Source organism: Bradyrhizobium sp. NBAIM08, assembly GCF_020193935.1.
Taxonomy (GTDB): Bacteria; Pseudomonadota; Alphaproteobacteria; order Rhizobiales; family Xanthobacteraceae; genus Bradyrhizobium; species Bradyrhizobium yuanmingense.
On the sequence record NZ_JADYVR010000024.1, the window covers coordinates 1 to 51,239 of the forward strand.

Genomic DNA, 51,239 nt, shown 5'->3' on the forward strand with positions numbered 1-51,239 from the left:
GGTTTGGACTCTGATCCTGCAATCCGAGTCCGAGGGGCCTGCCCTCATCTCTTGCGCAGCAAGGCTGCTCGGAAGATGGTCTACATACTCAACCTCCTTCTTCGCGCCGTCATGGCGCACATACCACGGTGCAGCCCAAGGCGGTCGCGCATCCGACTGACGCGCGGCTGCTGCATCGAGCAATCATCAAGCTGGTCGGGCTCGCCAAGCGCAACCGTGTGCCGCTACGCCAGAGCTATTTGCGCTTGGCCAAGCGCGCCGCCATCATGACCGGCCGCTATACCCACGCCCACCAGTTCAAACGCGCCCGGCGGCAGCTCAAGTTCCTGCGGACACGGCTTGGCCGGATCATCCGCGACGTCCGCCGCAAGATTGATGGCGATACGGTACTGGAAGCTCGCTTCGGCCCGTTGCTGGGTTTAGCGCAGCAGGTGCGCAGCCAGGATCAGCATCAGCGCGGTCCGAAGGTCTATGCGTTACATGCTCCGGAGGTTGAGTGCATCGGCAAGGGTAAAGCCCGCGCCCCCTACGAGTTCGGCTGTAAGGTCAGCATCGCCACCCCTGTGACGTCTCCGAAGGGCGGCCAGTTCGTGCTCCATGCCAAGGCGCTGCATGGCAATCCCTTCGATGGGCACACGCTCGGTCCCGTAATCGCCGACATGGAGAAGCTCACCGGGGTGGAGGCTCGCGGTATCCACGTCGACAAAGGATATCGCGGTCACAACCACCCGCAGCGCACCGTCGTCGTCTTCGCCACGGCTCGTTCGGCCGCCAGTTCGTCCTCGGTGGCGTCGGCTTCCAGCTCTTCGAACGTCAGCGCCAACTGCTCCATCAGCCGCGCCGAACGTTCCGACCGTTGCCCATAGATCTGATGTTTCAGCTTGGCGATCTGCAACTGCTGCTGGGCGATCAGCGCTTCGTCTTCCGACGCTTTCGCGCGGGCGACCGCGAGCTCGGCGGCTATCTCCAAACCCTTCGCGCGCTCGACCGCCAGCGCCTCCTTCAGGACGGCAATGTCATCCGGAACAGCGTCGCGGTCGGCATCCATGCGACGCAGTGAATCACAGATTGGACGCGATGGGACTCCCGAAAATGGCAGCAACCGCAGATTTCTTCGCTCAGCCCACACTTTGCGGCCGCCAGCTTAGTTGCGGATTCCGCCAGTCGATGCCCTCCAGCATATAAGCCATCTGCGCCGCTGAGATCGATACCGCGCCGGCCGACGCCGACGGCCAGATGAACTTGCCACGATCAAGGCGCTTGGCGTAGAGCGACATGCCCAGCCCGTCGTGCCAAAGAATCTTGACGAGGTCACCGCGGCGGCCCCGGAAGATATAGAGTTCGCCGGCATGGGATCGCGCTTCAAGCTCTCTTGAACCGTAAGAGCCAGGCTTTGCATGCCGCGACGCATGTCGGTGTGGCCAGTGGCGATCCAAACCCTGACGCCGCTCGGAATCGGGATCATCGTCGCCGCAGCAGCTCAAGTACTCGCTGCAGGGCCTCGCCGTCCACGTCACGGTCAACGCGAACGCGACAGCCGCCGCCAAGCTCGATTTCAATGATTCCAGCCCTTGCGCGCTGCGCAGGCGGTGAAGCCACTGGTTGTGGCGCCTCGCTCGAGATCGGAGCCGCCACGGGCGTGATCTCGACGGGAATGAGAGCTAGCACGGCATCACCGCCCAGTCGACCCTGGCGCGCTTGTCGACGCCAGGTGAACAGCAGGCTGTGAGCCACCCCGTGCCGGCGCGCGACGCCGCAGACCGTCTCGCCAGCCTGCAAGGTCTCTTCGACAAGGCGAACCTTCTCGTCGTAACTCCATCGCCGCCGACGCTCGGCGCCCAACACATTGACTTGCATTCGCCACGTGACCTTAACGCTAGATTTAAGGTCAAATTCTTGGGCCGCCTCTCAAACGACACAAGGCGGCCGCCGCCGGAGGGATACTCTTCTTTGCCATGCCGACAAGAGAATGCGCGGCGCAAGGGCGCCGGAAAGAAGGAAATCCTGCTCTCTCCGATTGCGATCGAGGTCGTGAGGCGGATTGATGCGCTGTTCGAGATTGAACGCTCCATAATGGCAAGAGCCCCGAAGGGCGTCTGAGCGTGCGACAGACGCTGAGCCGCCCCCAGCGGCGCGCATGTGCGATGCCTCGGAAAAGGTCGGAAGGAACGATGCACCTACTGACAAGCGAAAAACGAACACGCGGCTTGTAAGACATAGGCGTCGCGCCATGCGCACGCCGGAAGACGCGAAGCGCATTGGCGACGATGATTTGCCCTCTGAAAAGTCAATCGTATTGTATACTGTACGAATACATTGCGAACCCAAGCCGCTTGGGCGATCGCAATGAGCTGCACCTTGCGTTGCGTGGGAGGCGCCGCTTCAGCATTGTCGTCACGGCGCAAAACTCTGGATAATCGCCCCACACTCTGGAGTACCGGCAACGCGGAGCACTCCGTGTCGAACCGAACACGCGACACGCGGGTCGGCATACTCTCGCTAGAAATAGTAGCCCACACCCAACGTCGCGCCGTTCGTCACCTGGCGCTATGGGTTGGTGGCTGACATTGCGGGTTCGGTTGAGGCGTAGGCGGCTGAAATAAGCTTGTAACAACCGCATGCCCTTTGCTCGAGGCACGAACGTTCTTCAATCCGCAGCACGCCGCGAGTTTTGCGGATCAGTTTTTGTTCTTCGAATCGGATTAGGGTTTCCGTTACCCCAGCGCGGCGCAGTGCCAAGACGGAAGAAAGGTAATCATGCGTAACCGGAAGCACATTAGCATCGAGGGCATCACTCGCCAAACACAGCCAGCACGCGAGCCGTTTCTCCCGATCGTGGCGCACGCCGCACAACCCGCTCTGAGCGCAATGCAAGTCCAACGCATGGACGTACCGGAGAAGATGTTCTCGAATTTCAGAGTGATCATGCATCACGCGTCGCAGATCCTCGACACCAATTCTGTGCGCGCTGCCCGGAAAAAGTACAACAGATTGATGAGTCGCAAGATGCGGTCCGAATAAGAGCGAAGCGCCGATAGCTCCGCAGTGTCCTATCACCGCTGTTTCAAGAACGCTTCCGGCGGCAACTATTCTGAGCGAGACAAGTCCGGACTCTATAAAATAGACATGATCGAGTGGCCTTTTCGGCTCTTGCAGCACCATCCGCTCTTTTAAAACAATCGGCTCGAGGAATTCTCCTATTGCCGCGAGCTCTTGAAGCGAAATCCTCGCCAGAATCTCGTTTTTGAGAAAGCGCCGTGCACTAGAGCGGACGGCACCGGGCCAACGATGTGCATCAGAGGTCCGCGTGAGAACCGCAGCGCTGCGCCCATCAAGCGCGTCGAGGACGGCAAGAACTTGGTCGGCCATGCTGCGGTCCGCCTCTTTGTTAGGAAGATTACTAAGTCAACCGGTTCGACCTTCACGAACTATTGATTCTCAGTCTAGCGAGACGGCACTCCCTCTTCGTGCAATGAGACGCCTTTCGACGAAGAAATCCTGCGACAGAACAGCCTCCGTCGATTCATTCCGACGAACCCCGGTCGCACATACCTGCACCCATCTCCTGGCATATCGTTACTAGAGAGGGAGCTCAGTACATTTTTTGCGTGAGCAACGCTGCTACGCCATGCTGGAACAACCGGCCATGGCAGCATAACTTAAACCAATGGCCTCCGGCAAACCCGGGCCGGTTCACATGTCCTCGCCCATTCTTCAGACAGTTCGCAGTTGCTCGGTGCGCTTGCGCAGAATGTGAGCGCTTGCAAGTAGCGATGCCGTCAGAACAACCGTGATAGTCGACACGGCCGCTATCGTAGGCTCAATCTGGAAGCGAAGATCGTCCCACATGCGGCGTGGCAACGTGACGGCACCTGATCCTGACAGAAACAGGGACACGACCACTTCATCGAATGAGGTGATGAACGCGAACAGCCCGCCGACAAGGATGCCTGGCCGGATCAGCGGCAACGTTATTTGCCAGAACGTACTGCTTGGCGTCGCGCCGAGGCTCAACGCTGCCTGCTCAAGTCTAGGATCGATGCCGGATAGGCTGGCGCTTACGCTGGTGACGACAAACGGCACAGCAAGGCAGGTGTGCGCCAGCATGATCGCCGCCGGCGTGCCGACCAGCCCGTAGCGGGAGAAAGCGTAGTAGATGCCGATCGCAACAACTATCACGGGCACGATCAGTGGCGACAGGATGAGGCCGGCCGCGAGGACCCGAAGCGCCCGCGGCAAGCGGGTGATGCCGACCGCGGCGAGCGTGCCGAGCGTCGTCGACAGCCCCACCACGGCTGTCGCCACCCAGAGGCTGATCCAAGTTGCGCGCAGCCAGTCGACGCTGCCAAAGTAGACGATGTACCATCTGAATCCAAAGCCGGGTGGTGGGAAAGTGAGGTAGTTCGCCGACGAGAAGGACAGGACGAAAACCACTATGATCGGAAAGGCGAGGAACAGCAGGATCAGGCCGACTATCAACGTAGGCAAGAGGCGGAAGGCAGTCATTGGAGGTTCATCCTGAAGGCGCTGCCCACCCCGGGCAGGAGCTGTACAAGGGCGATCAGGCCGAGCGCGGTCGCGAGCAGCACGGTAGATAGCGTCGCCGCATATCCCCAATTGAGCTGGTCGACCTCGTTGGCGATTAGCATCGAGAGGGTGATCTCGCGCGCGTCGCCCACCATGGCGGGCGTAATGTAGAACCCGAGCGCCAGCACGAACACCAGCAGTACGCCGACGGCCACGCCCGGCATGGACAGGGGCAAGATGACCTCTCGGAAGGTGTTCCATGGCGTGGCGCCCAGGCCCGAGGCGGCGAGCGCCAGTGAGGGGTCGATCTGTCGCAGGGCGTTCGCGATCGGCAGGATCATGTACGGCAGCATGATGTGCGTCATAGCGATTTCGGTTGCGAAGGTCGTGTTGAGTAGCCGGATCGGTTCTTCAACCAAACCAAGCGCCAGTAAGGCTTCATTGATCAGACCATGCCGGCCCAGCAGCACCATCCAGGCGTAACTGCGCACCAGCACCGACGTCCAGAACGGCAGCAGGATCACGATCAGAATGAGAGGTGCACTCGAGCGCGCGCGTGACAACGCAAGCGCCACCGGATAAGCCAGCACGAGCGTGCTGAGCGTGACCGAAAACGACGTGCTGAGCGTGATCCAGAAGACCTTGAGGAAGATGACGTCACCCAGCAGCGCCGCATAGTGATCCAGAGACCAGCTAGGATCGTTGAGGCTGCGCAGCAGCATCGATACGACGGGTACGGCATAGAACACCACCATGTAGACCAGCAGCGGCGCGGCAAGCAGCAGCGGAATGATGCATGAGCGCGCACGATTCCACACAGACAATTCTCTTTGGCTTACCGAACGGGCTGAGAATAGTGTTGTGATCGCCTCAGACATAGCTCGCCCTACACAAGGATCGTGTCCGCGACCGACCAAGCAATTTCTGCGCGCTGGCCAACGGCTCGGCGGCGTATGGCCGCACTCGATGCTTCCTTAAGTACTAGAATGGTCCGGTCGTCGGACTTCAGCTGGTAGCGGCAGCGCTCGCCAGCGAACACGGCTTCGGTCACGGTAACACTCATGCGGTTGACGTCTGGTCCGGGTGCGACAAGCCCGTCGGCGAAACGCAAACGCTCGGGCCGGATGGTCAGAGCGACTTCAGCGCCGATTGTCGGACGCAGTGAAGTCACGGCCCGCACCAACACGTCTTCGCACTTGGCCACGACGACGCCGTTCTCCAAACCGCATACGACGGCCGGCAAGAAGTTGGACTGGCCGATGAAGCCCGCCACAAAGCGATTGTTGGGGCGGTCGTAGAGATCCTCCGGACGCCCGATCTGCGCCACTTTGCCATCGTTCATGACGGCGATGCGGTCGGACATGGTGAGCGCCTCGTCCTGATCGTGCGTGACCAAGATGCAGGTGACGCCTAGTTCAGCGTGCAGGCGTCGCATCTCGGACTGCAGATTTTCGCGCAGCTGCTTGTCGAGTGCACCCAGCGGCTCGTCCATCAAAAGCAGCCGCGGCTTGAACACAATCGCCCGCGCTACCGCCACACGCTGCTGCTGACCGCCGGAGAGCTGACGCGGATAGCGCCCGCCATAGTCCGGCAGGTGCACCAACTCGAGTGCCTCCCCCACCAGCCTAGCTCGCTCCGCCTTCGGGACACCGCGCTGCTTCAGCGGAAATCCGATATTTTCGGCTACGGTCAGGTGCGGGAAGAGGGCATAATTTTGGAATACCATGCCGATGTTGCGGCGATAGGGTGGCATGGCGACCACCGAGACCCCGTCAATGGAGATGTCGCCTGCGTTGGGATTCTGAAAGCCCGCGATCATCATGAGCGTCGTGGTCTTGCCCGAGCCGCTAGGGCCCAACAAAGTGAGGAATTCGCCGGAACGAACGTCGATGGACACGCCGGCCACGGCCGCGACACCTCCATAACTCTTCTTCAGATCGGTCAGCGACACCGACGCGCCGCGCATACAACTGCCGTCCTGAGGCAAAGTCAAAGGCATTAACTCACGCTCCATAGAATCTAATAGCTTTTGGGTTTGGCCCTAAGCCCCTCGACACGCTCGGGACGGGCAATCGGCGCATCAGCCCAGCATCCACTTGGTGAACTTGGCTCGAGCCATCTCGCGGTTGTCGGTCCACCAGTCGAAGTCGTAGGGCACGAGTTGCTTCTTGATGTCCGGCGCACTCGGCAGCACCTTTAGGCGCTCGGGTGGGATGTACTTGTTGGACCCTTCGTTGACCGAGCCGTAGGGAATCGCGAGCGCGAAGCGCGCCTGCGGGATCGCCATGGTCGAATAGGCCACGAATTTCATGGCATTCACCTTATTCTTGGCGCCCTTGAGGATGCCCCAAGCATCGCGCATGGCCAGTCCTTGATTCCAGCAAATCGCCACAGGTAGGCCTTGCTCCTGCAACGCCGCCATGCGACCGTTCCAAACCGTGGTCATGACAACCTCCCGGTCCGTCAGCATCTGCGGCGGCTGGGCGCCAGTCTCCCACCACTTGACCACGCTCTTCCTGATCTTGTCGTAGCTTGCCAGTGCCTTGTCGACGTCGAGCGGATAGAGCTTGTCGGCCGGCACCCCGGCTGCCATCAGCGCGCATTCCATCTCGGGATTCATACCAGCCCCGATGCCGTACATGGCCCGATCGCCCGGGAACTTCTTGGTGTCCCAGAAATCCTCCCAGTTTGCAGGTGCGGCACCATTGAACGCGTCGGTGCGGTAGGCCATCACGTTGGCCCACACCAGCATATCCACCCCATATTCGAAGCGGTACTCTTTGCCCACGCCGTCATCGATCAGCGAGTAGTCGATCCTCTCGAAATAGTCGCCGGTCTTCGTCAGCCTCATGATCCCGCTGCGGCTGGTGTGTATGAGATCCCATTCGAGATTGCCCGTATCGACCATCGCCTTGACTTTGGTTGTATCAGCGCTGGGAAACGCGCGAACCTGAATGCCTGTCGCTCTCTCGAATGGCTCGAAATATGCCTTCTGCTGTGCCTCATGCGCCGTGCCACCGTAGTTGGCGACGCGGAGTTCTCCCGAGCCCTTGAGGACATCCGGGACCGTCGTCTGCTCGGGCCAGGCCGGTTGGGCATCTGCCGAGCGGATGATGAAAGGTGTCGCGAGTCCGGCGGTGATCAGGCCGACAGCGCGGCGGCGATTGAGAAGCAGTCGAGAGCGGTCTTTGCGCATGGGCTCGTCCCTCATGAAGTAAAGAAGGTTGTGGCGAAAGTGCTTGTATCGTAGTCAATGCGTATCAGGCTGAGGTCCTGCACCGCCGCATTAGCCCGCTCCATCTCAGGGATGCGCGGCGACTCACGTCGGGCATGGATGAGGTAGTCGCCCTCGCCCATTGCTTCACAGACTCGCCCATGCGCGCGGCGCCCCCGGTCGGATGCACCTCACGAATCAAATTAAGTGAGATTGTCTTGGTATTCCCCCTGCCATTTGGATTGTTTTTTGGAGAGCGCTGAACGCCATCTCGCGCCAAGACTATCAATGCGGGAACAATTGAACAGACGTTTTCTTCGATGCCCTAAATCATTGAGGAATATCGAGCTATGTTTTCTAAAACGAACAACGCAAACGACTGTGCCCTGCGCTTAAAGTACACAAACTTGGTTTTTAGAGCGTGATGGCATTAAGTTCGATAGCCTGAGGTAGTTGGCTCATTCCTCGGAGGTGAAAGCTTCCAGTGCGTGACCGATCGCGGCGCAGACCGCGTCTCGATGAACCATGGCGCATCGATGCGGTCGTGACGCAGGGCCGCCAGGGAGGTCATGGTCTTCCAGCGGCGCCGTGGAGAACCTTGGCCGGAAGTCTGTGCCGCGCGGAGCCCCCGCAGCGGACCCACGTCGGGCCGGGTCCAATCTCGTCGATGAGGGCCGGCCGCTCAGCTTCGACGCGACCTTGATACTTCGCCCGCTAAGCCCAGACTGCGTGCTCTACCGAAACCGCCCTCGGCTTGTGACCGCCCATCCGGCCAGGAGCTCCTCGACCCGCTGCATCCAGCCGACCGATAGCAATACTGATCGCTACCCCAAAACTGCTTGGCGGCCCGATTGCGCGACATCCGCCCTCAACGAGTGACTGCACTCGGCCTCACTTGCCGAGCTATCGCATCGACCAGACCGAGTTGACGCCTGCGCTACCGCCTTGAATCCAGCGCGGCCCTCGCACTGCGTTGACGGTCTCGACTGCAAGGCTCTTGACGAGGCACTTCGCCAATAGCTGTGGTCACGCTGCATCCCAAGCTGTCGACATGCGAATTTTCACGGCCACTTATGGATCAACGCACAGCGGGATCCTGGGGCCGCAGGCGTGAAGAACCGCGTACAGACCAGTGTACGCGCCACTACTGTGGTGGCCTACCTGAGATTATCAGCGACAATACAGAGCAGATCGACTTCCAAAAGAGATTGGCTCAATCGTGCACGAACATAGTGATCAGCGGATCGGAGCCGACCTGACGTGTCGAGTGCCCATGCACTTTCTCATTGAAAGTCGCGCCGGCGGGCAGCGTGTCGGCCGCGTAAAAGCAATCGCCAGGTTTGAAAACGCGCGAGCTCCCATCCTGCAGAGTGATCTCCATTTGCCCTCTAAGAATGAAGACCCATAACGGGCTGCCGGAGCAATGAAAGCTCCAGGCAAAACCCACGGGACTCTGGCGGACCTGATAACCGCTGCACGGAAGTCGTGCCGACAGCTGCATTTGCGACGTGCCTTCGGAGAGATCTATCGTTTCTTCGCGAAAGCGCGCGCGGCCGTCCTTGTCGGTGAACAGGATAATCTTCGTGAAGGCCTTCATGCTTTCCTCGTGATGACTTGGTTAATTATTATGCGCAACGAATGACTGGTAAGGCCCACGATCATCGCTGGCAGCAGGTCGCGTAGCCCAGCGGATCGAAGCACCCTCAACCTTGCGCCACGCCCCAAATCTCCACAGTGGTGTTGGGGCTGTGCATCATGGGCTTTGGTACGAGCGTCATGGGCGGAAGCGCGCCACCCACGCAATCGGCGAGAGTCTTGGCAAAAGCCATCGTTTCGGCCTCAGTACCCGTCGAGGTGAAGTAGCAGACCATAAGCTTCAAATCCGCAGGCCTCCGGCCGAAGGGGCGGAGGAGGTCTTCGATATAGCTCATGGTGAAGCGGGTCTGCGGTATGAGCTGGCCTTCCATAACACACCCACCCGTGTTGCTGTAGGGACGCAAGGGCACCTGTCCACCGAGCCACACAGTATCGCGCAATCGGATGGCTTGGCGGTACGGCCAACCGTGAAAGCCCGCAGGGATCGCCCAGTCCCACACGCGCTTGGGCCAATGGTCCTCGCGCGGGATGTATTTGTCGCGGCCGTTCCACAGTTCGCGCATGGCCATAACTTCGACCTTGGTCAGGGCGCCCTTTGGATTAAGACGGTGGCAGGGAACCACAGTACCGGCCGGCCCAGGCTCGCGAAAGTGGGTCGCCCGCGCCTTGGCGAGCGGCGCCCAGTCCTCGCGCTTTGTGCCGAAATAATAACCCTCCAGCTTGACGCAGTCTTGGAAAGAGGCGCCGAGCGCAGCCAGCGTCTCCGCGTGCCTCTCCATGATGAAGTGGCTCTGGGCCACGCCGTCGTCCGGATGGCGCACAACGCCGTCGGTGTCCTCCGCCGTGCGGTTGGCAACTGCGATGAACTCGCCCGCGCGCAAGCCCGCGGTAATCGCTCGGTCGCCGAACAGCGCCTGCCTCTGCGGTGGCACCGGTCGCGGCACCGCCCGGACATCGGAGTGCGTCCGCCACCCGCGCTGAGCGATGGCCTGTATCTGGATCGTCTGGCCGGAAAACGGCTGCAAGGGTTCAGGCACCGTGCTGATGGCCGGCATGGGGTCTGCCTTGAAGAAGCGGGCCAGTGCCGCGATCACCTCCCAATCATCGCAATCAGCAGTGTAATGCGCTTTGAGTCGGACCACGTCGTCAAGCGTGCAGGATTCGCTGGCGAGCGCCTCCGCCATGTTGGTCACCGCGCCCTCGATCTGCTTGTTGAGGTCGCCCGGATTGAGAATCCGTCCGGCTGTATCGAAGTCAGCCGCGCCGCCGACGAAGCTCAACGCGCCCGCGCTGGCGGACAGATTATGGGTGTCCGCGATCGGCAGATGCCAGATGGTCGATGCAGTCATGTCGTCCCTCATTTCAACTGTAAATCGAAGTCACGGTCGCACCCGTTGAGGCCGCACCACCGCGGAAGCACCGACCAAACGACCAAGAATATTCCGCGGTGCAACGTACACTACTCTCTGTGCTTCAGGCGCGCACGTGCCGGACCATTAGGTCCCGTACCCAGGGCTGATACGATCGAGGCGTCGTTTGAGTGCTGCCCACGTGCGGGAGGCAAAGGTCGGACTCTCGCGATAGCGATTGCTCTGCTCCATCGTGTGCGCGACGACTTCATCGGGCGGCAAGGAAACTTTTTGTCCGCCCTGTGTAGCTGCGATCTGGATGCGGCAGGATTGGTCCAAGTAGTACATATTAAAGAACGCTTCAGCCACGCTACGCCCAACCGTGAGCAAGCCATGATGCTTGAGGATCATTGCGTCCTTGTCGCCGAGATCACGCGCCAGCCGTTCACGCTCCTCCAGGTCATCCGCAATGCCTTCAAAGTCGTGATAGGCAACACGGCCAAAGAGCTCCATCGATATTTGGTTCAACGGCAGCAGCCCTTGGTCCTGCGCTGCCACGGCCATGCCGGCCAGGGTATGTGTGTGCATGACACACTGGGCATTATGGCGATTCATGTGCACGGCTGAATGGATGGTGAATCCTGCGCTATTGATCTCGGACACCTCCGCCTTCTCGACGGCGTGTCCTTCGGGGTCGACGACCACGAGGCTCGAGGCGGTGATTTCATCGAACATCATGCCATACGGATTGAGCAGGAAACGATGTTCCTTGCCAGGCAGACGCGCCGATAAATGAGTGAAGATCAGGTCGTCCATGCCAAAATGGGCTATCAAACGGTAAGCCGCAGCCAGATCGCAGCGGATCTCCCATTCCCGAGTATCAACGGTACGCATGTCTCGTCCTCCCTAATGTCCATCCATTGTGCGCTGCCCCCTAACCCGCTTGGCACGCTTCGGCGAAGGTGGCAGCGCGCAGCAACGTAGCATCGTCGCCTCGCGCGGCGACCAGTTGTAATTCGATAGGCAGGTCCGCAGGACGCCGGCCCACTGGCAGAGTTAGGCAAGGCAAGCGCAGCATCGTCCAAGCTCCGTTGAAGCGGGCGTCGACGGTGTTGCCCAAACCTTCTGGCGCTTTGCCAGCCGCGGCAGGTACCAGGAATACATCGTAATCCCCGAACAGAGTGACTCACGCCAATCGAGCATCATGAGCGCGCGCAAGGCCTTTTTTCGTAGGCGTCCAGTGTCGCGCGCTGCTCATAGTTCTCAAACAAAGAAGCGTGTAAGGGTCTGACTCGTGAGTTGGCGTTGCGCAACTGACGAGCGGCTGCAAGCGCCGTCAATTCCTTCATGAAGGATGTCCGTTGCCAGGCACCCGTGCCGATAACTGAGTGTAGATCAGAACCACGTCATGACAGCCTCAAAGCACAAGCGCGCCGATCAGTAGCCACGCTTCAGGTCGACTACGTTACGCAACGGCTTTCTGTCGAGGAAACGCTGCAGGTTGTCGTTGAAGATCTCCAATGCGCGAGCGTTGTAGTCGCTCAGCCAACCGGCAACATGGGGAGTGACGATGACGTTCGGCATCGTCCATAGAGGACTGTCCACCGGAAGTGGTTCCCGCTCGAATACGTCGAGGAGAGCTCCGGCGATCGTGCCCCCCTGAAGCGCCTCGACGAGCTCGTTTTCCGCAATCACCGAACCGCGAGCGATATTGATCAGAAACGCCGTGCGGCGCATGAGCTGCAGCTCCTTGCGACCGATAAGCCTGGTGGTTTCCGAAACGTGTGGAACAGCAAGGACGACGAAGTCGGAGAGCCCCAGGACCTCGGCGAGCCCCTCCGGCGGGAAAAGCGTGTCGATGCCTGAAACCGGCTGGGTCACATCACGCTTCGAGCCGATCACAGTCATGCCCGCACTCTTGGCTCGGCGAGCGATGGCTGTACCGATCGATCCGAGCCCGACAACACCAAGCGTCCGTTCCGCGAGCGGTGCGATCGATCGTGGACGCCATTCCTTGCGAGATTGCTCCCGCATGAACCGCGGGAAGTCCCAGTGCATCATGGTCATGCCCGCCATGACAAAGTCCGCGATGACTTCGCCGTGCATACCGCGGACATTGGTGACGACGAGGTCGCCGACGCGGTCGCGGATCGATAAGACTGAGTCAACGCCCGCGCTGGCGCATTGGAACCAGCGCAGCCGCCGCGCTTTGTCAAAGATCTCGGCAGGAAAACTGTGGGCGAGGAGAACATCTGCCTCCGCCACGTGCTGATCAAGCGACGCCTGATCTTTCGCGATCAACACGCGAACATGGGAAAAACGCTTGTGAATCGAGGCCGCATAATCATCACCGGCAAAGGCATAGAGGAGGACTGTGACGACATTTTCAGCCGCAGACGTTGATGACATTGTAGTTGGACCTTGATCAAATTTCTTGGATTAAACCCGCGGCATTGCAGGAGCAACAACTGAACCCCGGCATTGTGGCGCCCCATAAACACTATCAGCCACGAGAGTGTGCGGATCGCGTCACGCCACATTGCGCGACAGGACTATCATGGCCACTGTCCTTGAATAGACGTTTTCTTTGATATCGTAAGTCATTGAATATCATTGCTGGTGTTTTCTAAATCGAACACCGCACTCGACAGCGCACGGCCCCGAAGCCGCGCTGATGTTGGTGCCCTGCAACGGGATTGCCAATTTTCGGCCCGACGGATCTCCGATTAGCCTCGGGCGTCGGATCCTGGGCCCCTGGCTACCTCCCGCAAACCGTCCTCATCCTTTACCGCCCTCCTGGTGGGCGGCCGATGGTGTGGGCCAGCCGACACATCGTGATGGCCACGTCATCGATGGCTCGTCGATATCGATTAAGCGCTATGATAAGAGTCTGAAGTTTGCCGCCAGCGTAAGCGGCGTCGTTCGGCCTCAACTGAAGACAGATTCCAGACTATCGGCGCGAGGGAAAACGCCACAATCGATCGGTCAGACGCACAATTACGGCGATTATGGCCCAATGTTGGGGAATTCAGCCTCAAAGCGTGGCTAGAGTTGGCTCATGACGTGCGCGGCGGCAGCCGCCGTTGAAGATGTCGGATGAAGCGCGCCGGAGAGCAAAGCGTTGGAGGGGCCGCCGATGACCGACGGCGCAAATGAAAACATCGGGGCTCGGCTGCGTCACGTCAGGCTGCGCAACGGCCTTTCACAGCGTGCGCTGGCAAGGCGGGCCGGAGTAGTCAACTCAACCATATCTTTGATCGAATCAGGGCAGACAAATCCGTCCGTGGGCGCCTTGAAGCGTATCTTGGAAGCCATTCCGATCAGTTTGGCACAATTTTTTTCGCAACCGGACGAGAGAAGGGAACAGATCTTTTTTAAGAAGAATGACCTGACCGAGATCGGCAAGGGCGGAGTCTCCCTTCTCCAGGTTGGCAGCACCATGGTTGGTCGATCAGTCCAGATTCTGCAGGAGACGTACAAGCCTGGCTCCGACACAGGGAAAGTGTGCCTTACTCATGATGGTGAAGAAGGCGGAATTGTCATTAGTGGACGTTTGGAGGTCACAGTTGACGATCAAAGGCGCGTGCTATGCCCTGGCGACGCTTACTACTTCTCCAGCCGCCGACCACACCGGTTTAGGTGTATCGGCAAAGAAATATGTGAAGTAGTGAGTGCGTGCGCGCCGCCAACGGTCTAGTGAACGAGAGCTGATCAGGCAAGAGTTGATAACGCGCCGTACTGAAGGGGGGTGCGCAAGAGATTTCTAAGGTGTGAGTTTGCTTCGAAACGTGAAGATAGCATCGAGGCGCGGACGACATGTGGATCGCTTCATTGCGATCTTGCGATCCACCAGATTTGGCGAAATAGAAACGGCGCATCTTTGCAGCTATGTGCGCAGTAACCGCCCCAATGCCAGCATCTGAGGCAAAGTGATCGGGTCATTGGCGATACTCGATGCCACCGGGTGTGACGCGAATCGCGCGACCACCATCTCCGCCTTCGGCGCGACATAGAGGCGCTGGCCGTGGATGCCCTTGGCTTCGAAGGCGTCCAGCTCATTGTGGCTCACCCACCACATGCTCCGATACGAATAGCCTGGTAACCACGCGTAGTGGAATTTGTCCGGGTCATCGCCCTTTCGCACCTCGTGCACGACGGAGGCGGGAATGAGCTGCTTTCCGTGCCAGTCGCCTTCGCGACGCATGAGCTCGCCAAAGCGCGCGAGGTCGCGCAGGGTCGCGTTCAGCCCGCCGCCGACCAGCGGCGTGCCAACCGGGTCGACAAGGACGTAGCCATCCTCCTCGCAGCCCAGTGGCGCCCACAGGCGCTCGTGCAGCAGCTGTGCGAACGAGCGGCCGGTCACGCGCGCCATCACCCAAGCCATTACGTCCGTGTTGACGGTCTTATACGCGAACTCGTGGCCGTGTGCCCCCTCCTTCTTCATGGTGCGCAGGTAGTCGCATAATGTCCGCGGCCCGTCGTAACCGACCGGCCGTGGTCGCCCACCACAGGCGCGCGAATACGCCCGAACGCCGGAGCGCTCGTCGTCGTAGATCTCGGTGTATGCCAGACCAGTCTGCATATCCATCACCTGACGCAGCGTGGCATCACCCCAAGCAGTCCCCCGGAGCTCCGGTAGGTAATGTGGGATTGCCTTCCCATCATCGAGCACGCCCTCGTGGACGAGCGCGGCGGCGAGGGTACCAGCGTACGACTTCGTGACCGAGAAGCACGCATGCGCCAACTGTGGCTCGAGCGCCCCGAAGTAGCGCTCATACACAATGCGCCCGCGATGCAGCACCACGATGCCGTCGCAGTAGGTGTCGAACAGCGCCTCGTCGAAGCGGCGGGTGCGGCCGTCCTTATCGGCGAAGGTCAGCGCCTCAATGTTCGCGGCCTTGTCGCTGCGATCGAGCGGCGACGGCCCGCCCCGCCCGCGCCACACGTTGACACTCGCCGCAAGCTCGCGCCTATGCGACAGCGACCAACGGATCTGCGGGAAATCGAAAAACGTGCCGCTCTCGAATGTGATGCACTTGTCTGCTGGCGGCGGCGCACCGCGCATCCAGCAGAGTTCGCGCGGATCGGACGCGCGGCCATCGAGAAAGCGTTTTCCGTCGAATTCGAGAAAGCTCATCGACTACGTCCCTTCCAAAGCGTTTCGAGAAGGACACCCAATTCGAGTTCTCTCATAATCTCTCCCCCATTTGCAGATCAAAGTGCCGTCAACCTTGAGCGACGCCCCAAATCTCCACGGTAGTCTTGGGATTGTGCATCATTGGCTTCAGCACGAGCCGTCATAGGTGGAAGCGCTCCGCCCACGCAATCCGCGAGGGTCTTGGCGAAGGCAATCGTCTCGGTGAAGTAGCAGACCATGAGCTTCAGGTCCGCGAGTGACCGGCCGAACGCCCGCAGGAGGTTCTGGATATAACTCATGGTGACGCGGGTCTGCGGCATGAGCTGCCCCTCCATGACGGAGTGCCCCTTATTGCAGTAAGGCTCCGAGGGCACTTGGCCACCAAGCCACACGGTATTTCGCAACCGGATAGCTTGACGGCAAGGTGTGGGGTAGGTCCAGTCCCAAACGCGTGCGGGCCAATGGTCCTCGCGCGGGATGTATTTGTCGCAGCCGTTGCGCAGCTCGCGCATGGCCAGGACCTCGACCTTGGTCAAGGCGCCCTTTGGATTGAGCCGGTGGCAGGGGACCACGGTCCCGGCGGGACCCGGCTCGCGAAAATGACTCGCCCGCGCCTTGGAAAGCGGCGCCCATTGCTCGCGTGTGTTGCCGAAGTAGTAACCCTCCAGTTTGACGCAATCCTGAAAGGAGGCGCCGAGTGCGGCCAGTGTCTCCGCGTGTTTCTCTATGATGAAGTGGCTCTGAGCCACGCCGTCATCTGGCTGTCCCACCACGCCGTCTACATCCTCGGCTGCGCGGTTCGCAACGGCAATGAACTCGCCCGCGCAAGCCCCCAGGGACCGCTCGCTCACCGAATAGCGCTTGCCTCTGAGGCGGTACGGGGCGCGGGAGCGCTCGGACTTCGGGATGCGTCCGCCAGCCGCGCTGGGCAATAGCTTGAATTTGTATAGTTTGGCCGGAGAAGGGCTGCAAGGGCTCCGGGATCGTACTGATCGCTGGCATGGGTCCGCCTTAAAGAAACGGGCCAGCGCCGCAATCACCTCCCAATCGTCGCGTTCGGCGGTGTAGTGCGCCTTTAGCCGCACCACGTCGTCGAACGTGCAGGCTTCGCTAGCAAGTGCCTCTGCCAAGTTCGCCATCGTGCCTTCGATCTGCTTGTCGAAGTCATCCGGATTGCGAATCCGTCCCGCCGCGTCAAAATCACCTGCGCCGCCAACGAAACTCAATGCGCCTGCGCTACCCGACAAACAGTGGGTATGCGCAATTGGCAGAGTCCAGATGAGAGGCGCTCTCGTTACCATATATCTGCAACCGGTTTCGCCTGCGACGTTGACGCTTTGGCGAATTAGCTCGCCGTAGTAACAGCAGGTTACCTTCGTCCTCAACGTTGAAAAGACGTTTTCTTTAGCCTAGCAACTCGTTGAAAACTCAAGGTAGCGTTTCATAAATCGAACATCGCACTCGTTCACAAGCTTTGGCCTATCCGAAGATTGACGTGCCAGAATCCTCGACGGTCGTGGACTAACGGTCAGCCGATTTCGGCTAACCGTGACAAATCCTGAACATGGGAGTTCACTGTCATTGTTGCCCAAAGCTCTTGGCGGAAGTCTTCGGCTGAGGTCAGCGCTTGCCGTCTAAATCAGCAAACCAGAGCGGGATGAGGGTAGGTTGAAGGTTTTGGAATCCGAATCGGCTTTTCTGAATAATCGTGCTGGTGGGAAGAAGGCGAGCATGGTGGGCAAGCCTTTCCTCTGCATCTTCGCAAGCCTGTCGTGACCGCAATCGAGGGCGGGATGTCCCGCATTAGGCCGCCAAGCATCGGAACTGCGAACAGAACAGCAATCAGCTGGATCATTTAGTCGAGGAGACCGGCAGCGTCGCGCCGGGCCAGACGGACGGTCACAAGCCGAAGGCAAATTTGGGGAGACAACGGTCTAGCTGTCACAACGGATTAAGGACGTCGACACACCGAACGCGAGCTCGTTCGCGATCTTGCCGAACGCACCTGAACGCTACCACCTCTAGTTGCGGGCCTTCGCGCATGCTCAGGAGCCCAACGTCAGCGGCGTGGTGGCAAACGAACGCGAGCGCTTCCGCAGTCGCGTGGAGACGAGCTTAATAGACGAAGTATTGAGGTTGATCCTCGCCAAAACTCCGCGCAGTCGCTGAATGAACATGACTACGCGCCCGCGCTGATCGGAAGCCAACTCCGCAGCTTGCGATATTCGGCAATTGCCGCCTCTACGCGCCGGAGCCCCTCCGCACTGTCCGCTAAAGCGCAATACTCATCCTCATGCTCGGAATTTGGAGCACTGGCCTGGAAAAGTCGATAAAGTTCCGACTGGATTCTCAGTCCTCGCAATCGACCGTGATCCCAGGCAAACCCGTAGCAGTTGAAGCGCACGGCTCACGTGGCCCCTTCGTGAAGCTACCCTCGCAAGAACAACAGCGGTGTCGCCGACCCATTGGTAACCCTCTGGACCGTGCGCGCCGAAAACTACGACCAAAACCTATCAAGAATTGCTGCCTAGCTTCCAAATAGCAATCAGAAAAGTCGGTCCAGCCGTCTGCTTCGCAATGCAAACTCAGCGCCGCCCTATTTCACCTAATGGCTCAGTCAGGCGGCGACCGATCGTGAATGATCGGACCCGACGCACACGAGCGTTCCCCTCTAGTATTGGCAGATACAAGACCGGCGCTGCTAGCAAGCAGAAGGCCAGCGCAACGGGCCTACGACGCTCCCTATCCGGATGGCAGCCCGCTCAACTCGATTGGGCCGCCAGTGATGGCGCGGATTGCGGACTCAGCAACGTGACGCAAAGTCCCTTACAGGACGGAGGCCAACGTCATTCGGCAAAGGGTCGTAATATCGTAGACAGGCAGACCCGTTATCCGGCGGACCGCCGGCGCCGTCAGTGGCATTCCCGTGCACTCGAACAAAAATACCGCAATATCAGGATGTGAGTCCCGGAGTTGAGTGGTGCAGGCGACGACATCCCTTTCGATTTCCGCGATATCGGTCCGCGGCGGCGGTCGCATATTCTCATTTCGCACGAGTGAGCTGTTTTCGATTCCCCCTATGACCACCCTCGCCCGCGCAGCCGGGTCGTCGATCCCGAGCATGTCCTCGCTTAAGTGCTTCGGCTGAGCGACGACAACCGCGAGCTTAGCGGCGGCCGGCAATTGGCGGAGTAGAGCCGGCAGGAGCAGTAGGCTCGACGTAACGACCGGTACGTCCACCGCCGCGGCCACAGCCGCTTGATGTCGGATGAAGTAGCCACAGTTGGAGCTTATTGCAACAGCGCCCCTCTCGACTAAGCGCTTCGCCGCCGCCACGCAGGCAGGCTCCAGCTCTGGCGCGCCAGGAATAACGATATCAGCCCATGCACCAATAACTGTTTCTGAAATGATGGGAAGATCGAAAGTAGCTGAACTCATTAAGGAGCCGCGTAGCGGCGCTGGCGTGTTGGCATCGGTCGTCATTCCCCGTTCCAAATTCAGAATTCCGAGAGAGCGCGGGATTTGCAATGCCATTTATGACTCCGCTAACTTTATGACAGATGATTGCTTGAGCTTAGCGCGATCCTAAGCTGAAATCCCGCAATTTGTTCAGCTTCGCGCAGCAATTCCATGCTCGAACAATGGAAGTACATACTTTTCGCACGATTAGATCTGTTGCGGGAGCTCAGAGATCACCACGTTCGATGGTTGGACCGGATCGCTCAGCTGGCGATTCCGCGAAGCTGGCGGCGGAATGACCGCATAGCGGGGGCGATCGTTTTCAAGTCCCATCAATGCACCGACGCTCGGCGGCCGCGCGTGTTCTATTCGAGCAGGAGTGCGCCGACCAGAAGCGGGATGGCATTTGCCGAGCACCGCCACCTACGCTCAATCACGCCGCTCACGCGTTTGCGAGAAACGCAGCGAACTTGAACAATATTTGGCGCAGTGGATCGGCAATGCAGCATCATCGCGTTTCGCCGCATCGGCGTAGCGGAATCAACCTACGAGCACGACCGGTCCAGCTCGACAGGTTTCCACACCGAGACTGAGGGCCTCGAGTTGAAGCACCCATCTAGCGCACGCCTGGCTACGATTGCGCCGGGCATGCGCGTCTGCTTCGAGGGAGCACTACTAGCGACTGGCTAGTCCATCAGAGAAGAAGGCGGGAAGCATGGGGCTGCCCGCCGGTTGGTACCGCCGAGATGCTATACAGTCGCGGCGCTGACGGCTGCGTGCCAAGGTATTATGCGCGATACAGCGTATGTGGCGTACGGCTAAGCACCTCCGCGCCGCGTCCCGTTACCAATACGGTCTCGCTACAACCAATCATATAACCGTCCTCTCCAAGGAGAATCATTGGCATGTGAACGGTCATGTTGGCCTGAAGGATCTCGGTTGCGCCGGGCTCCAAGCTGATGTTGCCGCGTTCATTCCAGGGGGCGCCGGTTTGGTAACCCACCCGATGATTGAGCGCTTGCGGTCGACCAGAACGCTCGATCACTTTGCGCGCGGCGGTGTCCACTTCGCCAGCTGTCACGCCTGGCTTGATTACGGCGATCGCGGCTTCAAGTGCCTCTTCCGCCAACGCATGCAAGCGTTCCGACTCAGGGTGTCGGCCGAGTACAGCGCCGCGGACCAGTGCTCCGGCGTATCCTTGTTTTACACCGCCGAGTTCTACCATTGCAGGTTCGTTGTTACCCATTGGATGGCGTGTAAGCCTAGTATGTGGCAATTTCGTCCGCTCACCGAACCCGATTGAGACCAGCCTCACGTCCTCACCACCGGCTTTTCTGACTTCGCTCTGGATGGCTACGGCCATCTCCGTTTCGGTGATGCCTTCCCTAAGCGACTGCTGAAATGCACGCACCGCCACATCGGTCATAGTCATCGCATCGCGCATTGCACTGATTTCGAGGTCGCTTTTCACGGCCATCACCGACGGGACCAGACAAGAAGCATCGACGACGTTCATGTTCGGAAGGCGCGCCTGAAGTGCACTTACATCTGCAGGTGCAAGATTCCAACAGCCCAGTTCGAACCCGATTCTCTTGCCTGCCAGGCCCAGCTGGCGGAGAACATCGGCGCACACTCTGGCGAAGTCAGGCTGCTCCGTGTAACCAACAATCTCGTCGATACAGCTTTCGGCACGTACGCCATTGAGCTCGAACTCGCGCACGACATATGTTGGCGCTCTTCCTGGCACGAAGATCAGCGGAAACGGCATGAAGTACGCGCCCATCCCATCGTATCCGCTAAGATACTTGAGATGGCCGTGGGCAGTGACCACGAGCGCGTCAAGCTCAGCTCTGGCCACCGCTTCAAGCACATTCTTCTGCCGCCGCTCATACTCTGATTTCTGAAACGGGGCATTGGTGAAAGGAATTGCTTTAAGTGCGGTCATGGATCGTTCCTTTTAGTAACCACAGACGTTCATTCTAAGCTTGCGCTAGTCCGTCAACCACTCAACATCCGCCCCTTGCCTCGTAGTTCGGCATAGCGAAGCCATCGGATGGCCACTCCAGGAGTCTTTGCCAATCGCATGCTCGCTGAGGTCCAGCGATAGAAGTGAGCCGTCAGGGTCGGATGGGCACTTGACGCGAGACATCACTGGACTTGGCTTTTCGGCAAACAGCTAGTGTCCAGATGTACACCCCTCAAGTGCCTGTCGATGCACCAAGTGCGCTCTCCAAAGAACCATCTCGTTCCAATCCGGTTTTTGGGGATAAAAGTATTGCTTGGTGGCCCTCCGTATCTGCCGCCCGAGTTCCGAATCAATCGCGTCCGGTCTGTATCTGAACAGCCAGTGTTCATCACGCAGTATCGTCGAACCAGTGTAGGTTCCATATTCGAGGGCAACGTAGGTGTGACGATCGCCCAAAATCCGCTGCCAGTATTCGTCTTGCGTGCCGTGCAAGTTGACCGAGGAGGACGTTCCTAGATCGGGCAAGGTTACTGAGGGCCCGAAGATTTTTGCTGCTCGCTCGTACCCCCTTAACCCGGACGGTTGCTCGCATTGCAACTCCCCGTAGCCATAAGGACCGAGCCCGGTATGGTAATCGATGATGATGACATTATCGCGGGCTGCCACGTCAAAGTCGGCTACTATTTTCTCGAGGGTTCGTCGCGCTTCGGTAGGCTCGCTTCCGCCGTAAAACAGGCCACCGGGCCTGGTGTACTGACCACGCGACCTCGCTGAACGGTAAACCTCTTCCCCATGCAACTTGCGATATTCGGCTATCACAGCTTCAGCGCGCCGGAGCCCCTCCTCTGTTCTGTCCGCAGGAACGCAGTACTGATCCAACTCCTCATACTCGGGATTTGCAGGCGCCGGTTTTGAAAAGTCAATAAAGTTACGATTGAGGTCGCATCCCTCTGCAGTAGACCTGCGATCCCAGGCAAAGCCGTAGCAGTTCAGCGCATGGACGAAGAGCACAGCCGTCGAGGGCGGAAGCTCCTCGTGCAACTTTGCCTGCAAAAACAGCAGCTGCGCTGCCGAGCCATGGTAACCCTCTGGACCGTGCGTGCCGGAGACCAGGACCAAGAGCTTCTTTGCATCTGAGGGGCCGAAATATGCCGCATCGGTAAAGAGAGCCTCGCGAGATGGTCCCTTTGCACTGCACTGATACGCCTTCGACTTCGGTGCCGCTGACAAAAATTTCTGCCTGGCCTCCAGATAGGTGTCAGAGAAATTGACCGCAGCAATTTGCTTCACAACGTCAAAGTTCACGCCGCCTTACCTCCACAGTCAATTCGTCCGATGGGGACGAATTGTCCAAACTTACCGTGACCTATCCTGATTGACCGGGACGCGACCCACAGGGCCACCGCGGCGCAATTTCAAATCGGCGCATCGATCAGGTTGTCTACCCTTTAGTAAAGGCTATCGGGTCTCCAAGCCGAATTTCTGCAATGTAAAGCCTTATATTCCAGAAATTCTGCGGCCTACCGGGGACACGAAGCCTTTTCTACTCTAGGCGCTCTAAACAGACCAGACTGCGCTGAACCGGCCCGGGTTTGCCGGAGGCTCCACCTCCTGAGAGATGGAGCCATGACAAGCAGGACGACGAACAAGTTCTCACCCGAGGTCCGGGCCCGACGGGTCCGGATGGTTTTGGATCACGCCAGCGAGCATCCTGTCACTGGGCGGTGAATACTCCCCAAATATGGGCATCGAAAATTCCCTAGCTGGCATCCCAGCCTGAAGGGGCCGCGGCGCGGAGGCCCCACATACCGGAGCGCTGCGGCCCCTTCAGGCTTTCCGCATCCGATCCTGTCCCCGAAGTGATTCGGGGGCGGAACGGATGATCCAGCTTGGAGATCTCATCGTGATTTTGGACCTTCACCGTCAGGGCTTGTCGATCAGCGCGATTGCCCGGCGCACGGGGCGCGACCCGAAAACGATCCGCAAATACATTGCGCGGGGTCTCGAGCCACCCGCCTATGGCCCTCGGCCGGCTGGCCGGCCGAGCAAGCTCGCACCCTATCTCGACTATCTGCGAGAGCGCATCGCCGCCTTCCCGGACTTGAGTGCTGTCCGGCTGACCCGAGAGCTTCGGGAGCGCGGCTATACCGGCGCCTATACAGCCGTAAAGCGGTTCGCGGCGGCGATCCGTCCCGATAACGCACCTAAGCCCTTCGAAGTACGGTTCGAAACCCCGGCTGGCCAGCAAGCGCAAGTCGACTTTGCTCGCTTCGTGACCATCTTCACCGACGAGCCCGATGTGACACGGATCATTTGGCTGTTCTCGATGGTGCTCGGGCATTCGCGCTTCATCTTCGCCCGCTTCGTCATGCATCAGGACCTGCAGACGCTGCTGCGCTGCCACATGCAGGCTTTTGCGGTCATCGGCGGCGTGCCGATCGAGATCCTTTACGACCGCATGAAGACGGCCGTGACGGGCGAGGACGGCGATGGACACATCGTCTATAACCGGTCGCTGCTGGCGCTCGCACAACATTACGGCTTCCATCCGAGGGCCTGCCGGCCGTACCGCGCCAAGACCAAGGGCAAGGTCGAGCGTCCGTTCAGCTACATCCGGCAGGACTTCTTCCTCGCTCGCAGCTTTTGCAATCTCGACGATCTCAACACCCAGCTCGACGACTGGCTGGCCAACGTCGCCAACGTGCGCGTACACGGCACCACGCAGAAAGTCGTTGCCGAGGCGTTTGCCGCCGAGAGACCCGAGCTGCAGGCGTTGCCAGCGGGGCCGTTCGACGCGCTGCTCAAACTCGAGCGCCGTGTCAGCCACGACGGGCTCGTGTCGATTGGTGGCAACTATTACAGCGTCCCGGACCGCACGCGCCGCATTGTCGAGGTGCAGCAATTGCCCGATGTAATCCGCATTCTCGATCAAGGCGAAATCGTCGCCGTCCATCCCGTTCTGGAAGGCCGCCGGCGAACTCGCGTCGCACCCGAGCATCGCCAGGCGGTCAACCGGTCCAGGTCGCGACCTGGCGTGTCCGAAGCCCTCGTCGGTCGGGCCGGCGATCACATCCCACGACGGTCGCTCGAGTTTTACCAAGCTGTCGGCAAACGGCTCGCCCAATCGGGAGGCCGGCCATGACCATCCACACGCAGCCGGCAGCGATCGACAGCGTCAAGAAAAGCCTGGTCGCACTCAAGATGCCACGTGCGCTGGAAATACTGGACACCACGCTGCGGCGAATCGAACAGGGTGAGGTAACCTGGATTGAGGCGCTCGATCAGCTGCTTATCGAGGAGCTGACGCTGCGCGACAATCGCCGTGTCAGTACCGCGCTGAGAATGTCTCGTCTGACCACCGTCAAAACGCTCGCCGGCTTCGACTTCGCGTTCCAGCCCTCGCTCGATCGCAATCGCATCCTGGCGCTTGCCGAATTGAAGTTCATCGACCGCGCCGAGGTGGTCCATCTGCTTGGGCCGCCCGGCACCGGCAAGAGCCATCTCGCGACAGCACTCGCGGTCGAGGCCGTGAAGGCGGGAAAGAGCGTCGCGTTCGCCACGCTCGCCGACATCGTCACCACCCTCGCAAAAGCCGAACGCGAAGGCACTTTGCGCGAGCGCCTGCGGTTCCTCGCCCGCGCCTCCCTCCTTGTCGTCGACGAGATCGGTTACCTCCCGGTCGTGCCCGGCGGCGGCAATCTGTTCTTCCAGTTGGTCAACGCCCGCTATGAAAAGGGCGCGATGATCCTCACTTCGAACCGCGGCTTTGCTGAATGGGGCGAGGTCTTTGGTGATGCCGTCGTCGCCACAGCATTGCTTGATCGCCTGCTTCACCACTCCGTTGTTATCCAAATCGAGGGATCGAGCTATCGGCTCCGCCAGCACGCCGCCCTCGTCCCGGAAAACGTCCGCTCGCGCCCGCTCACAAACCCGCCGCAGCCCAAGCGCCGCGGCCGCCCGCCTGGAAGGACCAATGACGATCCCGATAGCGGCTGATCCCCGAACCACAATCGCCGTCACCTAGGGAAATTTGGAAGCCCATTCTCACGGAAAGTTCGCTGCCCGTTGACACGCATCCCTCGCGCTGGGCCGCGGTGACCTCGATTGCGGCCAAGTTTGGCTGTACGCCCCAGACGCTGCATGAGTGGGTCAAGAAAGCCGAGGTCGACAGCGGGCAGCGGGCCGGCGTTCCGCGCCGATACCGCCGAGAAGCTGCTAGCCGGGGGAGAACCGAGAGCTTCGGCAGGCCAACGAGATCCTGCGCAAGGCCACCGCTTATTTTGCGATGGCGGAGCTCGACCGCCGGTCCAAGCCATGATCGCCTTCATTGACGATCATCGAGGGGCGCATGGTGCCGAGCCGATCTGCAAGGTGTTGCCGATCGCCCCCCGACCTATCACGCCCATGTGGCCAAACGGCGCGATCCCGCCAAGCTGTCAACGCGGTGTCTCGTTGGACTTCTCACGGCCCGGCAAGCCAACCGACAACGCGTTCATCGAGGCCTTCAATGGGCGCTTCCGAGCCGAATGCCTCAACGCCCACTGCTTCCAGTCCCTTGCGGATGCCCAGGAAAACGTGGAGACTTGGCGCAGATAGCGTAACGAAGAACGGCCCCACGGGGCGATCGGCAATCGGCCGCCGATTTTGCTGCAAAACCACGTCGGCGCATCCAGCTCGCCAACGGGATCAGAGCGCAAAACTTTAGTTCTGGCTGCTCCAAACTTCGGTCTCGCTACAAGTGCGCCGAGGCCCTAACCGCCGCTGGATGAAAACTCAGTGGCGGGTCAGCGGGGAACAAGAGCGCCTTCAATCTTCAAACCTCAGGTTCAAGGCGTGGTCTCTTGGAGCGCGTTCGGAACTATCGTCCTCGACCTCCACCAAGTGATGTAGAGAACAATTAGCCAAGCTACAGGCAGAAGCATCAGCATCGATGCTATTGCCGCAATCGTCGGATCGATCTCATGGCGTATGTTTTCCCACATCTTCAATGGGAGAGTGCGGATCGCAAATCCGCTGACCAGAGACGTTTTGACAACCTCATCAAAAGAGTGAAGGAAGGCAAACAGGGCCCCGCCGATGACGCCTGGCCGGACCAGCGGCAGCGTCACTTTCGTAAAGGTCTGCAGCGGATTGGCCCGCATGCTCTTCGCCGCCAGCTCCAAGCGCCGGTCGAAATTTGCTAGCGTCGCTGAGACGATTACGACGACATAGGCTGTAGCACCGATGCTATGTGTCAGGACGATGCCGACTTGTGTGCCGATGAGGCCAAGCTTGAGCAAGCCGAGGTACGCGGCGATGCCGACAATGATGCTCGGAATGGTAATGGGAGTGAGGAGCGCCATTGTCGAGATACTACGTAGCGTCGAAGAGGCGCGACTAAGGCCATAGGCTGCAAGCGTACCAACAACAGTCGAGAGAAGGGCGACGGCGATACCGATCTGGATGCTGGTCCATGCAGCGTCGGTCCAGGACGGATTGTCAAAGAAGCTTTGGTACCAATGGAGCGAAAGGGCTGCCGGCGGAAATTGTAGTGATGGTCCTGCGCTAAACGACATGACGATGACGACAAGGCTCGGAAAGAGCAGGTAGAACATGACAAGCGCGACGAAAGACGCACCAATTATCCTCCATAGATGCTTGCTGCCAACGGCTTGGTAGAGCGTAGCCGCCCAACGCTTTGCCCGATACAGGGTAGCAAGCTCTTCGAAGTAGCGGATCGACGGACTGAATGAGGGTAGCCAATTCTGCTGCGGAGACTTCCATCTTTTTGTCGCGGCTCGACCTTGAGCACCAGAAAGGTCCAGCCCAAAAATGGCAAGCATGACCACGGCAAGCCCCAGGAGGATGAAAGCTGAGGCGGCAATACGCCCCAAGTCCAGAGAGGTTTCGACCTGAGTTGCAATGAAAGTCGATAGCATGGCGTCGCCCAACCCGCCCAGGGCGGCGGGCGTTATATAGAAGCCAAGACAGAGGACGAAGACCAGCAGCGAGCCGCTGCGGACGCCCGGCAGACTAAGCGGAAAGAATACGCGCCAGAAAGCGGCAAACGGATGGGCACCCATGCTACGGGCAGCGGCAGTGAGGGACTTATCAATGCCTAGCATGACACTGACCAGAGGGAGAACCATGACAGGAAGCATGATGTGGACCATGCCGATGTAGACAGCCATGCGGTTGTAGATGAGCGATATGGGGCTAGAGATGAGTCCGAGGTCGAGCAGTAGATTGTTGATCAAGCCGCCATCGCCAAGAATTATGATCCACGCGTAGGTGCGCACCAGAAAGCTGGTAAGATAGGGAATGACCACGAGCGCGAGAAGTACCGTACGCAAGCCCTTCGAGGCAGCTGCGATTAGATAAGCCATCGGATAGCCAATGATTACGCACATGGACGTAGCCACGACGCTTACCTCGACGGTCTGCAGGAGCACGCGCACATTCGCCCCGCGACTGAAGAACGCCTCGTAGTTGGCAAGCGAGAAGGCCGGCGCATTGAGGCTGGTCAGAAATAGCAGAACGGCCGGTATACCAAAAACCGCGAGCAAAATGGCAAAAGCCGGAACGGTAAGCGCAATGGTTATCTGGCCAAGCTTGTGGAGCATGTTGATTAGCCTTATTCTCTTGTCGTATTCGCTCTGGTCCTAGGCTCTGACGAACCGTACATCGGAGCGAAGCCATTCAAGCCGCGCCTCTTCGCCCGGCTGGAGAGCCCGTCGCCCCGATGCAACGTGCTCGCGCACGACAAGCACTGTGCTAGCGACGCGCACATGGTATTTCCTCAGCGGGCCAGCATAGATCATGTTGTCCACGGTTCCCTTGACGGACTGACACTGGTCCGCATCGACGCGCTTCGGCGCGTCAAGTGGGGCGACGCAGATTCGCTCTGGCCGAATCATAGGAATAGTGCCCTCCGGCTGCGGGGCGTCGGATTCGATCATAAAACCAGCCTTATCAAGGATATTCGCCTCGCCCAGAAACTTCGCCACGAACTTCGTGGTGGGCCGGTCGTAGATGGCCTCCGGCGTGTCAGTTTGCTCGATCCGACCGGCTTGCATGACAACGACACGGTCCGACAGCGTCAACGCCTCGTCTTGATCGTGCGTAACGCAGACAGTAGTGATGCCAAACTCTTTGTGCAGGCTCTTGATTTCGGTCTGCATTTGCTCGCGCAGGTTGCGATCAAGCGCGCCGAGCGGCTCGTCGAGCAGAAGAATCGGTGGATCGGCTATCAGCGCGCGAGCAAGTGCCACTCGCTGTTGCTGCCCCCCGCTCAGTTGCGACGGCATACGGTTGTCCAATCCATTGAGATGCACACGCGCTAGAATCCGATCGACGCGCTTTGCCCTCTCGGCAACTATCACGCCGCGCATTTCGAGCGGAAATTCAAGATTTCGGCGCACGGTGAGGTGCGGGAACAGCGCGTAGCTCTGGAAGACAATACCCTGATCGCGTCGGTAGGAAGGAACAGCGGCGACGGATTTTCCAGCGATAAAGATGTTGCCCTGATTTGGTGTCTGAAAGCCAGCGAGCAGCATTAGGGCTGTCGTCTTGCCCGAGCCGCTAGGACCAAGAATTGTCAGGAACTCGCCGCGGCGAACGCTCAATGAGAGGTCCTTGACTGCGGTAACTGATCCGTACGTCTTCGTGACGTTCCGAAATTCGATCTGAGCGAAGTGCACGTCTTTCTCCATCGCTTCATTGCCGGCAATGGGAACGAGAGGCGCATTCGCCGGCCCATCAACTAGATCTTGATTGTCGAAACGGTTAGGCATGCTGGCTCCATCAACATGGAAAGCGGCATAGCGATCGACGAGGTCCGTCGTCGCCATGCCACATAGCCTCAAAGAGATCCAGAATTAGCTAAGGATCCACTCGTTCCAGCGTTCGCGGAGCCTGTCGGAATTGGTTTTCCCGTCGGCCCCTCGCTCGCTGTACCACTTCCCGTTCATGACGATGCCACTGGCCAAGTAGTCAGGATGGCTAGGAAGCTTACGGGCAAGCTCCTCAGGCAGGAGCTTGAATGCGTTCCGATTGGTAGGACCTTCCGGCCAAAGCTTTGCCAAAGCAGCCTGGCGCTCGGCGCGGGTAGCGAATTCAATAAACTTTTGAGCCTTCGCGGCATTGGGGCTGCCCTTTGGGATGACCCAACTGTCCCACTGCAGCTTGGATTGACTACGGTTCATCTCCATAGGCGCGCCCCGGGAAATCACCACACCCGTTCGTCCGCTATAGGATTGCATAAGGTCGGCTGCCTTATCTGTCATAATCTGCTGAATCTCGGAGCCGACAGTCCACCATTTCCGAATGTGCGGTTTGATTTTATCCAGACTGGCGAAAACGCGATTTATGTCCATGGGATAGATCTTGTCCGGAGCTACGCCATCCGCCAGCAGCGCCTCCTCCCAAGGCCCCTCACCCCCATATCGACCTGAGACCAAGGTCCGTACGCCAGGAAATGTCTTGGTATCCCAGAACTCAGCCCACGTGTTCGGTCGCGGTTTTCCCGCTGGATACTTCTCGGTATTGTAAACCATCACGTAGGAAAAGATCAGTTGCCCTACCCCAAACGGGTGTTTGACAAAATCAAAGAGGCCATCCACCTCCTCCTTCTTAAAGCTGGAATAGTCGATTGGCTCGAGCAAACCTTTCTCGCCACCAATGATGGTAGCGCCCTGAGTCATGGGAGCAACGTCAACCGTCACGTTTTTGTTGGTCACCATAAGCTCGAGCTGCGCAGAGCTAATTTGGTCGGTGATCGGGACTACCTTGATCCCGGTCTCCGCCTCGAATGGCTTCACAAAACACTCAATGTATGTCTTCGCTATGTCCCCACCATAGACCACGACCCGCAGCTCGTCCGTTGTCGCCGCCACGGGACTGCCGGCGATCGAATTCATGGCGCCTGCCAAGACGGCGGAAGAGCCGGCTTGCAGGACGCGTCTGCGATTCATCAATAGACTCATGCTTCGCTCCCTTAGTGTGATTGCGTGACGTTCGGAATTTGAATCATTTTTGTTGCGTGAATATTAGGAGTGTTCAGAGCCGATTTTCTTCAATGTAGAGGCTTATTCAGCTGGAAACGCCCATTGATTTGCACGATTGCGACGCTTTTAGGCTTTCGCCCCTGCTTCACGGAAGCAAGGCACCGGTATCTCGCCATCCGAAGCCGCTCAGTGGCCGTTAGGAATTCCATAAGAGCTCTTCCTTGCCACCGCTATCGAGCAACGTGAGCTTTCTAGTCATGAACGCTGCAGGTAGTGACTGCCACCCCACTCACGCTCGCTGCGGCCGGATCATAGCGAATCATCTCCTTTCCTGAGCGTCGTGGTCACGCGTATTTTGTTTCCTCCATTCCTCGAGTCACCTCCGGCCGACTCAAAGCGCCGAGCGCGCGGGTCTTTGAACCGGCCCGGGTTTGCCGGAGGCCATTTGGTTTAAGTTATGCTGCCCTGGCCGGTTGTTCCAGCATGGTGTAGCAGCGTTGCTCAACTTCGGGCGGCGGTATGTTGCCGATGGGCTCGAGGAGCCTTCGGTTGTTGAACAATCCACCCATTCCAGGGTTGCGAGCTCGACGGCCTCGAAGCTGCGCCACGGCCCGCGCCCACTGCAAGGTGTTGCCGATCGCCCCTCGACCTATGACGCCAATGTGGCCAAACGGCTCGATCTCGCCAAGCTGTCAACGCGCGCCAGGCAGGACGCCGCGCTGAAGATCGAGGTCGGCGTGTCGCTGTGATGCACGAGCCCGCCGCCATGGACCGGTCGACGAATATCGCCAACCTCTACGTGGCCGCAGGGTTCAATTCATGCGGTATCGACTCTTCTGGTGGCGGTGGCAAAGTAATGGCCGAGTGGATGTCGACTGGCGTCCCTGTCGGTGACTATTGGGAAATGGACGTGTGGCGAGCCATGCCCTTCCAGCGCAATCGGCGATATTTGCGCGATCGAACGGGCGAGGCTGTTGGCAATCTTTGAGCCCTCCATTGGCCTCACAAGTCACCCGCGACGACTTCTTGTAGCGGCTCAGCAGCGCGCTCGCCGCCTCGTACAGCGCGCGGCGCACGTCGGCGTCGCGGGCCATGCTGATCCGGCCCTGGACGTCGATCGAGGAGCCGGACTGCCAGCGTCGCGAAGTCCGGCCAAAATAGGCTGCACGTCGCGCGGACCTTGCGCCACTCGCCCTCCCGCGTGCGGTTCAAATCGTAGAAGCGGCGAAGAGATGCGATCGCCGCGTGTCTTTCACCCGCGACTTGTGTCTACGCTCGTAGAAGCAACACAACGACGCGATTTGCCAAATTGCGATTCGTCCCAGCTTTAAGGCTGTCGTTTGACTGCAGCGGCAGCGACTCTGGACGATGCGATCGACAAGCAACATTCATTGTGTGGACAAATGAGCAGCCAGACGGCCGTCCGCGGCTAGGAGGAGTGCCGAAACTCCTTGCGCAACGTTTCAGAATGGGCTCCGCGAGCAGGAACCGGTCGCGACACCGGCGCTATCTCACCGTCAAAAATCGCGCCCGGCGCGATCACGTCGACATGGCCTGCTGGCGTTGACACAGGTATTCGACGGAGATGTGGGTGCTTGGCTACGTCCTCTATCTGGTTCAGCCGTCCGTACGCGAGTCCGGCGGCTTCCAGCTCACGCATGGCTTCGTCGCTCGGCGTTTGAGCAAACCGATTTACCACGATTTCATCCAAACTGGTCCTGTTGCGGATACGGTCCATGTTCTCGGCAAAATCGGGGTGGCGGATGAGTTCCGGTCGTTTGAGGAATTTGGTGCAGAAGTTGACCCATTCGCGGTCGTTTTGAACGGAGAAGATGACGTCCTTGCCGTCCGCACAGCGGTACGCCCCATATGGCGCGAGAGATGGATGGTTCACGCCCGCGCGCGCTGTATGATAGGCGCTGTAATCGAACTGAAGAACCGGAACGTTCATCCAGTCTGCGATGGCGTCAAATAGTGAGACCTGAATGGCCGTTCCTTCCCCGGTTCGCTCCCTAAGGAGCAGCGCCTGCAAGATGGCGTTGAGAGCGGTCATGCCGGCCGAAATGTCACATACGGAGACCCCGACGCGCGCTGGGCCCTCCGCTGTTCCGGTGATCGCGCAAAGCCCGGTCTCGGCTTGCACGATCAGGTCATACGCTTTGAGATGCGACAAAGCACCGCCATAGCCGAAGCCGGAGATGTCACAGGTGATCAACCGGGGATGGCGCTTCCGAAGATCCACCGATCCAAATCCAAGTTTCGTGATGCTGCCGGGCTTGAGATTTTGAATGAAGACATCAGCCTGAGCGACCATCGCTTCGAGGACTGCACGATCTTGCTCGACCGTGAGGTCGAGGCAGATGGATTCTTTTCCGCGGTTCAACCAGACGAAATATGCACTTTGGCCGTGAACGAGCTTATCGTAATTTCGTGCGAAGTCGCCCTCAGGGCGTTCGACTTTGATGACACGAGCGCCGGCATCGGCGAGGCGGGACGACGCATAAGGCGCCGCTACCGCCTGCTCGACGGCAACGACGGTAATACCTACTAACGCCGTCCTCATACGGACGCCCCTCCGACATTCTGACGGGAGTTCTGCGACCGGCGGTAGCCAAGAACGGAGAGCAGTCTGCTCTGCTCATTTCCGACGATCGAGATGCCCTCGTCAACGCCCATCCCAGGTCTTGCGAGCATCATGTCGGCCTGTGTTGCCACTGCAATGTTAACTGCCGCCCTTGCCGACAAATCCGTTTCCGTGCAGCTCCCACCCATATACGCGCCCACGCCATTCTCCTTGCAGACCAGCACGGCCCTGGCGGAGTCAGCGATCGAGCCCACGTCAGGCATCTTGATCTGAATCAGATGAGCCGCTTTTGCTTCGGCGAATAGCCGGATGTCGTCAAGCGTGTTGCATTGCTCGTCGACGACGACGCGGGCTTCGGTAGCGCGGCTATCGAGAAGTGCGACGATCTTGGCGTACTCCTCAAGCTGAGCTTCCGTTGATCCAAAGTCCGCCGGGCATTCAATATGAAGTCGGTATCCCGGCGCGTCATCCGCAACGCGCGCAATGAAATCGGCAATCTTCTGCGCCTGCATTCCAATCTCGAGGCCGATCCAACCGTAAACGTCGAAATGCAAAACGGGATGATATCCAGGCTGGCCGATTTCTTTCGTGCGTTTAACGACCCATTTGACGAACTCGCGAAACTTCTCCCCGGAAGGACCGAACTTCTCTCGCGAGTTGATCAAGCCATGCGGAAGCACATCAACCGACTTGAGAATCATCTTATCAACGTTGATTTCTCTCGAATCTCCGCTCTGAGCGTAGATCGGGACTGGCTTGTCGGGTAAAGGCAGGCGATATTCGGAGCAGATCACCTCGGCGAGCGTAGTCCGGCCAATATACGCAGCGGCGCGAAGTAAAGCTTGGCTCACACCATATTCAACGGCGAGAGGTAGGCGCTTGCCCTCATAGTGTGCGAGAACACGGTTACAAGAGCCAAGGAAATTGGAAACGTCGCCAGCGAGTAGCCGCGGGATCACAACGGATCTCGTGAGTGCTTCGACTGTGTCGACCTGAAAGACCGGCTCGCGACCGCCCGCGCCTGAGTACTGCACGTTCATCATGTCACCCCACACGATCGTGTCGTCTGACATGACGAGGCCGATGCTGAGCGACCGCGATGGAATGCGGATGGTCGGGAAACCGGGCGTCAGAGGCGCACCCAAATAACAAAAGCCATCTTGAGCCGCGCCGGCGCGTATTGCAGCTTGATCGTCGTAGAAGAAGCTTCCGTTCCCTGGAGCCAGAATCACATCTCTTATGGTGGGAGAGTTTCTCATTGCGCACTCTATCTAAGCGCAGCCATCTCGACTGCCATTCATCCCGATAAACCAAGGCCTTACATCACTTATGGCAAACTGGCCTTCGAACCTCCGGCCGCAGATTCAACGAGCAGCCTTGGCCTTCGGCGCTTAGGCGACTTCGATAAGCATCTGGATATTGCAAGCCACTCGTGCTTTAGAAACGGTTGGCTACTGCTCCAGAAACGAGTCAGGGGCAGGACAGTGATCTTCCTGTTTTGTCGCTCATGCCACGGAAGCGGCTGTGACTCCGTTGACGAGCTTCAGGTTCTGAAAGGCCCTCACCCCTTCGACACCACCTTCGTAGCCATAGCCGCTCTGTTTGATTCCTGCGTTTGGTGCATCCGCAGATACGCCCTTGAGGTGGTTCACGCTGATGGCACCCGCCGCAAGGCTGCGGATCATGCGCTTCTGAATCTCGAGAGATCCGGTGAAGAAATAGGCAGCAAGGCCATATTCGGTGGCGTTCGCTTCATCAATTGCCTCATCAATCGTATCGAACGGGGCAACCGTGAGAATCGGCCCGAACGGTTCGTCATGAAGAATCTGTGACTCGGGGTGGACATTGCTTAGAATTGTAGGCGCCCAATAAAAGCCCGGTCGATCAATGCGCTTACCACCGGTTTCAATCTTCGCTCCGCGATTGACAGCATCCCTGGTCAGGCGCTCCATCGCTTCAATACGCCTCGCATTCACCATTGGCCCCATATCCGTTCCAGGATCATCCGGCGCGCCGACTCTGATCTTTTCCGCCGCGCGGACAAGCGTGGCCAGAAACTCCTTGTAGATTGATCTCGCAACCAGAATCCGACTGGGAGCGTTGCAGCTTTGACCTGCACACTCAAACTTGTATTCCGATATTGCCCAAGCGGCCTTCGAGATATCCGTGTCTTCAAAGACGACAACGGGAGAGTGGCCACCGAGCTCTAGCACGCAGCGCTGCAGATTGCCGGCAGCAAGCTTCGCGAGCTGTTTGCCAACCGGTGTAGAGCCGGTGAACGACAACGCTCGGACAACAGGCGAAGCGAGCAGGTGCTCCGAGATCATCGGTGGATGTCCGAAGACCAGACTTACAACACCCGGCGGGACTTCCGCCTCCTCTAGGGCCTCGAGTATATAGACCCCAGCACTCGGAGCCTCCTCCGCCGCTTTCAGGATGACAGGGCAGCCGGCGGCAATAGACGCGGCAAGTTTTCGGGCGTTGAGGACTGCCGGGTAGTTCCAAGGCGTAAACGCAGCAACTACACCAATCGCTTCTGGTACGATCCGCCGCTTTTCGTCTATCGGAAATGGAGCAGACAATTTCCCTGCCTGAGCACCATTCCACTCGAGCATTTCGACTGCGCGGGCGTACTCACCCTTGGCTTCGGCCAGCGTCTTGCCTTGCTCCTTTGAGAGTGCCGCCGCCGCAAACTCGATCTTTCCTCGTAGGATCCGCGCGGCACGAACGAGGAGCGCTCCCCGTTCGGCGGCCGGAGTATTCGACCATCGCCGCAGACTCGCCTGTGCAGTCGTTAACGCATCGTCAAGATCCAACGCGGACGCGACGGCCACTCGGCCGAATTCCCGCTCGTTGGCAGGATCGATGATGGGCAAATCGGTGCCGTTTCCGCCTGAGCGCCACGCTCCGTTGATGAAGAGTTTGTAGTTGATGCTGTCGGACATAAGTCTCTTGCCGCTCTGCCGTTCGGTGTCTTGGTTGATTTCTTGGCACGATGCCCAATACCGTTACCCCTGGAAAAAGGCCGTCGCCGGAAAGATCCATGAGCGCGTGAGACAATCCGATGATGCTCACAATCGGCTTTCAGCGCAGGAGCTTTTCTTGAAAATGGCGGCCGCAACGTCTGCGGCCACCACTCTTTAGCCTTTCTTAGATTTTCTCACTGTCGCGAACGAGCTCGTCCATGATCGAGCGGATAGCACTCTCGGCAATTGAAACGATTTCATCGATTTCAGCCTTGGTGGTGACGAGCGGCGGGGCGAAACCGAGAATGTCGCCGTGCGGCATCGGGCGAGCGATCAGACCCCGGTCGCGGGCCGCCTTGGAAACGCGGGCACCAACTTTAAGAGACGCATCAAACCGCTTCTTCTTATCGCGATCGGCAACGAACTCGATGGCTCCCATCAGTCCGACCCCGCGCACTTCCCCGACAATCGGCAGCTGCGCGAATTTCTCCTTGAGCTGGGCTTGGAAGTAGGCGCCGACTTCCCGCGCATTGCCAGGAAGATTCTCTCGTTCCACAATGTCAAGTACGGCGTTTGCCGTAGCAGCTCCGATGGGGTGACCCGAATAGGTATAGCCATGCGAAAATGCGCCGACCTTGTCAGCGCCGCCTTCGAAAACCTTGTAGACCTTGTCTCCGACGATCGCTGCGGAGAGCGGGAAGTAGCCCGAAGTGAGCCCCTTCGCGATCGTGATCAGGTCGGGCTCGATTCCATAGTGCTCCGAGCCAAACATCGAGCCAGTGCGACCGAAGCCGGTGATTACCTCGTCGGCGATCAAAAGAACGTCGTGCTTCTTGAGCACAGCCTGGATTGCTTCCCAGTAGCACACCGGAGGCGGCGTGATACCGCCCGTGCCGAGCACCGGCTCGGCGATGAAGGCGCCCACAGTGTCCGGACCGAGACGCTCAATGAGCTGGTCGAGCTCAGCGGCGCGACGCGCCGAGAATTCGCGCTCGGTCTCCCCAGGATCGCAGCCCCAGTAGTAATGCGGGGCACCAGTGCGCACAATCTGCGACAGCGGAAGATCCATATAGTCATGGTAGAAGCTCATACCGGTCATTGAACCGGAAAGGACGCTGCAACCGTGATAGCCACGCTCGCGCGCGATGATCTTCTTCTTTTTGGGCTTACCTCGAAGATTGTTGTAGTACCAGACGAGCTTCGCCTGCGTCTCATTGGCATCCGAACCGGACATGCCGTAGAAGACCTTACTCATCTTCCCCGGGGCCATCTTGACGAGACGATCGGAGAGGATCGCGAGCTCATCCGTCGTATGCGCCGCGTAGCAATGGTAGTACGCGAGGCGATAGGCCTGACGTGAGATCGCTTCAGCGACTTCGGTTCGACCATAACCTACATTGACGCAGTACATGCCGGCGAAACCATCGATGAGCTGATTGCCGCTGGCGTCCTGGATTCGGATACCCTTTCCGGTTTCGATGACCGTCGGCTCGCCAAGCTTACCGGTCGCAAAGTCCTTGAGATGCGTGAAAGGATGCAGAACGCTGTTTTTGTCTTTTTCACTAATTTCTTTGATGTTGATTGCCATTGTGCACCACCCTCTGTTCAAGCTGCGAGGTTCGCGAAGCGAACGTATTTTGGCTCAACGAGACCGCACGTTGAGTCTTGATGGACGAGACCAGCCGCTTCCATCAGTACATGGATGGATATCGGCCAACCAACTTTGAGGCGACGATCGCCCCCACACCTATACTCGCGTAAGTTCAGGCGCATGAATCGGGTCGAAGTCGCACACAAGACCAAGGCGGCGCGCCCAACGCCGGACTCGTCGGCGGCCGCAATGCGTTTCCGCTCATCACCGAGGCGAACGATGGCGGCACTTCGAACGCCGCTTCCCTTGCAAACAACACACCTTCACTCACGCCACGAGCACGACATCCGCTGCGACGGATTACTCCGCGCAGCCTTACTCCTTCCGGCGGCGCGGGCACCGGCTGCTGGATAGTTTGAAAGACCATCTGTAAGTCCGGCACGCCCTTTTGTTGAAATGCCTATGCATTCAGGATACTGATGTGACGCACATATTTGCGTCGTATCTCCTGACGTTCGGAAGATTTCCTGCAACGTACAGGCAGTTGGCGCTGCGATTCACCCCAAGGCTGGAGCCGTTATGCAGTATGATCGAACAGACGCCCGCATCCTCGAGATCGTGCAAAAGAACAATCGTCTAACTTCCGAGGTGATTGGCGAAATGGCAGGGCTTTCTGCTACTGCATGTCAACGACGCCTGAAGCGGCTTCGTTCAGACGGTATCATTGAGGCCGATGTCTCGATCGTCTCGCCAAAAGCTGTAGGAAGACCTCTTCAGATGCTCGTGCTAGTGAGCCTCGAGCGGGAGCGCACGGATATAATCGATAGATTCAAGAAGGCCATCAAATCGTCAGCTGAGGTCGTGAATGGATTTTACGTCACCGGCGATGCTGATTTTGTCCTGTACGTTACAGCGCGCACCATGGACGATTATGAGCAGTTCACGCGTCGCTTCTTCTATGAGAACCCAAACATCAAGGGTTTTAAGACGATGGTTATTGTAGACCGTGTAAAGGTTGGCTTTGCAATTCCAATTGAGTCTGCAGACGATTGAGTGAGCTGGACTCGACATCTTGCTCCACAGATGGACCCGTTTGTGCGCGTTTTCACCGCTCACTCGCATAGAACGCGAAAAACCGGCTTTCTCGCTGCTGTACTTTCCGCTGCTATCGAGGGTCTGAGAATTCTCTTCAGATTTCGCGGGTAGCAGTGAGCGTCAAACAAGCGAGGATCGCGCCCCATCCGTTGCGACACAAAGGTAGCGACATCACACCGAATCATCGTGACCTCAATGTCACGTTCACGACGTCATGCAATCGGCCTAAGCGTTTTTCAACTGAAGCGCCTGACCCGGCAGACGAGCGTATTCGGGCGCCGCGATTCTGTTCCAGTCACGGGACATCATGGCACTTCTTCCGGACGATGGCCCAACTCCGTCCAAGCAACTCACAAGTCTCGGTTGCGTCCATGCTCACAGCGAGAGGTCACACTCACGCTGCGCGAGGAGACAAGTACCAAACAGATTTGCCCGAGAACTGTGGCTCTTTGGCGCTGCTCCCAAACGCAAATGCCCAAACGGAATTGGGAAAGCACTTGAGCAGTTGGTTGCGGTCAAGCTTGGCGGAACAGATCTGATCCGGAAATCATGCGGGAAGGGGCGAGGTCGAGAGGAATGATCGATCCATCCAGGCCACAGACATTCAGCTCCGACGGGATCATCGTTCCATTACGCTTTCGGACCTACCGACGCGTCTGGCTCGCCAGCTTGCTCGCCAATTTTGGCATCCTGATGCAAGGCGTCGGAGCGGCCTGGGCAATGACTCAGATGACGTCGTCCGCGGACCAGGTCGCGCTGGTGCAGACGGCGCTTCTGCTGCCGATAATGCTGATTGCAATGCCAGCTGGCGCTATTGCCGACATGCACGACCGTCGCATTGTCGCTCTGGTTGCGCTCTGGATTGAGCTTTGCGGCGCCATCGCGCTAACCATAGTCGAATGGTCGGGCTTCACTACGCCGACCTTGTTGCTGGTGCTTTGCTTTGTTATGGGCAGCGGCATGGCATTGAGGGGGCCTGCCTGGCAATCCTCTGTCAGCGAGCAGGTGCCGCCCGCCACGCTGCCGGCTGCGGTTGCGCTCAACGGGATCAGTTACAACATTGCGCGCAGCTTTGGGCCCGCAATCGGCGGTATTGTGGTTGCGACCGCGGGCGCCGTTGCCGCCTTCGCGCTGAATGCATGCTTCTATCTGCCGCTGCTGGTCGCACTGTTCCTTTGGAAGCGCGTCGCCGAGCCGTCGCGGCTGCCGCGCGAACAACTGAGCCGCGCCATTGTCTCAGGCGTACGCTATATTACCAACTCGCCGTCAATCAAGATCGTGCTGACGCGCACGTTTTTGACCGGTATGATGGGCGGTTCGATTTCGGCGCTGATGCCGCTTATTGCGCGCGATCTCTTGCATGGAGGTGCGCAGACCTATGGCGTCATACTTGGCGCCTTCGGCCTTGGAGCGGTTGTGGGAGCGGTCTTCATAGGCGAGGTGCGCAAGCGAATGAGCGGCGAGGCAGCGGTGCGTGCCTGCGCCCTGTCGATGGGGAGCGCCATCGCTGCGGTCGCCCTGAGCGATAATTCGATAATCACGGCGGCCGCTCTGCTGTTGGCAGGCGCGGTGTGGACGACGACGATGACGCTGTTCAACATTGCCGTACAGCTCTCCGCTCCGCGTTGGGTGGCTGGCCGATCGCTTGCGGCCTACCAGGCTGCAATCTCGGGAGGAATTGCGATCGGCAGCTGGGTCTGGGGGCGCCTCACGGATGGCGCCGGTGTTGAGGTCGCGCTGCTGGCTTCCTCGGCACTCATGCTACTCTCTCCACTCCTAGGACTCTGGCTTCGAATGCCCCCCATCACGGCAAGTGAGCAGGATACCGAGTCGCTCGCCGATCCCGAGGTACGGCTAACGCTCACCGCTCGGAGTGGCCCGCTGGTAGTCGAGATCGCATATCGCGTCTCGCAGGAGAATGCGCGGGCCTTTCACAACGTCATGCAGAATGTGCAGCTATTGCGACAACGCAACGGGGCCTATGGTTGGTCGATTGCGCGTGACATCGCCGACCCAGAACTATGGATCGAGCGCTATCACTGCCCGACTTGGCTAGACTATTTGCGCCAGCGCAATCGCTCGACTCAGTCGGAGCGCGCGCTAGATCGGCGCGCTTCGGCTTTTCATGTTGGTCCTGACCCGGTACGCGTCCGCCGCTTGCTGGAGCGCCCATTCGGATCAGTGCGATGGAAGGAAGACGTGCCCGACCGCACTGCGTCCGAAATGCCGCTCGATGATCCTAAACGTGGCGGCAGATAGCGTTAGTCCTCCGCTGGAGCCAGGACATCTACGGTCCAACCGAGGCGAAACTCTCGGTTGCAAGGCTCTCCGCAGCGAGAGAACCTGATGCGACGACGCGTGTGCTCAGACGTCGGACACCGGGTACGCCCGGTTCGCCGGTGTGTTCAATCAACATCCCCGGAACAAGCTAGCCATCTGTGAACGTGCCCGGCGCCGCTGCTCGGTCCTTAACGTGGAAGGATTGTGAACACCGGCACCGATGGCTTTAGCGCAGGAGAGTGCCGGTTTGGTGCGTACTTGATGTCTGCTTTCCGTATCCGTGCGGTGAAGGCCGCGTTGCCGAATGAGGCGTGTTGTTGAGTACTGTCCTTATGGACATGTGTGGACGCCCCCAATGATGCAAGAAGAATCTTTGGAACGAGCAAGGAGCGCGGTCGGGTGCTGACATGTGTCCGGCCTCTGATGCGGCCGTTACGTGCCGCCGGCCCGCATGGGAGTTCGCGGAGCGGGTCCAATTCAGTGATGCGCGCTCGGGGCGCGTGTCCATAACCTGGTTTTCCCGATCCCGTCTCTGACCTTTGCGCCATACTCTCCGTTCGACCTTCTCGCACCGCGGGTAGCAGTGAAGCTAGCCCGCCATAGCGGGAGCTCGATACGTTCCGCCTCTTGCCATCAATGCCCAGACTATGCGCGCCATCTTGTTGGCAAGCGCCACAGTCACCAGGATGGGTGGCTTACGATTCAGCATGTTCATGAGCCATTGGTTAGAAGAGCCCTTGAGCCTTGCCCATCGCACCGCAGCACTTGCGCCGATGATCAGTAGTCTGCGCAGTGTTCGCTCACCCATTCGAGAGGTCTCGCCAAGCTTCTGTTTTCCTCCGGTTGAGCGCTGCAGCGGTGTTAGACCGAGCCAAGCTGCAAAATCGCGGCCCTTCTTGAAGGCCTGAGCAGTCGGGGCTAATGCAACAAGCGCTGTCGCGGTAACAGGTCCTATACCAGGAATAGTCATCAATCGCTTGGCTTCCGTATCCGCTTTAATACGATGGGCAAGTTCTTGGTCTAAACGTGCGATCTTCTCATCCAGGGACTGCAACAGATCGACGAGCAATTGTAGGATCGATTGGGCCATCGTGGGAGTATCTGCTATCCTTTCCAGGAGTTTGGCGACGTGACACGGCCCCTTTGCGACGACGATCCCGAACTCAGCCAGATGGCCTCGTATTGCATTGATGACCTGGGTTCGCTGGCGAACCAGTAGAACGCGAGCACGAAATACTAGGGACGCTGCCTGTTGCTCCTCTGTTTTTATTGCTACGAAACGCATGGTTGGCCGCTGTGCGGCTTCACAGATCGCTTCCGCATCGGCTGCGTCGTTCTTTTGCCGCTTCACAAACGGCTTGACGTAAGACGGTGCAATGAGACGAATCTGATGCCCCAATTTTGCGATCTCTCGCCCCCAATGATGGCTGCTCGCGCATGCTTCCATGGCGACCGTAGAGGCCGGCTGCGTGGCGAAAAACTTGAGTACCTGATCCCGTCGCAGCTTCTTGCGGAAGACCACGGCTCCTGAAACGCTCGAGCCATGTACTTGAAACACGTGTTTCGCAAGATCCAGCCCAATTGTACCAACTCCTGACATGGGAACCTCCGTTTCGAATGATGCGCGGCGCCACTTTGCCACAATGAAGCTGTGAGGGGGCGTCCACCCCATCAGTGATAGGCGCAGTGCCCAAGTCGAAGGGCTTGAAGTGGTGGACACGGGCCGGCGACTGCGCTGGTCCGAGGATGAGAAGCTCAAGATCGTCCTGGAGAGTTTACAGGCGCCGCGTCAAGTCGCGGCAACGCTGTTTCGCGCTCATTGTTTCCGCGATGGCGACGGTCGCTCGGCCTGAGCCGAAGGATGCCGCCCATCAACCTAGCTTCGTAACGGAGATGGTGGTCGCGGAATCAGCGCCGGCGCCTTGTCCAGTCGCGCCGGCAAGCAGCGGCGGATTGATCGAGATCGAGTTTGCTGCCGGGGTTCGGATGCGGATCACGATAACGTACAGAGTCTTTCGCACTTTCAGGATTGACGGCTTCTTCTAGAATGAAGGGGCTTTGAATGAACGATGGGAATGCCATGGGTCAGGTGATCCAAATTGATGAGGCCCGGATTCGAGATCACCTGGGCGAGATGGTCCGCGGGACGGTGGAAGAGACCCTGAACGCCATGCTGGAGGCCGAAGCGGACCAGCTGTGCGGGGCTGGGCAGTATGAGCGCAGCCCGGCCCGGCAGGACACACGGGCAGGCAGCTACGAGCGAACGCTGCACACCAAGGGGGGCGACGTCAATCTGAAGGTCCCGAAGCTACGGCGGCAAACCTTCGAGACGGCGATTATCGAGCGCTACCGGAGGCGGGAGAGCTCGGTCGAGGAGGCGCTGATCGAGATGTATCTGGCCGGAATTTCGGTTCGGCGGGTCGAAGACATCACGGAGGCGCTGTGGGGCACCCGGGTCAGCCCGAGCACAGTGTCGAACCTGAACAAGATCTATACCAAGATCGAGGCGTGGCGGAATCGCAGGATCGAAGGCGAGCATCCATATCTCTATCTCGACGGCATCGTGATGAAGCGCAGCTGGGCTGGTGAGGTTCGCAACGTCTCGCTGCTGGTGGCCTCGGCGGTCAATGCCGAGGGGTTCCGAGAGATCCTCGGCTTCTGTGAGGGCGCCAAGGAGGACAAATCCGGCTGGTCATCGTTTCTGCGGCATCTCGTCGATCGCGGTCTCAGGGGCGTGCAGTTGGTTGTTTCCGATGCGTGCCGAGGTCATGTCGAAAGCGTTGCGGATTATCTGCCGGAGGCCCGCTATCAACGATGCATGGTGCATTTTTATCGCAATGTCTTCAGCCACGTGCCGTCGACCCGGGTCCGCGAGGTGAGCCACATGCTCAAGGCCATTCATGCCCAGGAGAGCCGCGCCGCGGCCGACGACAAAGCCAGGACCGTCATCGCGGATCTGCGGGCAAGCCGTATGGCCAAAGCTGCTGATCTCGTCGAGCAGGCGGTTCACGAGACGCTCGCCTACTATGCCTTTCCGGACATCCATTGGCGGAAGATTCGAACGAACAATCCGCTCGAGCGCATCATGAAGAAGATCCGGCGACGAACCCGTGTCGTCGGCGCCTTCCCCGACGGTCAATCCTGTCTCAACTTGGCGGCGGCCCGGCTGCGGCACATTGCCGGAACCGCGTGGTCGACCAAATGCTACATGAACATGCGACCGCTCTATCAGCCACAACTCTCTGAAACCGGAGCCGTCGCTGCAGCGAGACCGAACTTTGGACCAGCTAGAATTAGAGTTTTGCGCCTCTGATCACGTTGGCGGGCTGGTAGCGCCGACGTGTTTTTGCAGCAAAATCGGCGGCCGATTGCCGATCGCCCCGTGGGGCCGTTCCTCGTTATAGTATCTTCGCCAAGTCTCAACCTTTTCCTGGGCGTCCGCAAGGGACAGGAACCAATGGGCATTGAGACATTCGGCCCGGAAGCGCCCATTGAAGGCTTCGATAAAGGCGTTGTCGGTCGGCTTGCCTGGCCGTGAGAAGTCCAGCGTGACACCGCGCTGGTAGGCCCACAAATCGAGGTCGCGCGACACAAACTCGCTGCCTTGATCGACGCGGATCGTGGCAGGGATTCCCACTTCATTGCAAAGCCTTTCCAGAACATCCACGACATCGGTGCCGCGGAAGGTGAGCCGCGGCTCCAGCGCCGGCGAGAAGCGAGAGAAAATGTCGATGATCGTGAGCACCCGGAGCTTGCCGCCGGTTGCCAGCTGGTCATGGACAAAGTCCATCGCCCAGATCTCGTTGACCCGCGTCGCTGGCCGGCGGTCATCGCGCAGCTTGGCCTTGACCCGGCGCTTTGGCGATTTGTTACGCAATTGCAGGCCCAGTTCGCGATAGACGCGGCGGGTCTTGTTCTGGCCGTGACGCCATCCTTCGCGGCGCAACAGCACATGGACACGGCGATAGCCGTAGCGGACGCGAACATGGCAGATCTCCTTGATCCGAGCTTCGAGGGCCGCCTGGCCGGAGCGACGAGATTTGTAGTGATAGGTCGATCGATCGAACTCGAGGGCCTTGCAAGCCTTGCGGATCGAGACCTGCCACTCACCGCAAACCTCATCGACGAGCTTGCGCTTCCGACCAGGCTTCACAGCTTTCGGCGGATCACGTCCTGTAGCATCTCCTTGTCGAGCGATAGGTCCGCCACCAGCTTCTTCAGCTTGGCGTTCTCGTCCTCGAGCTGCTTCAACCGGCGCATCTCGGTCGGCAGCAGTCCGTCGTACTTTTTCTTCCAGTTGAAATAGGTCGCCTGGCTGATCCCGGCTGGGACCCCGTCGTTGCCCTGCTTCAGGATAAACGCCTTCTGGGCGTCCGAAAACTTCGAGGCCTTCATCGTTGTCCGCTTCTCCCAGCCGAGGGGATTTACGCAGCGCAACTCTAGCCAAAAATGGTCCAGTTTGCCGGTCTCAGATCATCGCCTGATCAAAAGTGCGAAACATTCTGGACAATACCCGGATCCAGGCACCGTCGACGCGGCGATGCTGAAGGCCGCGGTCGCGGCACTGGCCGATGGACGGCGGTGATGATATCCATTGTGTCGGGCGTGCGGGTATAGATTGCGACCGCTCACACCGATATGCGTCGCGGCATGAACTCGCTGGCCTTGCTGGTGCAGGAAGCGTTCACGTGCGACCCGCACGGCGGCGACCTCTATGTGTTCCGTGGCAAACGCGGCAAGCTGATCAAGATCCTTTGGTACCATTGCACTTGATACGGAGTGCTGAGGATCCACCTATGAGGAACGCAGCCAAAGTGAGTTCAATTGTTATGGACGTCGCTTTCGTCGCATCGCTTAGGCTTGATGACGTTTTTACGCGCCATATACCTCAATGCGCAGCAATCCGGCGACGTGCATCGAATAGCCTGCGGGCACGACACTGGCCTCAAGGTCGCGCCGAGCGCAATGAGAAGGATGCGCCTGCACAGATTGGCTAAACGGCTCGCCGGCGCTGTGACAGCGTTGTTTGCCGGCAGCGCGGTGGCAAATTCCGCCAACTGCCCGCGGCAGTATGCGCTCGGCACATCGCGCGTGCTCGCTGTCGATGCGGAGACCTATCCGCGCGTGGGGCTGGGAAGCTTTCCAGAAACCCTTCCTCTGGCGGACCATGAGGTCGTCCTTACCTTCGATGATGGACCACGGCCCCCGAATACAGAAAAGGTGCCGACGGCACTCGCGCAGAAATGCGTGCGGGCCACGTTCTTCCTGGTCGGCAGGTCCCCCGCAGCATTCCCCGAGCTCGTCCGCCGCATTGCCACCGAGGGGCACACAGTTGGGCACCATAGCTGGTCGCATCCTATGATGTCGAAGATTCCGCTCGAACAGGCTACGGAAGATATCGATCGAGGCATTGCGGCCGATGAACTGGCGCTCAACGGCGTCTCGATCACAACTCCGTCGGCAAATTTCTTTCGGTTTCCCTATTTCGACTCGCCCCCTGCGGTGCTCGACCACTTGAAGTCACGCGGGATTGCTGTGTTCGGTGCTGACCTTTGGGCGAGCGATTGGGCGAATATAACCCCAGATCGAGAACTACGGAATCTGATCGAGCGGCTAACGACCGCGAGAAAGGGTGTCATTCTGCTGCACGACGCCCAGGCCCGAACGGCCGCCACGATGCCGTTCTTGCGCTACCTGCATGAGAACGATTATCGGATAGTACATCTGGTGCCGGCTGCCCCGACCGTGACGAACGCTGAGATACCCCCTTAATCCCCGCATGGTCGACTGAACGACTCGCACTTGTCGCGCGGACGACGGGGGGTCGTGAACCTAGCAGGCTAGATAGTCGGGGTGAAAGATCACGCCGACTTAGGTCAGTCGGGGCGCTAGGCGCCAGCTTCTGCTCACCATTTTCTACTTGCGAACGGCGGGGCAGAACGTTGAAAAGAGCTACATCGACTTCGCGACGAATTCGATCGGCGCCTTGGACATAGAGGCGATGCCTATGGTCGCTGCCTCGACCACGACTCTGGCGATCCGCATCGACCCCACTATGGTCATTCGCCGCAGTGTCGCGCACTTCAGCGAGCTCTTACATTCCTGTTTGCAACATTCCCCTGGATGCAGGCGCGGACATCGGAGTTTTCGTCAATCCTCCGACGAGGCTTCAACTGGCACAGCGAAACCTACCTTTACGCGGTCTACTACGACCATCGTCTTGACCGCCTTGATGTTTGGGTTCGTATAGAAGAACCGCCTGGTGAACTGCTCATAGTCCTCCATGGTGGGCGCAGTAATGTATAAAAGGAAGTCCGCGTCGCCAGTAACGTAGAATCCATTCACGACTTCAGCGGACGATTTGATGGCCTTTTTGAACTTATCGACTATTTCCGAACTTTCCCGCTCCAGGCTTACCAGCAGTAGCATTTGAATGGGTCTGCCAACCGCCTTCGGCGAAACGATCGAGATGTCGGCCTCGATGATGCCTTCCGAGCGGAGTCGCTTCAGTCGTCGCTGACACGCGGTAGCGGAAAGCCCGACCATTTCGCCGATGACATCGGAAGTCAGTCGGTTGTTCTTTTGCACGATCTCGAGGATGCGGGCGTCTATTCGATCGTATCGCATAGTTGCTGCCACGGAGATGAACTTCATTGATAAATGCCACCGGTATACAGAAAATCGACCGAATGAAGAAGAAATGCAAAGGTTTTCGACACGCCGCCTGCTTCCCGCCCCCATGAGAAGTCGCTGCGGGCAACCCCAAGGAAGCCCGTCTGGTCCCGCTGAAGTTGTGATCGTCAGAATCATCTCGGGATTGAGCACGTCAAGAAGGACACTTACGCCGCGAGCCGGTTAACGGTAAGCGCTGTTCGGTGGGGTGACGGGGTGATCTGCGAGGCTGCGGTTCGGTTTGGACCCGTTAGGTTTAGAATGGGCACAGTGCATACTACTATCACGGAGCCGGTGCGGCGGCTCCAGGTCTTCAACCGAGCCGGCCGTCGGCGGAAGTGGAACGACGAGGACAAGGCCCGGGCTGTTGCGGAGATCGTTACGAGTGGCGGCTCGGCTCGGTAACGCGACAGCATGGATTGTCGCCGCAGCAGCTGTTTTGCTGGCGCCGTCAGTTGCGAGCAGCAGCGCGCGGTCATTTCGAAGCAGAAAAAGTACAGTTTGTGCCGGCGGTGGTGGATGCCGTAGTGCCGGCGGCCGCACTTGGGCGCGAGCGCAAAGCGGTGCGCCGCAAGGCCAAGGCCGGGGTCATCGAGATCGAAGTTGACGGCATCACGATCCGGGCGTCCGTGGTGCGGACCCGACGATGATTGCGTCGATCATCCAGGCGCTGAAGGTGAGCTGGTGATCGGGCCGTCGGGTGCGGTCCGGGTGATGGTGGCGACCAAACCGGTAGACTTCTCCATGGGAATGGAGGGGCTTGTTAGCCGGCGTGCGAGAGCATGGGGGCAAATCCGTTCTCGGGAGCTGTCTATGTGTTCCGGAAGCGGGCGGATCGGATCAAGCTAGTGTTCTGGGCCGGAACGGGCCCGTGTTTGTTCGTCAAGCGGCTCGATGATGGGATCTTCCGCTGGCCGAAGTTCGAGTATGGCGTAGTACCTGTCGGCGGCGAATTGTCGGCATTGCTCGAAGGCTTCGACTGGCGGCGTGTCCACGCGCGACGAAAGACGCCGGCGCCAACGCAGCTGGATAGTTGTTGGCGGCGCTGCGGCGAAGTGAATCAGAAGCGCCAGACGCGTCGCCCTGATGGCGGCGAATATGCTCTGAATTGGGTGTTAGCGAGGCCCTGCCTGACGATCCCGAGACGTGCAAAGCTGCTTGCCGAGCGGTGCGAGAGCGAACGACTGCGTCAGATCATCAAGGAATTGCAGCGGCATCGGTTTGGCCGGCCAGCAGAGACACTGCCTGAAGATCAGATGCTGCCGGGCCTGGAGGACGTCGAGCAGGTGACAGCGTACAGCGAGATGGCGCAGGACGTCAGCGCCAGCTGAAGGCCGTGAGGTGCGAGCCGTAGGCGCCGCGGCAACCGTGACGCCTAGCCGACGCACCTGGCGCGGATCGAGCTCGTCGTTGACATTGAGAACAAGACATGTGCCTGGTGCCAGAGCGAGCTACATCGGATTGGCGAGGATAGAAGCGAGCGGCCGGACCCGGTTCGGGCGCGGTTCCGGATCCTCGTGACGCGGCGTCCCAAATACGCCTGCCCTGCTTGCTAAGACGGTGTCATGCAGGCACCGGCCCCGACACGGTCGATCGAGGGCGGACTGCCGACCGAAGCCGCCGTCGCCCAGGTTCTGGTGTCTAAATATGCCGATCACCTGCCGCTCTATCGGCAGGCCCAGATTTACCGCCAGGGTATTGAGTTTGGCCGTGGCGGACCGGGTGCGGCAGGCGGTCTTCCATCTGCGTCCGTTACATGAGCGCCTCCTTGGCAAGCTCAAGCAACGGCCAAAGCTGTTCGCCGACGAGACGACACGCGCCCCAAGACGGGTCAGCTCTGGGCCTATACGGCGGACGACCGGCCATGGGGCGGGCGCCGATCCGCCGGGCGTCTCCCATGTCTATGCCCTCCGATCGCCTGAACGCCGACCACTTAAGTGGCGGGTCGGCCGGGGTGAGCTTAGCCAATGGTCCCGAGCGCCACCATGGTGCAGACGGCGACCGGCCGACGTTCCCCGCGCGCTCCACTTGCGGCGGCGCATAGCGCGTCCTTCTTTAGCTTCAATCACTAGGCTCGCGTTGCTTCAAGCACAGCCGCTCAATGAAACAACTGCGTGCGGACCTTCCTAAGCTCTCCGTCAAAGTCTGCTTGGTACTGAGTGGGGCGCATTAAACCAGTGCGACCCGCGAACCATCTCTGGTCGGCCTCCCGGCGAGCCGTGAAACGGTCCACGCATTTCCTGGAGCAAAGAACAGTTCGCCAAGAGTCGTGGCGGATCAGCCCGAACTATCCGCCGCAGACGCCACAGCGCTTTACTGTACATGGAGGGTATTATGAGAGCTGTTGTGCATTCTCGCCTCCTGCTGATGCCATGCGGAGAGTCGCCGCGCACCGTCGTGGCGCCGCATCTCGCCCGCACGTCACGTGCGGCGTCGGCATTTCAAGTGCCTGCATCAACTGACACCGGCGCAACAGTTGACTCTGGTGTGCGCCTGCTTGGCGAAGCGGCACGCTGTATCCCCGTGCCTCGCCAGCCAAATCTTCAAGCTAACTATACCAATGTTTGCAATCCTAGTTGATGCGCGATTCGCCCTTTGTCGCTGTAATCCTGCGTCTAACTCGGATCAGTCGCCGAAATTCGACTCATCTGGCAGCGGCTGCGCATAGCTGCGATCGCCATTAATCTGTGAGACCTTTTTTTCGCTGATGGACGGGACGCGCCAAATACTCCGCGGGCTGGCGAGAATATTGACGTGTCATTCTGAGCTGCTTGAATCCGCCCAGAGAGCGGTCTCGCTGGGACTTTGGCTGTGAGCTTGCCTTGACCAGGAGTTCGGCAGACATCACCGTCCGCATCGAATCTCCCTTTACGACAGGAGGAGGAGCATATGAAATACCCGATTGGACTACTCCTTGCCGTGTTACTCCTCGGTCCAGTTCTGGCTCAGAAAACTCAGCGAGAACCTATGCTGATTGAGCAGATACGACCCGGAGTGACCTACGAGGATTGCGTCACCCGCTGCCAAAAGTGCGGAAGCGGCAAGAATCCGTACTGCATCAAGAATTTCTGCACCGGTTATCCTCACCGAAAGCCCGGCGCGGCACCGTTGCCAGTGGTCTGCCCACAGTACTCATAGGCCTGTCACAGTTGGGAGCCTCCTTAATTCGGCGAATGTCGCCGTGTTAAAGTTCCCGATGAACGCGTTCTGCATGGGCTTGCCCCGCGATGTACTGCTAGGTAGCGCGGCTCTGTATCGGCTTACGTCAGAATTGCGTTGCTGTGAGTTCGGTGTCGTTGTCGCTGACCAGCGTCTTGGGCTTCCCGCGTTCGGTGATCAGCCGGTCTAGCTCCCGCGCCACCCGGGTGCCGGGAGCAAGGGATCGGCCACCAGTGCCAGACAATGGTCAGAATACGGAAGGGACGGACGTCGGTCAGCTGGTCCGATAGAAAGTGGGAGCCTCCAACGATCGTTGGAGATCATCGGCCGCCATATCAGCGCCATAGTCCCAATTGCCCGCTTACGGCCGCCATGGCGCCGTAGCCTTGTGGTTGACCAGATAGCCCTCCCGCTTGAGCAGCATGTGCGGGCGTCGACAGCCGAAACGGCGACCTACCTCGGCGATCACCCTCTCGCGCTTGGCGTTGGCCGGCATCATCCGCCCGGGTCGCCTTGCTCATCGTCATAAAGCAGCAGCCGATGACTTTACACGCCCGCAGTTCGCTCATCCCGAAGGCTCCACGGAGATGGGCGACAGCTTTCCGCTTGGCCGCTTGCGTCACCATTAATGGGATGGTCCGCACCGTCCTCCTCCCTCAT

General features: G+C 59.1%; 37 protein-coding genes, 10 pseudogenes and 1 other annotated feature. Of the genes and pseudogenes, 17 read left to right on the plus strand and 30 right to left on the minus strand.

Translation table 11 applies throughout. The annotated features are described in order from the left end of the window. Window positions 1-122 precede the first annotated feature (122 nt). A pseudogene (locus I6F37_RS37060) lies at window positions 123-737 on the plus strand (IS5/IS1182 family transposase); the annotation flags it as partial. Here I6F37_RS37060 and I6F37_RS37065 read toward each other — a convergent pair. The 3 pseudogenes from I6F37_RS37065 to I6F37_RS37075 form a co-directional block, all read right to left on the minus strand. Next, window positions 734-1,048: pseudogene (locus I6F37_RS37065) on the minus strand (transposase); the annotation flags it as partial. The pseudogenes I6F37_RS37060 and I6F37_RS37065 overlap by 4 nt on opposite strands. A gap of 70 nt (window positions 1,049-1,118) precedes the next feature. Further along, window positions 1,119-1,465: pseudogene (tnpB, locus tag I6F37_RS46085) on the minus strand (IS66 family insertion sequence element accessory protein TnpB). Window positions 1,466-1,701: 236 nt separating this feature from the next. Continuing rightward, window positions 1,702-1,857: pseudogene (locus I6F37_RS37075) on the minus strand (transposase); the annotation flags it as partial. 105 nt (window positions 1,858-1,962) lie between these two features. Here I6F37_RS37075 and I6F37_RS37080 point away from each other — a divergent pair. Then, a pseudogene (locus tag I6F37_RS37080) lies at window positions 1,963-2,126 on the plus strand (IS66 family transposase); the annotation flags it as partial. A 421-nt stretch (window positions 2,127-2,547) separates the two neighbouring features. Here the strand turns inward: I6F37_RS37080 and I6F37_RS37085 are convergent. From I6F37_RS37085 to I6F37_RS37125, 9 genes are all read right to left on the minus strand, one after another. Beyond that, the gene (locus tag I6F37_RS37085) at window positions 2,548-3,369 is read right to left on the minus strand and encodes a Crp/Fnr family transcriptional regulator (protein WP_225131206.1); all 822 of its coding nucleotides are present in this window, start codon (window positions 3,367-3,369) and stop codon (window positions 2,548-2,550) included. A 345-nt stretch (window positions 3,370-3,714) separates the two neighbouring features. Further along, window positions 3,715-4,506, minus strand: a complete 792-nt coding sequence (locus I6F37_RS37090) for an ABC transporter permease (protein ID WP_225131208.1) — start codon at window positions 4,504-4,506, stop codon at window positions 3,715-3,717. Continuing rightward, window positions 4,503-5,345, minus strand: a complete 843-nt coding sequence (locus I6F37_RS37095) for an ABC transporter permease (RefSeq protein ID WP_225131210.1) — start codon at window positions 5,343-5,345, stop codon at window positions 4,503-4,505. Before I6F37_RS37095 ends, I6F37_RS37090 begins: the two co-directional genes overlap by 4 nt. 68 nt (window positions 5,346-5,413) lie before the next feature. Next, window positions 5,414-6,493 carry an ABC transporter ATP-binding protein gene (locus I6F37_RS37100; protein ID WP_225131274.1) on the minus strand — a complete coding sequence of 360 codons (1,080 nt, stop codon included), beginning with the start codon at window positions 6,491-6,493 and terminating at the stop codon, window positions 5,414-5,416. 114 nt (window positions 6,494-6,607) lie between these two features. After that, window positions 6,608-7,723 carry an ABC transporter substrate-binding protein gene (locus I6F37_RS37105; RefSeq protein WP_225131215.1) on the minus strand — a complete coding sequence of 372 codons (1,116 nt, stop codon included), beginning with the start codon at window positions 7,721-7,723 and terminating at the stop codon, window positions 6,608-6,610. A 1,231-nt stretch (window positions 7,724-8,954) separates the two neighbouring features. Continuing rightward, on the minus strand, window positions 8,955-9,338 hold the full coding sequence (locus tag I6F37_RS37110; protein ID WP_225131216.1) for a hypothetical protein: 384 nt from the start codon (window positions 9,336-9,338) through the stop codon (window positions 8,955-8,957). A 106-nt stretch (window positions 9,339-9,444) separates the two neighbouring features. Beyond that, window positions 9,445-10,686 carry a Rid family hydrolase gene (locus I6F37_RS37115; protein ID WP_225131217.1) on the minus strand — a complete coding sequence of 414 codons (1,242 nt, stop codon included), beginning with the start codon at window positions 10,684-10,686 and terminating at the stop codon, window positions 9,445-9,447. A gap of 147 nt (window positions 10,687-10,833) precedes the next feature. Continuing rightward, a complete protein-coding gene (locus I6F37_RS37120; protein ID WP_225131218.1) occupies window positions 10,834-11,580 on the minus strand; it encodes a class II aldolase/adducin family protein in 747 nt (248 codons plus the stop codon). 543 nt (window positions 11,581-12,123) lie between these two features. Beyond that, window positions 12,124-13,095 (minus strand): D-2-hydroxyacid dehydrogenase, encoded by a 972-nt coding sequence (locus I6F37_RS37125; protein WP_225131219.1) that lies wholly within the window; start codon window positions 13,093-13,095, stop codon window positions 12,124-12,126. A gap of 727 nt (window positions 13,096-13,822) precedes the next feature. On the opposite strand from I6F37_RS37125, the gene I6F37_RS37130 reads away from it, so the two are divergent. Beyond that, window positions 13,823-14,383, plus strand: coding sequence for a cupin domain-containing protein (locus I6F37_RS37130; protein ID WP_225131220.1), 561 nt, complete (start codon window positions 13,823-13,825; stop codon window positions 14,381-14,383). 189 nt (window positions 14,384-14,572) lie between these two features. On the opposite strand, the gene I6F37_RS37135 is transcribed toward I6F37_RS37130, so the two are convergent. The 5 genes from I6F37_RS37135 to I6F37_RS37155 form a co-directional block, all read right to left on the minus strand. Next, a complete protein-coding gene (locus I6F37_RS37135; protein ID WP_225131221.1) occupies window positions 14,573-15,823 on the minus strand; it encodes a serine hydrolase in 1,251 nt (416 codons plus the stop codon). A 77-nt stretch (window positions 15,824-15,900) separates the two neighbouring features. After that, complete coding sequence (locus tag I6F37_RS37140; RefSeq protein WP_225131222.1) at window positions 15,901-17,049, minus strand: RidA family protein; 1,149 nt, start codon at window positions 17,047-17,049, stop codon at window positions 15,901-15,903. Between the two features lie 1,600 nt (window positions 17,050-18,649). Then, the gene (locus I6F37_RS37145; RefSeq protein WP_225131223.1) at window positions 18,650-19,357 is read right to left on the minus strand and encodes a hypothetical protein; all 708 of its coding nucleotides are present in this window, start codon (window positions 19,355-19,357) and stop codon (window positions 18,650-18,652) included. Between the two features lie 712 nt (window positions 19,358-20,069). Beyond that, entirely contained in the window at window positions 20,070-21,227 is a 1,158-nt protein-coding gene (locus I6F37_RS37150) for a Xaa-Pro peptidase family protein (protein ID WP_225131224.1), read from the minus strand. Between the two features lie 231 nt (window positions 21,228-21,458). After that, window positions 21,459-22,553: a DUF2817 domain-containing protein gene (locus I6F37_RS37155; protein ID WP_225131225.1), complete on the minus strand. Its 1,095-nt coding sequence runs from the start codon at window positions 22,551-22,553 to the stop codon at window positions 21,459-21,461. Window positions 22,554-23,127: 574 nt separating this feature from the next. Here I6F37_RS37155 and istA point away from each other — a divergent pair. From istA to I6F37_RS37175, 4 genes and pseudogenes are all read left to right on the plus strand, one after another. Then, window positions 23,128-24,390 carry an IS21 family transposase gene (gene istA, locus I6F37_RS37160; protein ID WP_225131226.1) on the plus strand — a complete coding sequence of 421 codons (1,263 nt, stop codon included), beginning with the start codon at window positions 23,128-23,130 and terminating at the stop codon, window positions 24,388-24,390. Beyond that, complete coding sequence (gene istB / locus I6F37_RS37165) at window positions 24,387-25,244, plus strand: IS21-like element helper ATPase IstB (protein WP_225131228.1); 858 nt, start codon at window positions 24,387-24,389, stop codon at window positions 25,242-25,244. Before istA ends, istB begins: the two co-directional genes overlap by 4 nt. A 77-nt stretch (window positions 25,245-25,321) precedes the next feature. Further along, window positions 25,322-25,684, plus strand: a pseudogene (locus tag I6F37_RS37170) (IS3 family transposase); the annotation flags it as partial. Continuing rightward, window positions 25,521-25,637 (plus strand) — a sequence feature (AL1L pseudoknot). Its footprint overlaps the pseudogene before it by 117 nt. 7 nt (window positions 25,685-25,691) lie before the next feature. Then, window positions 25,692-26,003, plus strand: a pseudogene (locus tag I6F37_RS37175) (transposase); the annotation flags it as partial. A gap of 71 nt (window positions 26,004-26,074) precedes the next feature. Here I6F37_RS37175 and I6F37_RS37180 read toward each other — a convergent pair. The 3 genes from I6F37_RS37180 to I6F37_RS37190 form a co-directional block, all read right to left on the minus strand. Beyond that, window positions 26,075-27,850: an ABC transporter permease subunit gene (locus tag I6F37_RS37180; protein ID WP_225131239.1), complete on the minus strand. Its 1,776-nt coding sequence runs from the start codon at window positions 27,848-27,850 to the stop codon at window positions 26,075-26,077. A gap of 39 nt (window positions 27,851-27,889) precedes the next feature. Then, the gene (locus I6F37_RS37185) at window positions 27,890-28,939 is read right to left on the minus strand and encodes an ABC transporter ATP-binding protein (protein ID WP_225131276.1); all 1,050 of its coding nucleotides are present in this window, start codon (window positions 28,937-28,939) and stop codon (window positions 27,890-27,892) included. A gap of 165 nt (window positions 28,940-29,104) precedes the next feature. Beyond that, a complete protein-coding gene (locus I6F37_RS37190; RefSeq protein ID WP_225131241.1) occupies window positions 29,105-30,211 on the minus strand; it encodes an ABC transporter substrate-binding protein in 1,107 nt (368 codons plus the stop codon). Between the two features lie 518 nt (window positions 30,212-30,729). Between I6F37_RS37190 and I6F37_RS37195 the strand changes: the two genes are divergently transcribed. Further along, window positions 30,730-30,981 carry a hypothetical protein gene (locus I6F37_RS37195; RefSeq protein WP_225131243.1) on the plus strand — a complete coding sequence of 84 codons (252 nt, stop codon included), beginning with the start codon at window positions 30,730-30,732 and terminating at the stop codon, window positions 30,979-30,981. A gap of 17 nt (window positions 30,982-30,998) precedes the next feature. Beyond that, window positions 30,999-31,220 carry a hypothetical protein gene (locus I6F37_RS37200; RefSeq protein ID WP_225131252.1) on the plus strand — a complete coding sequence of 74 codons (222 nt, stop codon included), beginning with the start codon at window positions 30,999-31,001 and terminating at the stop codon, window positions 31,218-31,220. 37 nt (window positions 31,221-31,257) lie between these two features. Here the strand turns inward: I6F37_RS37200 and I6F37_RS37205 are convergent. The 5 genes and pseudogenes from I6F37_RS37205 to I6F37_RS37225 form a co-directional block, all read right to left on the minus strand. Continuing rightward, window positions 31,258-31,413, minus strand: a pseudogene (locus I6F37_RS37205) (transposase); the annotation flags it as partial. Between the two features lie 248 nt (window positions 31,414-31,661). Next, on the minus strand, window positions 31,662-32,795 hold the full coding sequence (locus tag I6F37_RS37210) for a CaiB/BaiF CoA-transferase family protein (protein WP_225131254.1): 1,134 nt from the start codon (window positions 32,793-32,795) through the stop codon (window positions 31,662-31,664). After that, window positions 32,792-34,075 (minus strand): methylaspartate ammonia-lyase, encoded by a 1,284-nt coding sequence (locus tag I6F37_RS37215; RefSeq protein ID WP_225131256.1) that lies wholly within the window; start codon window positions 34,073-34,075, stop codon window positions 32,792-32,794. The genes I6F37_RS37210 and I6F37_RS37215 overlap by 4 nt, the downstream gene beginning before the upstream one ends. Window positions 34,076-34,321: 246 nt before the next feature. After that, window positions 34,322-35,761, minus strand: a complete 1,440-nt coding sequence (locus tag I6F37_RS37220) for an aldehyde dehydrogenase family protein (RefSeq protein WP_225131258.1) — start codon at window positions 35,759-35,761, stop codon at window positions 34,322-34,324. Window positions 35,762-35,966: 205 nt separating this feature from the next. Continuing rightward, window positions 35,967-37,370 carry an aspartate aminotransferase family protein gene (locus I6F37_RS37225; RefSeq protein WP_225131259.1) on the minus strand — a complete coding sequence of 468 codons (1,404 nt, stop codon included), beginning with the start codon at window positions 37,368-37,370 and terminating at the stop codon, window positions 35,967-35,969. Window positions 37,371-37,952: 582 nt separating this feature from the next. Here I6F37_RS37225 and I6F37_RS37230 point away from each other — a divergent pair. Next, a complete protein-coding gene (locus tag I6F37_RS37230) occupies window positions 37,953-38,426 on the plus strand; it encodes an Lrp/AsnC family transcriptional regulator (protein ID WP_225131261.1) in 474 nt (157 codons plus the stop codon). Window positions 38,427-39,044: 618 nt separating this feature from the next. Then, window positions 39,045-40,727, plus strand: coding sequence for an MFS transporter (locus I6F37_RS37235; RefSeq protein ID WP_225131263.1), 1,683 nt, complete (start codon window positions 39,045-39,047; stop codon window positions 40,725-40,727). Window positions 40,728-41,337: 610 nt separating this feature from the next. On the opposite strand, the gene I6F37_RS37240 is transcribed toward I6F37_RS37235, so the two are convergent. Both I6F37_RS37240 and I6F37_RS37245 read right to left on the minus strand, forming a co-directional pair. After that, window positions 41,338-42,348, minus strand: coding sequence for an IS110 family transposase (locus I6F37_RS37240; protein ID WP_225131265.1), 1,011 nt, complete (start codon window positions 42,346-42,348; stop codon window positions 41,338-41,340). A 308-nt stretch (window positions 42,349-42,656) separates the two neighbouring features. Further along, on the minus strand, window positions 42,657-42,830 hold the full coding sequence (locus I6F37_RS37245; RefSeq protein ID WP_225131267.1) for a hypothetical protein: 174 nt from the start codon (window positions 42,828-42,830) through the stop codon (window positions 42,657-42,659). On the opposite strand from I6F37_RS37245, the gene I6F37_RS37250 reads away from it, so the two are divergent. Then, window positions 42,829-44,061 (plus strand): IS256 family transposase, encoded by a 1,233-nt coding sequence (locus tag I6F37_RS37250; protein WP_225131268.1) that lies wholly within the window; start codon window positions 42,829-42,831, stop codon window positions 44,059-44,061. The genes I6F37_RS37245 and I6F37_RS37250 overlap by 2 nt on opposite strands. Here the strand turns inward: I6F37_RS37250 and I6F37_RS37255 are convergent. After that, window positions 44,062-45,143 (minus strand): IS3 family transposase gene (locus tag I6F37_RS37255; protein ID WP_225148724.1). Its coding sequence is split into 2 segments (ribosomal slippage): window positions 44,062-44,903 and window positions 44,903-45,143, totalling 1,083 coding nucleotides; the frame shifts between segments, so codons are not numbered across the junction. It abuts the gene before it with no gap. 222 nt (window positions 45,144-45,365) lie between these two features. Here I6F37_RS37255 and tnpB (I6F37_RS37260) point away from each other — a divergent pair. After that, a complete protein-coding gene (gene tnpB / locus I6F37_RS37260) occupies window positions 45,366-45,521 on the plus strand; it encodes an IS66 family insertion sequence element accessory protein TnpB (RefSeq protein ID WP_225131278.1) in 156 nt (51 codons plus the stop codon). A 201-nt stretch (window positions 45,522-45,722) separates the two neighbouring features. Further along, window positions 45,723-46,520 carry a polysaccharide deacetylase family protein gene (locus tag I6F37_RS37265; RefSeq protein ID WP_225131281.1) on the plus strand — a complete coding sequence of 266 codons (798 nt, stop codon included), beginning with the start codon at window positions 45,723-45,725 and terminating at the stop codon, window positions 46,518-46,520. A 378-nt stretch (window positions 46,521-46,898) separates the two neighbouring features. On the opposite strand, the gene I6F37_RS37270 is transcribed toward I6F37_RS37265, so the two are convergent. After that, window positions 46,899-47,375 carry an Lrp/AsnC family transcriptional regulator gene (locus I6F37_RS37270; protein ID WP_071917732.1) on the minus strand — a complete coding sequence of 159 codons (477 nt, stop codon included), beginning with the start codon at window positions 47,373-47,375 and terminating at the stop codon, window positions 46,899-46,901. Window positions 47,376-47,839: 464 nt separating this feature from the next. On the opposite strand from I6F37_RS37270, the gene I6F37_RS37275 reads away from it, so the two are divergent. The 3 genes and pseudogenes from I6F37_RS37275 to I6F37_RS37285 form a co-directional block, all read left to right on the plus strand. Continuing rightward, window positions 47,840-48,070, plus strand: coding sequence for a hypothetical protein (locus I6F37_RS37275; RefSeq protein ID WP_249786645.1), 231 nt, complete (start codon window positions 47,840-47,842; stop codon window positions 48,068-48,070). A 132-nt stretch (window positions 48,071-48,202) separates the two neighbouring features. Then, window positions 48,203-48,403: pseudogene (gene tnpB / locus I6F37_RS37280) on the plus strand (IS66 family insertion sequence element accessory protein TnpB); the annotation flags it as partial. 125 nt (window positions 48,404-48,528) lie between these two features. Beyond that, window positions 48,529-49,328: pseudogene (locus I6F37_RS37285) on the plus strand (transposase); the annotation flags it as partial. 1,612 nt (window positions 49,329-50,940) lie between these two features. Here I6F37_RS37285 and I6F37_RS37290 read toward each other — a convergent pair. Beyond that, a complete protein-coding gene (locus I6F37_RS37290; protein WP_225154079.1) occupies window positions 50,941-51,078 on the minus strand; it encodes a hypothetical protein in 138 nt (45 codons plus the stop codon). Window positions 51,079-51,239 lie beyond the last annotated feature (161 nt).

Excerpts from the sequence above, each read along its gene's own strand:
- I6F37_RS37145 (WP_225131223.1), bottom strand. The coding sequence starts at position 19,357 with ATGGCATTGCAAATCCCGCGCTCTCTCGGAATTCTGAATTTGGAACGG.
- I6F37_RS37185 (WP_225131276.1), bottom strand. The coding sequence starts at position 28,939 with ATGGAGAAAGACGTGCACTTCGCTCAGATCGAATTTCGGAACGTCACG.
- I6F37_RS37235 (WP_225131263.1), top strand. The coding sequence starts at position 39,045 with ATGATCGATCCATCCAGGCCACAGACATTCAGCTCCGACGGGATCATC.
- I6F37_RS37115 (WP_225131217.1), bottom strand. The coding sequence starts at position 10,686 with ATGACTGCATCGACCATCTGGCATCTGCCGATCGCGGACACCCATAAT.
- I6F37_RS37180 (WP_225131239.1), bottom strand. The coding sequence starts at position 27,850 with ATGCTCCACAAGCTTGGCCAGATAACCATTGCGCTTACCGTTCCGGCT.
- I6F37_RS37210 (WP_225131254.1), bottom strand. The coding sequence starts at position 32,795 with ATGAGGACGGCGTTAGTAGGTATTACCGTCGTTGCCGTCGAGCAGGCG.
- I6F37_RS37265 (WP_225131281.1), top strand. The coding sequence starts at position 45,723 with ATGCGCCTGCACAGATTGGCTAAACGGCTCGCCGGCGCTGTGACAGCG.
- I6F37_RS37150 (WP_225131224.1), bottom strand. The coding sequence starts at position 21,227 with ATGACCGCACTTAAAGCAATTCCTTTCACCAATGCCCCGTTTCAGAAA.
- I6F37_RS37200 (WP_225131252.1), top strand. The coding sequence starts at position 30,999 with ATGGACCGGTCGACGAATATCGCCAACCTCTACGTGGCCGCAGGGTTC.
- I6F37_RS37105 (WP_225131215.1), bottom strand. The coding sequence starts at position 7,723 with ATGCGCAAAGACCGCTCTCGACTGCTTCTCAATCGCCGCCGCGCTGTC.
- I6F37_RS37090 (WP_225131208.1), bottom strand. The coding sequence starts at position 4,506 with ATGACTGCCTTCCGCCTCTTGCCTACGTTGATAGTCGGCCTGATCCTG.
- istA (WP_225131226.1), top strand. The coding sequence starts at position 23,128 with ATGATCCAGCTTGGAGATCTCATCGTGATTTTGGACCTTCACCGTCAG.
- I6F37_RS37240 (WP_225131265.1), bottom strand. The coding sequence starts at position 42,348 with ATGTCAGGAGTTGGTACAATTGGGCTGGATCTTGCGAAACACGTGTTT.
- I6F37_RS37130 (WP_225131220.1), top strand. The coding sequence starts at position 13,823 with ATGACCGACGGCGCAAATGAAAACATCGGGGCTCGGCTGCGTCACGTC.
- I6F37_RS37220 (WP_225131258.1), bottom strand. The coding sequence starts at position 35,761 with ATGTCCGACAGCATCAACTACAAACTCTTCATCAACGGAGCGTGGCGC.
- I6F37_RS37190 (WP_225131241.1), bottom strand. The coding sequence starts at position 30,211 with ATGAGTCTATTGATGAATCGCAGACGCGTCCTGCAAGCCGGCTCTTCC.
- I6F37_RS37250 (WP_225131268.1), top strand. The coding sequence starts at position 42,829 with ATGGGTCAGGTGATCCAAATTGATGAGGCCCGGATTCGAGATCACCTG.
- I6F37_RS37100 (WP_225131274.1), bottom strand. The coding sequence starts at position 6,493 with ATGCGCGGCGCGTCGGTGTCGCTGACCGATCTGAAGAAGAGTTATGGA.
- I6F37_RS37290 (WP_225154079.1), bottom strand. The coding sequence starts at position 51,078 with ATGATGCCGGCCAACGCCAAGCGCGAGAGGGTGATCGCCGAGGTAGGT.
- I6F37_RS37135 (WP_225131221.1), bottom strand. The coding sequence starts at position 15,823 with ATGAGCTTTCTCGAATTCGACGGAAAACGCTTTCTCGATGGCCGCGCG.
- I6F37_RS37230 (WP_225131261.1), top strand. The coding sequence starts at position 37,953 with ATGCAGTATGATCGAACAGACGCCCGCATCCTCGAGATCGTGCAAAAG.
- I6F37_RS37125 (WP_225131219.1), bottom strand. The coding sequence starts at position 13,095 with ATGTCATCAACGTCTGCGGCTGAAAATGTCGTCACAGTCCTCCTCTAT.
- I6F37_RS37225 (WP_225131259.1), bottom strand. The coding sequence starts at position 37,370 with ATGGCAATCAACATCAAAGAAATTAGTGAAAAAGACAAAAACAGCGTT.
- I6F37_RS37270 (WP_071917732.1), bottom strand. The coding sequence starts at position 47,375 with ATGCGATACGATCGAATAGACGCCCGCATCCTCGAGATCGTGCAAAAG.
- I6F37_RS37110 (WP_225131216.1), bottom strand. The coding sequence starts at position 9,338 with ATGAAGGCCTTCACGAAGATTATCCTGTTCACCGACAAGGACGGCCGC.
- I6F37_RS37245 (WP_225131267.1), bottom strand. The coding sequence starts at position 42,830 with ATGGCATTCCCATCGTTCATTCAAAGCCCCTTCATTCTAGAAGAAGCC.
- istB (WP_225131228.1), top strand. The coding sequence starts at position 24,387 with ATGACCATCCACACGCAGCCGGCAGCGATCGACAGCGTCAAGAAAAGC.
- I6F37_RS37120 (WP_225131218.1), bottom strand. The coding sequence starts at position 11,580 with ATGCGTACCGTTGATACTCGGGAATGGGAGATCCGCTGCGATCTGGCT.
- I6F37_RS37215 (WP_225131256.1), bottom strand. The coding sequence starts at position 34,075 with ATGAGAAACTCTCCCACCATAAGAGATGTGATTCTGGCTCCAGGGAAC.
- I6F37_RS37085 (WP_225131206.1), bottom strand. The coding sequence starts at position 3,369 with ATGGCCGACCAAGTTCTTGCCGTCCTCGACGCGCTTGATGGGCGCAGC.